General features: G+C 73.6%; 54 protein-coding genes and 1 tRNA gene (2 of these 55 cut by a window edge). 13 read left to right on the top strand and 42 right to left on the bottom strand.

Annotated features, from left to right (window positions below; all coding sequences use genetic code 11):
* Together AOM05_RS08615 and AOM05_RS08620 are read left to right on the top strand one after the other, a co-directional pair.
* Positions 1-749: the 3' portion of a helix-turn-helix transcriptional regulator gene (locus tag AOM05_RS08615; RefSeq protein WP_062521285.1), read on the top strand. 217 nt of this gene lie to the left of the window's left edge; only the last 749 of its 966 coding nucleotides appear in the window; its start codon lies off the left edge, out of view; it ends in the stop codon at positions 747-749.
* Between the two features lie 68 nt (positions 750-817).
* Entirely contained in the window at positions 818-1,102 is a 285-nt protein-coding gene (locus AOM05_RS08620; protein WP_062521287.1) for a TFIIB-type zinc ribbon-containing protein, read from the top strand.
* Here the strand turns inward: AOM05_RS08620 and AOM05_RS08625 are convergent, their stop codons facing one another.
* The 5 genes from AOM05_RS08625 to AOM05_RS08645 are packed head-to-tail and all read right to left on the bottom strand — an operon-like array spanning position 1,103 to position 6,908.
* Positions 1,103-2,356, bottom strand: a complete 1,254-nt coding sequence (locus tag AOM05_RS08625; RefSeq protein WP_228373240.1) for a glycoside hydrolase family 43 protein — start codon at positions 2,354-2,356, stop codon at positions 1,103-1,105.
* Positions 2,353-4,236, bottom strand: coding sequence for a family 43 glycosylhydrolase (locus AOM05_RS08630; RefSeq protein WP_062521290.1), 1,884 nt, complete (start codon positions 4,234-4,236; stop codon positions 2,353-2,355). Before AOM05_RS08630 ends, AOM05_RS08625 begins: the two co-directional genes overlap by 4 nt.
* Positions 4,237-4,281: 45 nt before the next feature.
* Positions 4,282-5,298, bottom strand: coding sequence for a glycerate kinase (locus AOM05_RS08635; protein WP_174442363.1), 1,017 nt, complete (start codon positions 5,296-5,298; stop codon positions 4,282-4,284).
* Positions 5,298-5,954 carry an NADPH-dependent F420 reductase gene (locus AOM05_RS08640; RefSeq protein WP_062521292.1) on the bottom strand — a complete coding sequence of 219 codons (657 nt, stop codon included), beginning with the start codon at positions 5,952-5,954 and terminating at the stop codon, positions 5,298-5,300. The genes AOM05_RS08635 and AOM05_RS08640 overlap by 1 nt, the downstream gene beginning before the upstream one ends.
* An 18-nt stretch (positions 5,955-5,972) precedes the next feature.
* Positions 5,973-6,908, bottom strand: coding sequence for a hypothetical protein (locus AOM05_RS08645; RefSeq protein WP_062521294.1), 936 nt, complete (start codon positions 6,906-6,908; stop codon positions 5,973-5,975).
* A 203-nt stretch (positions 6,909-7,111) separates the two neighbouring features.
* Between AOM05_RS08645 and AOM05_RS08650 the strand changes: the two genes are divergently transcribed.
* Positions 7,112-8,620 (top strand): DHA2 family efflux MFS transporter permease subunit, encoded by a 1,509-nt coding sequence (locus tag AOM05_RS08650; protein WP_082097380.1) that lies wholly within the window; start codon positions 7,112-7,114, stop codon positions 8,618-8,620.
* A 115-nt stretch (positions 8,621-8,735) separates the two neighbouring features.
* On the opposite strand, the gene AOM05_RS08655 is transcribed toward AOM05_RS08650, so the two are convergent.
* The 5 genes from AOM05_RS08655 to AOM05_RS08675 all read right to left on the bottom strand — a co-directional run bounded on the left by AOM05_RS08655 (position 8,736) and on the right by AOM05_RS08675 (position 13,520).
* Positions 8,736-9,224: an NUDIX hydrolase gene (locus AOM05_RS08655; protein WP_062521296.1), complete on the bottom strand. Its 489-nt coding sequence runs from the start codon at positions 9,222-9,224 to the stop codon at positions 8,736-8,738.
* An 83-nt stretch (positions 9,225-9,307) separates the two neighbouring features.
* Complete coding sequence (locus tag AOM05_RS08660) at positions 9,308-9,796, bottom strand: NUDIX hydrolase (RefSeq protein WP_062521298.1); 489 nt, start codon at positions 9,794-9,796, stop codon at positions 9,308-9,310.
* A 58-nt stretch (positions 9,797-9,854) separates the two neighbouring features.
* Positions 9,855-10,613: an SGNH/GDSL hydrolase family protein gene (locus tag AOM05_RS08665; protein ID WP_062521300.1), complete on the bottom strand. Its 759-nt coding sequence runs from the start codon at positions 10,611-10,613 to the stop codon at positions 9,855-9,857.
* A gap of 87 nt (positions 10,614-10,700) precedes the next feature.
* Positions 10,701-12,407 (bottom strand): FAD-binding protein, encoded by a 1,707-nt coding sequence (locus tag AOM05_RS08670; protein WP_062521303.1) that lies wholly within the window; start codon positions 12,405-12,407, stop codon positions 10,701-10,703.
* A gap of 129 nt (positions 12,408-12,536) precedes the next feature.
* Complete coding sequence (locus AOM05_RS08675; protein WP_062521304.1) at positions 12,537-13,520, bottom strand: zinc-binding alcohol dehydrogenase family protein; 984 nt, start codon at positions 13,518-13,520, stop codon at positions 12,537-12,539.
* Between the two features lie 202 nt (positions 13,521-13,722).
* Between AOM05_RS08675 and AOM05_RS08680 the strand changes: the two genes are divergently transcribed.
* Complete coding sequence (locus AOM05_RS08680; protein ID WP_062521306.1) at positions 13,723-16,122, top strand: LamG-like jellyroll fold domain-containing protein; 2,400 nt, start codon at positions 13,723-13,725, stop codon at positions 16,120-16,122.
* Between the two features lie 92 nt (positions 16,123-16,214).
* The gene (locus tag AOM05_RS08685) at positions 16,215-17,066 is read left to right on the top strand and encodes an HAD-IIB family hydrolase (protein WP_062521308.1); all 852 of its coding nucleotides are present in this window, start codon (positions 16,215-16,217) and stop codon (positions 17,064-17,066) included.
* A gap of 10 nt (positions 17,067-17,076) precedes the next feature.
* Here AOM05_RS08685 and AOM05_RS08690 read toward each other — a convergent pair whose 3' ends face one another.
* The 17 genes from AOM05_RS08690 to AOM05_RS14490 all read right to left on the bottom strand — a co-directional run bounded on the left by AOM05_RS08690 (position 17,077) and on the right by AOM05_RS14490 (position 31,242).
* On the bottom strand, positions 17,077-17,433 hold the full coding sequence (locus tag AOM05_RS08690) for a GntR family transcriptional regulator (protein ID WP_062521309.1): 357 nt from the start codon (positions 17,431-17,433) through the stop codon (positions 17,077-17,079).
* Positions 17,417-18,415, bottom strand: a complete 999-nt coding sequence (locus tag AOM05_RS08695) for a DUF1648 domain-containing protein (protein ID WP_062521311.1) — start codon at positions 18,413-18,415, stop codon at positions 17,417-17,419. Before AOM05_RS08695 ends, AOM05_RS08690 begins: the two co-directional genes overlap by 17 nt.
* A gap of 39 nt (positions 18,416-18,454) precedes the next feature.
* Complete coding sequence (locus AOM05_RS08700) at positions 18,455-18,886, bottom strand: DUF1801 domain-containing protein (protein WP_062521313.1); 432 nt, start codon at positions 18,884-18,886, stop codon at positions 18,455-18,457.
* 113 nt (positions 18,887-18,999) lie between these two features.
* Positions 19,000-19,072 (bottom strand) — tRNA-Ala (locus AOM05_RS08705).
* Between the two features lie 66 nt (positions 19,073-19,138).
* Positions 19,139-19,768 carry a histidine phosphatase family protein gene (locus tag AOM05_RS08710; RefSeq protein WP_062521315.1) on the bottom strand — a complete coding sequence of 210 codons (630 nt, stop codon included), beginning with the start codon at positions 19,766-19,768 and terminating at the stop codon, positions 19,139-19,141.
* On the bottom strand, positions 19,765-20,385 hold the full coding sequence (locus AOM05_RS08715) for a histidine phosphatase family protein (protein WP_062521317.1): 621 nt from the start codon (positions 20,383-20,385) through the stop codon (positions 19,765-19,767). The genes AOM05_RS08710 and AOM05_RS08715 overlap by 4 nt, the downstream gene beginning before the upstream one ends.
* The gene (gene rsfS / locus AOM05_RS08720; RefSeq protein ID WP_062521319.1) at positions 20,382-20,744 is read right to left on the bottom strand and encodes a ribosome silencing factor; all 363 of its coding nucleotides are present in this window, start codon (positions 20,742-20,744) and stop codon (positions 20,382-20,384) included. Before rsfS ends, AOM05_RS08715 begins: the two co-directional genes overlap by 4 nt.
* Positions 20,744-22,273: a hypothetical protein gene (locus tag AOM05_RS08725; protein WP_156165118.1), complete on the bottom strand. Its 1,530-nt coding sequence runs from the start codon at positions 22,271-22,273 to the stop codon at positions 20,744-20,746. The genes rsfS and AOM05_RS08725 overlap by 1 nt, the downstream gene beginning before the upstream one ends.
* Positions 22,266-22,859, bottom strand: a complete 594-nt coding sequence (nadD, locus tag AOM05_RS08730; RefSeq protein WP_062521323.1) for a nicotinate-nucleotide adenylyltransferase — start codon at positions 22,857-22,859, stop codon at positions 22,266-22,268. Before nadD ends, AOM05_RS08725 begins: the two co-directional genes overlap by 8 nt.
* 1 nt (position 22,860) lies before the next feature.
* Positions 22,861-23,007: a hypothetical protein gene (locus AOM05_RS14410; protein ID WP_169746739.1), complete on the bottom strand. Its 147-nt coding sequence runs from the start codon at positions 23,005-23,007 to the stop codon at positions 22,861-22,863.
* 66 nt (positions 23,008-23,073) lie between these two features.
* The gene (locus AOM05_RS08735; RefSeq protein ID WP_062521325.1) at positions 23,074-24,357 is read right to left on the bottom strand and encodes a glutamate-5-semialdehyde dehydrogenase; all 1,284 of its coding nucleotides are present in this window, start codon (positions 24,355-24,357) and stop codon (positions 23,074-23,076) included.
* 185 nt (positions 24,358-24,542) lie between these two features.
* Complete coding sequence (gene proB, locus AOM05_RS08740; RefSeq protein ID WP_062521327.1) at positions 24,543-25,658, bottom strand: glutamate 5-kinase; 1,116 nt, start codon at positions 25,656-25,658, stop codon at positions 24,543-24,545.
* Positions 25,659-25,692: 34 nt separating this feature from the next.
* Positions 25,693-27,219, bottom strand: a complete 1,527-nt coding sequence (obgE, locus tag AOM05_RS08745) for a GTPase ObgE (protein ID WP_062521330.1) — start codon at positions 27,217-27,219, stop codon at positions 25,693-25,695.
* Between the two features lie 133 nt (positions 27,220-27,352).
* Positions 27,353-27,604, bottom strand: a complete 252-nt coding sequence (gene rpmA / locus AOM05_RS08750; RefSeq protein WP_062288851.1) for a 50S ribosomal protein L27 — start codon at positions 27,602-27,604, stop codon at positions 27,353-27,355.
* A 14-nt stretch (positions 27,605-27,618) separates the two neighbouring features.
* The gene (gene rplU / locus AOM05_RS08755; RefSeq protein ID WP_062288849.1) at positions 27,619-27,927 is read right to left on the bottom strand and encodes a 50S ribosomal protein L21; all 309 of its coding nucleotides are present in this window, start codon (positions 27,925-27,927) and stop codon (positions 27,619-27,621) included.
* A 313-nt stretch (positions 27,928-28,240) separates the two neighbouring features.
* Positions 28,241-28,735: a hypothetical protein gene (locus tag AOM05_RS08760; protein WP_062521332.1), complete on the bottom strand. Its 495-nt coding sequence runs from the start codon at positions 28,733-28,735 to the stop codon at positions 28,241-28,243.
* Complete coding sequence (locus AOM05_RS14490) at positions 28,732-31,242, bottom strand: Rne/Rng family ribonuclease (RefSeq protein WP_062521334.1); 2,511 nt, start codon at positions 31,240-31,242, stop codon at positions 28,732-28,734. The genes AOM05_RS08760 and AOM05_RS14490 overlap by 4 nt, the downstream gene beginning before the upstream one ends.
* Before the next feature lie 433 nt (positions 31,243-31,675).
* On the opposite strand from AOM05_RS14490, the gene AOM05_RS08770 reads away from it, so the two are divergent.
* From AOM05_RS08770 to AOM05_RS08790, 5 genes are read left to right on the top strand one after another with little or no spacing between them, the layout of a single operon-like run.
* The gene (locus AOM05_RS08770; protein ID WP_062521336.1) at positions 31,676-33,148 is read left to right on the top strand and encodes a cytochrome ubiquinol oxidase subunit I; all 1,473 of its coding nucleotides are present in this window, start codon (positions 31,676-31,678) and stop codon (positions 33,146-33,148) included.
* 13 nt (positions 33,149-33,161) lie between these two features.
* Complete coding sequence (cydB, locus tag AOM05_RS08775) at positions 33,162-34,199, top strand: cytochrome d ubiquinol oxidase subunit II (protein ID WP_062521338.1); 1,038 nt, start codon at positions 33,162-33,164, stop codon at positions 34,197-34,199.
* Positions 34,200-35,795, top strand: a complete 1,596-nt coding sequence (locus tag AOM05_RS08780; protein ID WP_062521340.1) for an ABC transporter ATP-binding protein/permease — start codon at positions 34,200-34,202, stop codon at positions 35,793-35,795.
* Complete coding sequence (cydC, locus tag AOM05_RS08785; RefSeq protein WP_228373241.1) at positions 35,792-37,438, top strand: thiol reductant ABC exporter subunit CydC; 1,647 nt, start codon at positions 35,792-35,794, stop codon at positions 37,436-37,438. The genes AOM05_RS08780 and cydC overlap by 4 nt, the downstream gene beginning before the upstream one ends.
* A gap of 19 nt (positions 37,439-37,457) precedes the next feature.
* Positions 37,458-39,050, top strand: coding sequence for a GAF domain-containing sensor histidine kinase (locus AOM05_RS08790; RefSeq protein ID WP_062521342.1), 1,593 nt, complete (start codon positions 37,458-37,460; stop codon positions 39,048-39,050).
* 46 nt (positions 39,051-39,096) lie between these two features.
* Here AOM05_RS08790 and AOM05_RS08795 read toward each other — a convergent pair whose 3' ends face one another.
* From AOM05_RS08795 to AOM05_RS08855, 13 genes are all read right to left on the bottom strand, one after another.
* The gene (locus tag AOM05_RS08795) at positions 39,097-39,714 is read right to left on the bottom strand and encodes a response regulator (RefSeq protein WP_062521344.1); all 618 of its coding nucleotides are present in this window, start codon (positions 39,712-39,714) and stop codon (positions 39,097-39,099) included.
* Positions 39,715-39,783: 69 nt separating this feature from the next.
* Complete coding sequence (gene mutM, locus AOM05_RS14225; RefSeq protein WP_062521346.1) at positions 39,784-40,704, bottom strand: bifunctional DNA-formamidopyrimidine glycosylase/DNA-(apurinic or apyrimidinic site) lyase; 921 nt, start codon at positions 40,702-40,704, stop codon at positions 39,784-39,786.
* 30 nt (positions 40,705-40,734) lie between these two features.
* Complete coding sequence (gene rnc, locus AOM05_RS14230) at positions 40,735-41,430, bottom strand: ribonuclease III (RefSeq protein WP_062521347.1); 696 nt, start codon at positions 41,428-41,430, stop codon at positions 40,735-40,737.
* Between the two features lie 29 nt (positions 41,431-41,459).
* Positions 41,460-41,654: a 50S ribosomal protein L32 gene (rpmF, locus tag AOM05_RS08810; RefSeq protein WP_042216516.1), complete on the bottom strand. Its 195-nt coding sequence runs from the start codon at positions 41,652-41,654 to the stop codon at positions 41,460-41,462.
* A 2-nt stretch (positions 41,655-41,656) separates the two neighbouring features.
* The gene (locus AOM05_RS08815) at positions 41,657-42,214 is read right to left on the bottom strand and encodes a YceD family protein (RefSeq protein WP_062521520.1); all 558 of its coding nucleotides are present in this window, start codon (positions 42,212-42,214) and stop codon (positions 41,657-41,659) included.
* 158 nt (positions 42,215-42,372) lie between these two features.
* Positions 42,373-42,858: a pantetheine-phosphate adenylyltransferase gene (gene coaD, locus AOM05_RS08820; RefSeq protein WP_062521349.1), complete on the bottom strand. Its 486-nt coding sequence runs from the start codon at positions 42,856-42,858 to the stop codon at positions 42,373-42,375.
* The gene (gene rsmD, locus AOM05_RS08825) at positions 42,855-43,448 is read right to left on the bottom strand and encodes a 16S rRNA (guanine(966)-N(2))-methyltransferase RsmD (protein WP_062521350.1); all 594 of its coding nucleotides are present in this window, start codon (positions 43,446-43,448) and stop codon (positions 42,855-42,857) included. The genes coaD and rsmD overlap by 4 nt, the downstream gene beginning before the upstream one ends.
* A 45-nt stretch (positions 43,449-43,493) precedes the next feature.
* The gene (locus AOM05_RS08830) at positions 43,494-44,312 is read right to left on the bottom strand and encodes a hypothetical protein (RefSeq protein ID WP_062521351.1); all 819 of its coding nucleotides are present in this window, start codon (positions 44,310-44,312) and stop codon (positions 43,494-43,496) included.
* A gap of 3 nt (positions 44,313-44,315) precedes the next feature.
* Positions 44,316-44,852 (bottom strand): signal peptidase I, encoded by a 537-nt coding sequence (locus AOM05_RS08835; RefSeq protein WP_062521353.1) that lies wholly within the window; start codon positions 44,850-44,852, stop codon positions 44,316-44,318.
* A gap of 42 nt (positions 44,853-44,894) precedes the next feature.
* Positions 44,895-45,521: a hypothetical protein gene (locus AOM05_RS08840; RefSeq protein WP_062521355.1), complete on the bottom strand. Its 627-nt coding sequence runs from the start codon at positions 45,519-45,521 to the stop codon at positions 44,895-44,897.
* A 237-nt stretch (positions 45,522-45,758) separates the two neighbouring features.
* A complete protein-coding gene (locus tag AOM05_RS08845) occupies positions 45,759-47,003 on the bottom strand; it encodes an AGE family epimerase/isomerase (RefSeq protein WP_062521356.1) in 1,245 nt (414 codons plus the stop codon).
* Positions 47,004-47,070: 67 nt separating this feature from the next.
* Positions 47,071-47,598: a YpsA SLOG family protein gene (locus tag AOM05_RS08850; protein WP_062521357.1), complete on the bottom strand. Its 528-nt coding sequence runs from the start codon at positions 47,596-47,598 to the stop codon at positions 47,071-47,073.
* Entirely contained in the window at positions 47,595-48,203 is a 609-nt protein-coding gene (locus tag AOM05_RS08855) for a TetR/AcrR family transcriptional regulator (RefSeq protein ID WP_062521359.1), read from the bottom strand. Before AOM05_RS08855 ends, AOM05_RS08850 begins: the two co-directional genes overlap by 4 nt.
* Before the next feature lie 114 nt (positions 48,204-48,317).
* Between AOM05_RS08855 and AOM05_RS08860 the strand changes: the two genes are divergently transcribed.
* Genes AOM05_RS08860 through AOM05_RS08870 form a run of 3 tightly spaced genes read left to right on the top strand, consistent with a single transcriptional unit; the run spans position 48,318 to position 52,407 of the window.
* Positions 48,318-49,229: an ABC transporter ATP-binding protein gene (locus tag AOM05_RS08860; RefSeq protein ID WP_062521361.1), complete on the top strand. Its 912-nt coding sequence runs from the start codon at positions 48,318-48,320 to the stop codon at positions 49,227-49,229.
* A complete protein-coding gene (locus tag AOM05_RS08865) occupies positions 49,226-50,821 on the top strand; it encodes an ABC transporter permease (protein ID WP_062521363.1) in 1,596 nt (531 codons plus the stop codon). The genes AOM05_RS08860 and AOM05_RS08865 overlap by 4 nt, the downstream gene beginning before the upstream one ends.
* A 2-nt stretch (positions 50,822-50,823) precedes the next feature.
* Positions 50,824-52,407: a bifunctional phosphatase PAP2/diacylglycerol kinase family protein gene (locus AOM05_RS08870; RefSeq protein WP_062521365.1), complete on the top strand. Its 1,584-nt coding sequence runs from the start codon at positions 50,824-50,826 to the stop codon at positions 52,405-52,407.
* Here the strand turns inward: AOM05_RS08870 and AOM05_RS08875 are convergent.
* On the bottom strand, positions 52,394-54,622 hold the full coding sequence (locus tag AOM05_RS08875) for an ATP-dependent DNA helicase RecG (protein ID WP_062521367.1): 2,229 nt from the start codon (positions 54,620-54,622) through the stop codon (positions 52,394-52,396). The genes AOM05_RS08870 and AOM05_RS08875 overlap by 14 nt on opposite strands.
* Positions 54,619-56,071: the 3' portion of a DAK2 domain-containing protein gene (locus AOM05_RS08880; protein WP_156165119.1), read on the bottom strand. Its footprint extends 62 nt past the window's final position; only the last 1,453 of its 1,515 coding nucleotides appear in the window; the start codon falls outside the window, past its right edge; it ends in the stop codon at positions 54,619-54,621. The genes AOM05_RS08875 and AOM05_RS08880 overlap by 4 nt, the downstream gene beginning before the upstream one ends.

The following is a 56,071-nucleotide window of genomic DNA, read 5'->3' on the forward strand; positions in this document are numbered from 1 at the left end:
TGAGCGCGGACGAGGCCGTCGCGATGGCCGTGGGCCTGCGCATCGCGGCGGCGGAGCGGCTGGTCGACGGCGCCGAGTCGGCGCTGGCGGCGCTCGGCAAGCTCGACCAGCTGCTGCCCGCGGACCTGCGCCGGCGGGTGGCGGCCATCGCGGAGGCGCTGCACCCGGTCACCGCCGCGCCCGTGGCGCCCGTGGACTCCGACCTCCTGGGCACGCTTGCGCTCGCGTGCCGCGACCGCGAGCGGGTGCGCTTCACCTACACCGCCTCGGACGGCGCCGAGACCCGGCGGCGGGTCGAGCCGCACGCGCTCGCGCCCAGCCATCGGCGCTGGTACCTGGTGTGCTGGGACCTCGAGCGGGAGGCGTGGCGCACCTTTCGCGTCGACCGCATCGCGGACCTGCGGCTCACCCGCGCCCGCTTCACGCCGCGCGCGCTCACGCCCGAACGCATCGAGGAGATGGTCGCGGTGGCGACGTCGTGGACGCCGCAGCCGGTCGAGGTCGCGGCCGTGGTGGCGATGCCGCTCGACACGTTCGCGGCCGCCATGGGCGACTGGGGCCAGGGCGCCACCGACGCGGGCGACGGGAGAACGCGGTGGCCGTTCGGGGGGCGCGAGGCGCGCGACCTGCTGTACGCCATGTCATGGCTTCCTGGCGCGGACCCCTACGCGCTCGAGACCGACGACTCGACCCGGGCGGAGCTGCGCGCGATGCTCGCCCGCATGCTCGCCTCGCTCGACGCGCGCTGACCGGGAACGGCCCGCCTACCCGGCACGTTGGCTCGCTGAACGTCCCCCGCCCCGAAGGAGCTCCCCGGATGAAGTGCCCCGTCGACAGCGCCACGCTCGTCATGTCCGACCGCAACGGCGTCGAGATCGACTACTGCCCCGAGTGCCGCGGCGTGTGGCTCGACCGAGGCGAGCTCGACAAGATCATCGACCGCTCCGCCCAGCAGCCGGCCCCGCAGCAGCAGCGCGACTCCCGCGGCTACGACGACCGCCGCCGCGACGAGCGCTACGACCAGCGCGGCTACGACAACCGCGGCTACCCGCAGAAGAAGCGCAAGGAGTCCTTCCTGGGCGACCTGTTCGACTTCGGTTGATCAGCGCGGCGCGACGGTGGCGGTCACGCGGAGCGCCGTCGCGCTGAACGGCACCTTTCCCGGAGCGTCCCACGCGGTCGAGCCGCCCTCGCCGGCCCACGCGTTGAGGTTCGCGCCGAGCGTCCCGCGCAGAGTGCCCACGGCCACGCCGTCCTCGGCGACCTCCCAGGCGACGGGGAACGATGCGGTGCCCCCGCCGTGCAGGATCGCCTCCACCGCGTCGGGCAGGTCCGCGACCCCACCCAGGTCCGCGACCACCGGCGCCCGGGCGTCCGCGGCGACCAGCGCATCGTGCCGCGACCGCGTGAGCGGGAGGACTCCACCGTGCTTGGTGGACGGCCGCAGCGAGAAGCGCTCGCTCGCGAGCGGCACCCACGGGGTCTCCGCGTCGAGGTCCGTGGAGACCATCGGGCAGTAGCCCACCGAGGGGATGACGTCGACGTAGAGGTACCAGCGGTCCTCGCCGTGGGCCCTGAACATGGTGGGGCCCTCGACGCCGTGGCCGGCGGCATAGCCCTGCCCGATCCGCGTCTGGACCTCGCGCCAGGCGGCGCCCGGCTCCCACCAGCGCTCCGCGTCGGTGACCTCCATGAAGAGGCCGCGCGCGGTGGCGCCGTTGGACTTGGTGACGCGGTAGGTGCGGCCGGCGTGGCGGATCATCGTGGTGTCGATGGTGTCCTCGCCCTGGTCGAGCAGCACGCCGCCGTACCGGAACGTGGCCTGCGTGAAGTCGGTGGTGGAGCCCCACAGGATCACCTGGTGGTCGCCCACGGTGGAGGTCCAGTAGACGACGAACGCCCCGCGGCCCTCCCCGTGGAAGTCCTCCACGAAGGTGGTCTCCGCGGCCCACATCATGCCCATCTCGGGAGCGCCCGGGGCGGGCCGGCCGTCGGGCCCGAGCGCCACGTCGAGCTGCCGCAGCGGCGACCACGTGACGAGGTCGCGCGACTCCCACACGTTCATGCGGGTCGAGTAGCCGCGCGACCACGCGCCCCAGCCGGCCTCATCCCCGCCGAACACGCGCAGGTCGGTCGCGAGGATGTAGTAGGTGCCGGTCTGCGGGTTCACGGTGAGGTGCGGGTCGCGCGCGCCGGTGGTGCCCAGGTGAGACGCGAGGACGGGCTCGCCGCCGTTGAGCGGGATCCAGCGCTCGGGGTCGTCGCCGTCGGAGAGGTCGAGGTAGATCTTCTCGGCGTAGCCGTCCGGGTCCTCGAGGAAGTGGACCATGAGGTAGCCGTACGGCTCCTCCGTCATCCGACGACCACCCTCACCGTCACGTCGCGCAGCTCGGGGAGCAGCTCCTCCTCGGTCTCCATGTCGAGGACCGGCATGCCGTCGGATGCGAAGTGGACCCGGCGGACGAACATGTCGCGGCCGGTCAGGCCCTTGTGGTCGGTGCGCGCGTGGAACACGTACAGGAGGTTGCCGTCCTGGTCCTCCGACCACATGCCGTGGCCGGTGCCCAGCTGCATCTCGCCGTTGAACGGCCCCGACTTCTGGATCGGGTGGTTCAGGCGCGTCCATGCCGCGGGGTCGGCGAGGTCGACGCCCTGGCCGGCGGCGGCCGTGGCGAGTCCCGTGGTGTAGCTGTCGCCCACCGTCGAGCCCGAGTACAGCAGGTACAGGCGGCCGTCGCGGGCGAGCACGTTCGGGCCCTCCGCGATGAGGTTGTCCCACGCGTACTCGGGGGCGATGATGCGGACGGGCTCGGAGGTCAGTCGCGTGGGTTCGGCGGGGTCCATGGTCGCGATGAACACGGATCCGAGCATCTGCCAGGCGTAGTAGTGCGTGCCGGAGTCCTCGAGGTACGTCATGTCGAGCGAGATGCCCTGGATGGCGTTGAGCGGCGAGCCGTCCGCGCACACCACGTGGCGCGCGGCCGTCCAATGCTCCGGGACCGTCGGGTCGAGGTGGTTCCCGTCCGCGTCCTTGCGCAGCTGCACGATGCTGGCGCGGCCCGACCACATGTCCGTGGGCTCGCCGTAGCTGGGCATGAACAGGATGGACAGCGTGCCATCGATCATGTGGATCTCGGGCGCCCAGAAGCACCCGGTCATGGGGTTGCCCTCGGCGTCGAGGGAGCCGTGGACCAGGAGGTCGACCTCGGCGACGCGGCCGGCCTCGAGCGCCTGGTCCGACAGGTCCTCGATGCGGTCGGCCATGCGGATGGGCATGCCGACGGGCTCTCCGGAGTTGCTCACCGGGTCCATGTGGAGGTCCTTGGTGGCGATCATGAGGAACTTCTGCACGCCGTTGAAGTCGAAGCGGTAGACGCTCGGGTCCGCGCGCTCGTCGGCGAACGGGGTCGGGTACACCGCCTGGCGCACGCGGCCGGCGACCTCGTGGACCCCCGGGGTCGAGGTGTCGATCGCCGCGAGCGCGTCCGCGTCCCAGGCGATCGCGAGCGAGCCGGTGGAGCCGTCGCTGTAGTCGAGCGTCAGGCGCCCGGGCAGGTCGCCCGCCGCGGCCGTGCCGCCCACCGCGGCCTCGACCGCGGGCAGCGGGCGCGCGCCCGTATTGACGATCGGCCCGAAGCGCACCTCGAGGCCGCGTGCCACCTCCGCGGGGATGGCGAGCGGGGCGCCGTGCTCGAGCCCCTCGACCGCGCCCTCCTCGACCGGTCCCACCGTGGCCGCGTCCGCGAGGTCGGCGACGCTCGTACGGCGGGCGACCCCCGCATCGTCCACCCAGGACAGCAGGTAGGCGCCGGAGACCTGGTCGTAGCGGGCGGCAGGAGCGTGGACGCCGTCGGTCACGCCCAGGTCGAGCAGGCCGACCTCGGTGTAGGTCAGCAGCTCGGGCGACGTCGCGACCAGGACGCTCGAGCGCTCCGTGCCGTCCGGCGCCCCGCCGCGCGCGACGCGCGTCGCGACCACGCCGTAGCCTCCGTCGCGCAGTGCGAACAGGTGCGGGTCGACCAGCGAGCGGAGGATCTCCTCGGAGGTCCCCGACGGCCCGGGCGTCTCGGCGACGCGGGGGTAGAAGATTCCGTAGTCGTCGAACAGCGGCACGAACCCGCCCGGCCCCTCGAGCGCGAGGTGCATGCTCAGCGCGACGTCCTCGTTGTTCGCCTCCGCCGCCGTGGTGGGCGTGCGGTGATAGGCGCGGACACGGCGCTCCTGCGGGTCGGTCACGTGCGCTCTCCTTCGAGTCAGGGCTGGACTCGCAATTTACATCGTTTACCCCGCGGGGACAAAGGCGGATGGTCCCCTTTCCTCCCAGGCCCGTGCCGCCGCCGCTCCGGCCTGCTCGAGCCACCGCGACGGATCCTTCATCGCCGCCTCGCGCGAGCCCGCGAGCGCGGTCAGCGACGCCGACCACACGCCCGGATCCTCCGCGACCTCGCCCGCGATCACTGCCACGCGCGGGAAGAACGCGAGCGCGTGGCCGGTCACCTTGCCCATCCGGGACTGCGCGTCGAAGCGGCCCTCGCCGGTGATCACCAGGTCCGCGTCGCGACCCGCCTCCGCGAGCCCGGTGAGGCGCGCCACCTCGGGCGCCCCCTCCACGAGGGTCGCTCCCCACGCGAGCAGCGCGTACCCCACGCCGCCCGCGGCACCCGCGCCAGGGACCGTCGGATCCGCGCCCAGGCGCGCCGCTACCGTCTCGAGCCGCGCCTCGAGCGCGATCACCTCGAGGGGCGAGGCGCCCTTCTGCGGCCCGAACACCGCCGCGGCACCGGACGGGCCCAGCAGCGGGGCGCGCACGTCGCACAGCACCGTGACCCCGCCCGCGGGCGGCCGCCGATCACCCAGCGCCTCGAGCACGGGCATGCCGCCGTCGGTGGACGCCGACCCTCCGAGCGCCACCACCAGACGCGTCGCGCCCGCGTCGAGCGCGCGGGCCATCACCTCGCCCAGTCCGCGCGAGGTCGCGCGCAGGGCGTCCGGGGCCGGCATGAGGTGCAGCCCGGCGACCACCGCGAGCTCGCACAGCGCGGTCCCGTCGCCCAGGTCGAGCCACACGCCGGCCACGGGGTCGCCCGCGGGCCCCGTCACCGTGCCCGCGCTGCGCAGCTCCGCCCCGTCCACGGCCGCGAGCACCCCGGGGAGCGTCCCCTCGCCGCCGTCTGCCTGGGGGATCTCGACCAGCTCGTCGTCCGGGCGCACGCTCCGCCACCCTCGCGCGATGTCCCGCGCCACGCGCTCCGCCGGCCACGTGCCCTTGAACGTGTCGGGCGCGACCACCACGCGCATCAGGCCTCCCCGCGCGCCCGCGCGACCACGCGGCCGCGCTGCGAGCGCGGGAACCGGTCGAGCATCTCCCGCAGCTCCGCGGCCGTCGCGTCGGACCCGAAGATCTCGGTCGGCGGCTCGAACGCCACCCCCGCCGCGAGCGGCCCCGCGTCCACGGGATCGAAGCCCAGCGCGTCCACCAGGGCGGCGACCGCGGCCCGGTCCCGCGCATCGTCGCCCGCGATCGCGAGACCGCGGCGGTCGGGGTCGCCCGCCGGCCGCCCCAGGTTCTCGAGCTCCCAGACGCTCGCGTGCCCGAGCGCCTTGACCACCCGCGCGCCGTCGAGGAACGCGGCCACGGTCTCCGAGGTGGACGTGGTCGGGTCGTCGAGGTCGGGGCGCGCGCCGTCGAGCTCCCACCAGTAGTTCATCGCGTCGACCACCAGCCGCCCGCGCAGCAGGTCGCGCGGCAGCGTCCGGTAGCGGCCGAGCGGGATCGCGAGGAGGACCACGTCGGCGGCGCAGGCCGCCGACGGATCGTCGGTGGACGATGCGGCGGTCACCTCGAGCCCCGCGGCGCGGCACAGGCGCGCGAGGACCGCGCCCACCCGGCCGATCCCCAGGATGCCCACCGATCGAGGCGAGGTCCCCTGCTGTCCGGCGCGCGCATCGTCCACGCGTCGCACGCTACCGCGTCAGAGCCGGCACACCTCGATCACGCCGTACACCCCGTCCTCCGCGACGAACACGGAGGCGTCCTCGACCGGGAGCCCCGCCGCCTCGAGGAGCGGCGCGATCTGGTCGACACGGAGCGTGGGGCCCACCGGCCAGCCGATCTCCGCGCAGCACTCGCAGGACGGCCGGTCGGCCAGCATGACGGAGAACACGAGCGACCCTCCCGGGCGTACCAGGGAGAACGCCTTCGCGAGCGCGTCCGGGGCGTGGTCGATGTCGAGACCGGCGAGCATGCCAAGCCCCTCCACCAGGTCCTGCGACTCCGGCGCCACCAGGCCCGCGAGGTCCGCGAACGGGTCCTCCGCAGCGACGAACGTGTGGGCCGCCGGGTCGATGCCGTGCTCGAGCACCACCCGTCGGCTCACGTCGAGCGAGTCGGCGCACGTGTCGATGACGGTGGTCGCGAGGTCGACGTCCGCGTCGCTCGCCGCGACCATCGCGCCCGCCATCGGGTACGCGGGGCCGCAGGTGAGCGAGGCCCAGCGGACCGTGCGGCCCACGTCTACCGCGGCCCGCACGGCGAGCCACTGGAGCACGCGGGCCCGGGCCCGGAGCGCACGCGCGTCGATCGCGACGGTGAGGTAGTGGCGGGTGGGCGCGTCGAGCGCCGCGCCGGTGAACAGCTCGGGCTCGGCGGCGCTGGACAGGCGCGGCTCCCCCGGCACGTAGACGTTGGGCAGCGCGGCCGGCGTGCCCAGCCGGGCCCGCCACTCCGCGAACGCGGGGGACGAGACCGGCGAAGGATGCTCGGCGGGACTCGGCGGCGGCGAGTCGTCAGACTCGTCCCCGACAGCGAGCCGCAGAACCCTCAGCCCCGACGGATCGAGCGCGGCCCCAACTACCCGCACGTCGCGCGCGATGAAGCGACGAGCGGCCCCCTCAGCCGTGTGCACCATCAGAACCTCCGCATCCTCCGCCGGCCGGCGGTCCCCCCAGGACGCTTCGTCGGCGGGGTGCACCGCCGACTTGGCATACCGATGTTATGCACGGTCGTGGATGCCTGGCAATGCCTCACTTTTCGCGCGACACCGCCGCGGGTCGGAAGCCGTCAGAACTGGGGGCTGACGCGATGTCGGACCCACGGCGCACAATGGAGCCCATGACCGACGACCTCGTGACCCGGGGCGACGCGCGGCCCACGCCCGTCCCCACCCCCTCGCCGACCTCACCGCTCGACCCCGAGACCGCGCGCCGCAACAACGTGGTGATCTGGGTGCTGATCGTCGGCGCGTTCGTGGTGATCCTCAACGAGACGGTCATGGGCGTCGCACTGCCGCACCTCATGGAGGACCTGAACATCAGCGCGGTCGCGGCGCAGTGGCTCACCACCGCGTTCCTGCTCACCATGTCGGTGGTGATCCCCACCACGGGGTTCATGCTGCAGCGGTTCCGCACGCGGCCCATCTTCATCGCGGCGATGGCACTGTTCACGGCCGGCACGCTCATCGCGGCGCTCGCGCCGGGCTTCGAGGTGCTCCTGGTGGGCCGCGTGGTGCAGGCGGGCGGCACGGCGATCATGCTGCCGCTGCTCATGACCACGGTGATGCAGCTCGAGCCACCCGCGACGCGCGGACGCCGCATGGGTTCCATCTCCGTCGTGATCGCGGTCGCCCCCGCGATCGGGCCCACCATCTCGGGGCTGATCCTCAGCACCTTCTCGTGGCGGTTCATGTTCGTGTTCGTGCTGCCCATCGCGATCGCGGTGCTGGCGCTCGGCTGGGCGCTCATGAAGGACGTCACCGAGACGCGCGACGCGCCCATGGACGCGCTGTCGATCGTGCTGTCGGCGCTCGGGTTCGGCGGGATCGTGTTCGGGCTCAGCCGCATCGGGGAGGCCAGCGGCGGGGACGTCCCGCTCTCGACGGTGGCGTCGCTCGCGGGCGGAGCGACCGCCCTCGGGCTCTTCGTGTGGCGGCAGCTGGTGCTGCAGCGCGTGGACGACGCCCTCCTGGACCTGCGCACCTTCCGCTCGCGGACGTTCTCCGTGTCGATCGTGATGTTCGTCATCATGATGATGTCGCTGTTCGGGATGATCATCCTGCTGCCCATCTTCATGCAGGACGTCCTGGGTCTCACGGTGCTGCAGAGCGGGCTGCTGCTCCTGCCCGGAGGCATCCTCATGGGCGTGTGCGCGCGCCCCGTCGGGCACGCCGTGGACCGGTTCGGGCCTCGACCCCTGCTGATCCCGGGCGCCGCGATCGTGGCCGGGGTGCTGTGGACGCTCGCGGTGGTGCTCAGCCCCACCACGCCATGGCAGCTGCTGCTGGCGTGCCACGTGGCGCTGAGCGCGGGCCTGGCGCTCATGTTCACGCCGCTGTTCACGGCGAGCCTGGGCGCGCTTCCCCGCCACCTGTACTCGCACGGCTCCGCGACGGTCTCGACCATCCAGCAGGTCGCCGCCGCCGCGGGCACCGCCCTGTTCGTGTCGACCATGGCGGCCGTCGCGGCGGACCAGATGGCGGGCGGCGCCGAGGAGGTCTCCGCGGTCGCGACCGGCATCCGCACCGCCTACCTCATCGCGGCGGCGCTGGCGAGCACGTCGATCATCGCGGCGTTCTTCATCGAGCGGCCCATCGACGCCCCCGAGCCGGGCCACGCGATGCACTGAGCGCATCCCGGCCGCGGCCCCGGCACGCCCCGGCCCGCGCGCGCCATGGGGAACTCAGCGACGGTCTCGCGAGATCCTCGCGCGCTGCAGGGAACTCAGCGACGGCCAGACGGCGTCAGCCCGCGAACGCGGTCACCTCGCCGGCGCCGAGCGCACGCCCCACCCGCCCGGTCATCTCCGCACTCAGGGGCGGGAGCGCATCCTCGTCGAACCAGCGCGCCTCGAGATTCTCGCCGTCCGCGGCGAACGGCTCGCCGCTCACCCAGCGGAACACGAACGTCAGGTCGAGGAACTGCACCCGGTCCCCGTTGGGATAGACGGCGGGATCCTGCACGTGCAGCCAGGCGAGCGTCTCCGGCTCGGCCGTCACGCCCGTCTCCTCGAGCAGTTCACGCCGCGCAGCGACCGCCGGCTCCTCGCCGGGATCGATGATCCCACCCACCGGCGCCCACGTGAGGAAGTCCGCGCGGTGAGCCAGCAGCACCTCGCGCACGCCAGGGCGCGCCGCGGACGGCCGCACCACCACGGCGGTCGCGCTCATCAGCCACAGCGGGTCGTGACCCACCTTGGCCCGCAGCGCGAGGATGAAGTCGGGCGTCGCCATGCGGCCACGCTACCCCGCGCTCCACGGCCGCGACCAGGGCGGATGCGCCCGCCCCACCCCGCGCGTTCAGCCGCAGGCAGGGTTCAGGAGAACCAGCGGCACACGTCGCCGTCGACCAGGCACGCGTCGATGCGCGCGGCCATCTCGGCGGGCATCTCGGGCAGCTCGTCGAGCTCGAACCACGCCGCCTCGGTGTTCTCGCCGTCCGCCGGGAACGGCTCGCCGCTGACGTAGCGGCAGCGGAACGTCAGGTCGAGGTACTGGGCGCGGTCCCCGTTCGCGTACTCCATCTCGGGCAGCGCGTGGACCCACATGAGCGCCTCGACCTCGGCCACCACGTCGGCCTCCTCGAGGCATTCGCGCACCGCCGCCGTCGCGGGCTCCTCGCCCGGGTCGACGATCCCGGTCACGGGAGTCCACCAGCCGTTGTCGGCGCGCTTGACCAGCAGCACCTGGCGCGATCCCTCGCGGTCGGGCGACGGGCGGAGCACCACGGCCGTCGCGGCGGGCAGCCACAGGAGGTCGGTGCCGATCTTGGAACGCAGGTCGAGGATGAACTCCGGGATCGCCATGCGGCCACGCTACCGTGCGCCGCACACGACGCCCGCAGCCGTCACCCGACGAGCAGCGTCACCCGACCGGCGCCTCGATGGTGGTCCACGCCGGATGCTTGGGCACGCGGCCGTCGCCCGACGAGCGCCCCGTGAGCCGCCGCCCGATCCACGGCAGCACGTAACGCCCCACGTAGGCCGCCTCCTCGATAACCCCCGGGCGACCCGGATCCCCCGCGGGCGCGACCGGCAGGTCCGTCTCGACGCCCATCGCGGCGAGCACGCGCGCCGCGACGCGCGAGTGGCCCAGCGGGTTGAGGTGGAGCCGGTCCGTGTCCCAGTAGGCGGCGCGGCGCATCTCGGCATCGCGGTAGTTGTCGACGAACGTCACGTGGTCGTGCGCGGCCTCGAGCCCCTCGACTATCGCCATGAGCTCGTCTGCCCGCTCCGAGAACGTCCGCCCGCGCGGGAGGCGCTCGGTCGGGTCGGGCCCCGACAGCACCACGAGCGACACGCCCGCCTCTCCCGTGAGGTCCACCACCCGCTGCATCAGCGCGGAGATGCGCGCCGCGTCCCAGCCCGGCCGCATCATGTCGTTGCCCGAGCCGTTGAACGTCATGACGTCCGGCCGCGGGTCCAGCGCGAGCGCCGCGTCGCACTGCACCGTCGCGATCGGCTCGATGAGCCGCCCGCGGATCGCGAGGTTCGCGTACTCGACGGAACCGTGCGCGGACGCGAGCCCGATCGCCACCAGGTCCGCCCAGCCGCGCACCCCTCCGCCCGGCTGCGGATCCCCCACACCCTCGGTGAAGCTGTCCCCGATCGCTACGTATCTCACGAACAGATACGGTAGCGCGGCCCCGGAGGGGACGATGCGGCGGTCACCTCGCGCTCGTACGCGCGGCGACCACCGCATCGTCCCGAGTCAGGCGACCGTCGCCGGGGAGCCGGCCGCCGCGCCGTCCGCCGGCGCCTGCGCGCCGCGCGTCGCGGCGTGCTTGCCCGCGAGGTAGCCGAACACGAGCGCCGGGCCCAGCGTCGAGCCGGCGCCGGGGTACGTCCGCCCCGCGACGGCCGCCGAGCAGTTGCCCGCGGCGTAGAGGCCCTCGATGACGTCGCCCGAGGTGGACAGCACGCGCGCGTGCTCGTCGGTGAGAAGCCCGCCCTTGGTGCCGAGGTCGCCGAGCACGATCTTGATGGCGACGAACGGGCCCTTCGCGATCTCGCCCAGGTTGGGGTTGGGGCCGTGGGTCGGGTCGCCGTAGTAGTTGTCGTAGGCGTCCTTGCCGCGACCGAAGTCCTTGTCGACGCCGTCGCGCGCGAACGAGTTGAAGCGCTGGATGGTGGTCTTGAAGTTGGCCTTGTCGACGCCCATCCTCTCGGCGAGGCCCTCGAGGGTGTCGGCCTCGACGGCCACGCCCTCCTCGAACATGGCCTTCTTGCTCGCGAGGAACGCGTTGTTGAGGTAGCGGCGGCGGTGGCGGACGTCGAGCACCATCCACGAGTGGTTGGTGCGCTCGAGGCCCCGCTTCTGCATGGCATGGCCGAAGTCGACGTAGCTGGTCGACTCGTTGACGTACCGGCTGCCCTCCTGGTCCACCACGATCGAGAACGGCATCGACCGCTCCGACACGATGAACACCGGCCCGCCGTGGCTGGTCGGGGCGACGGAGGGGCCCCACCAGGCGTCGTCCATGAGCGCGACGTCGGCACCGTGGCGCATGCCGATCTCGATGGCCGAGCCGAGGTTCGCGGGGTTGCCCGACGAGTGCTCGACGTCGAGCCCCTGGTACTCCTCGCGCCACGCGGCGTTGTGGTCGAAGCCGCCGGCACCCAGGTGCACGCCGTGACGGGTGCCGATGGTGCGACGTCCCTCGGGCCCCTCGACCACGGCGCCCACCACCGCGCCGCCCTCGACCACCAGGTCGACCAGCGGCGTGCTGAGCCGCACCTCGGTGCCCTGCTCCTCCTTGGCGATCCACATGAGCCGCGCCGCGAGCGACGCGCCCAGGCCGGTGAGGCGGCGGCCGGTGACGGCGCCGCCGAGCGTGCGGAAAACGAACCGCGCGCCGCCGATGAAGCCAGTCGGGGTCGACCAGGCGCGCGCCAGCAGGTAGGTATCGCCCGCGAACAGGGGCACGCCCGCCGGCATCGAGAACCGCGCGTGCCGGTACCAGTCGCCGAACCTCTTCGCGTTGAACGGCGCGGGCTCGACGGTGCGGCCGCCGGCGATGCCGCCGGGCAGGTCCGGGTAGTAGTCGGGGTACTTCTTCGCGGTCTGCCACACCATGCCGTGGTCCGCGAGCCAGCGGTGCACCACGGGCGACGTGCGCACGAACGCCTTGCGGCGCTCGAGGGACGATGCGGGGCCCACCTCCTCCGGCGTGCCCACGCAGGCGTCGAGATAGGTGAGGACCTTCTCCTCGGAGTCGTCGACGCCGATCTCCTTCATCCCCGGGTGGGTCGGCAGCCAGCAGCCGCCTCCGCTCATCCCGGTGGAGCCGCCCCACTTGTCGGATCCCTCGACCACCAGGACCTCGAGGCCCTCGTCCGCCGCCGCGATCGCCGCGGACATCGCCGCCGCACCGGTGCCGACCACCAGGAGGTCGACCTCCTCGTCCCACTCAGTCATGCCACTCCCCTTCGAGTCGGCACCGGACACCGATGTCCGGTTGCTCCAGCCGACTCTACCGGACATGGTTGTCCGGTCGCGGAGGCGCGGAGACAGCGGCTCCGAGCCGCGGAGGCGGCGGCTCCCGCCTCACCCCATCCGCACCACGAGCGAGCCCCCGGCGCGGCCCGCGCGAAGGTCCGCCAGCGCATCGTCCACGCCGTCGAAGCCGTACGTAGTCACGGCGGGCGCGAGCAGCAGGTTGCGGGCGAGGCGCAGGAACTCCGCACCGTCCGCCCTGGTATTCGCGGTCACCGAGCGGAGGTCGCGCTCGTAGAACAGCGAGCGGTCGTAGTCGATCTCCGGGATGGGCGACATGTGGATCCCCGCGGAGACCACCGTCCCGCCGCGCGCCGTCGCGTCGAGCGCCTGCGTGAGGATCGCCCCCACCGGCGCGAACACGATCGCGGAGTCGAGCAGCTCGGGCGGCACCGCGTCCTCGGCGCCCACGAAGTCGACCTCGAGCTCGCGCGCGAGGGCCCGGTTGCGCTCCCCGCGCGTGATCGCGACCACGGTCGCGCCGGCCGCCTTCGCGAGCTGCGCCGTGATGGAGGCGCTCGACCCGAACCCGTAGATCCCGAGCACGCCGCCGGGCGGGAGGTTCGCGCGGCGCAGCGCGCGGTAGCCGATGATGCCGGCGCACAGCAGCGGCGCGAGCGCGAGCGCCTCGTCGTCGTGCGGGAGCGGGTACGCGTGCGCCTCCGGCACCGTGACGAGCTCGGCGTAGCCGCCGTCGTGGTCCCAGCCGGTGAAGGTCGCCTCCGGACAGAGGTTCTCGCGGCCCGACCGGCACCACCGGCACGTGCCGCACGTGCGGTGCAGCCACGCGATCCCGACGCGGTCGCCCGCGTCGATCGACCGCACCGCCTCCCCCGCTCCGACCACCGTGCCCACCACCTGATGGCCGGGGATCACCGCAGGCCGGTGGACCGGGAGGTCGCCGTCGACCACATGCAGGTCGGTGCGGCACACGCCGCACGCCTCGACCCGTACCAGCAGCTCGTCGCGGGCGGGGATCGGGTCGGGGACGCTCTCGCGCCGCAGCGCGCCGTCGCGCACCTTCCACGCGTCCATGGCCACCTCCGTCACCAGTGAAGCACCGCGCACCGACGGCCGCCCGGGCACGCCCGCCACCAGGAGGGACGATGCGCGGGCGCCGCCCCGACGCGCCTCGCCGGAGCGCTTGCGCCCGGGTCTACATCGTTGTAATGTCGCGCCGGGACGGGGTCGATGCGGACCCCGCCCTCCATCTGTCCAACGATGAACAGGAGCAACCGTGGCACGACGCCGCTCGACGCGACTCGCCCTCGGAGCCGGAGCCCTCGTGGCGCTCACCGGCCTCACCGCCGCCACCGCGGCGGCCGCACCACCCGCCGCCTCGGCCTCGTCGCCGCAGGCGACGGCCACCGTCAAGCCCGCGCCCGAGTACGCGGACGTGACTGTCCACGACCCGTCGATCGTCACCTCGGGCGAGGACGTCTGGGTGTTCGGCTCGCACGGCGCCTCGGCGCACACACAGGACCTGCTGCAGTGGACGCAGCACTCGATCGACCTGAGCCAGGACGCGGACAACCCGCTGTTCGAGGACGTCTCCACCGAGCTCGCGGAGACCTTCGAGTGGGCCCAGACCAGCACCCTGTGGGCGGCGGACGTCATCCAGCTGGCGGACGGGAGGTACTACATGTACTACAACGCCTGCAAGGGCGACTCCCCCCGCTCCGCGCTCGGCGTCGCCGTCGCGGACGCCGTGGACGGGCCCTACGAGGACCTCGGCATCATCCTCAAATCCGGCATGTGGGACCAGGAGTCCGAGAACCCGGGCGAGATCTACGACGCGACCGTCCACCCCAACACCGTGGACCCCGACGCGTTCTACGACGCCGAAGGCGACCTGTGGATGGTCTACGGCTCCTACTCCGGCGGCATCTTCATCCTCCAGATGGACCCCGAGACCGGCCTGCCCCTGCCCGACCAGGGCTACGGCACGCACCTCGTGGGCGGCAACCACGCCCGCATCGAGGCCCCCACCATCCGCTACGACAAGAGGACGGGCTACTACTACCTGTTCCTGTCCTACGGCGGCCTCGACGCGACCGGCGGCTACGAGGTCCGCGTGGCCCGCTCGACCAGCCCCGACGGCCCCTACGTGGACGCCAAGGGCAACGACATGTCGACCGTGAAGGGCGCCGAGGGCACCCTGTTCGACGACGCATCGATCCAGTCCACGGGCGTCAAGATCATGGACGGCTACCTGTTCCCGCGCGAGGTGGGCGACCCCGGAGAGGGCGCCGGCACCGGCTACGTCTCCCCGGGCCACACCTCCTGGTACGACGACCCGTCCACGGGCGCGAGCTACATGGTGTTCCACTCGCGCTTCCCCGAGACGGGCGAGATGCACGAGGTCCGCGTCCAGCGCATGTACATGAACGCCAACGGCTGGCCCGTGGTCGCGCCGCAGCGCTACGCGGGCGAGACCAACCGCTGGGTGCGGGCGCGCGAGGTGGTGGGCGACTGGGAGGTCGTGCGGTTCACCGACGCGATCACCGCCGCGACCACCGAGCCGCTCGACGTCACCCTGAACGCGAACGGGCGCGTCACCGGGGACCTCAAGGGCACCTGGGTCAAGACCGGCCCCAAGAAGGCGACGCTGACCACCCCCAAGGGCACCTTCACCGGCGTGTTCGCGCCCGTGTGGGACCCCGCCACCGAGGAGTGGACCGTGGGCCTGACCGTGCAGTCCAAGCGCGGCCTGTCGATGTGGGGCCGGCAGGTCGACGTGCTCACGGGCAAGGCCGCCGTGCGCGCCGTGGTCGCCGACCTCGACCTGGGCGACACCTCCGCCGTGGTCGCCGACCTCGACCTGCCGACGGCAGGCACGGGCGGCACCACCATCACGTGGAGGTCCTCGCGGCCGGCGGTGGTCTCCACCGCGGGCGACGTGACCCGCCCGGTCGCGGGTGAGGACGATGCGACGGTCACCCTCACCGCGACCGTCACCAACGGCGCGGCCTCCCAGAAGGTCGCGTTCACCGTGGTGGTGAAGGCGCGTCCCGCGGCGCAGCAGGTGGGCGCGTGGTCCTTCGAGGGGGCGCTGGCCGACAACGCGGGAGCCCTCGCGGTTCCCACCGTCACCGGCAACCGGATCGACAACACCGGCGGCACCGTCAGCTACGTCGAGGACGGCGTGGCCGGCCAGGCCCTCCACCTCGACGGCACGTCAGGCGTGCGCCTGCCCGACGGGCTGCTCCAGGGCGACACCTACTCGGTGTCGATGTGGCTCCGGCCCGCGGCGTTCACCCAGTTCACCACCGCGTTCTTCGCGGCGAGCTCGGGCACCGAGTTCCTCAGCGTGGTGCCGCAGGGGTGGAACGGCGAGACCATGCTGTGGTCCAACGACAATGGCACCTGGTACGACGGCGTCACCGGCCGGCTCATCCCCGCGGGCGAGTGGACCCACGTCGCCTTCACGGTGGACGCGGGCCAGGTGACGCTGTACGTGGACGGCACGGACGTGGGCGCGAGCAGCGCCTTCACCGACGTGCTCACCAGCCCCTCGGCGGCCTTCGCGCTCGGCGTCAACTGGTGGGACACGCCGTTCAACGGCGACATCGACGAGCTCGCGATGTGGACCTCCGCGCTGTCCGCGGAGGACGTGGCGGCGCTCGCGACGCCGTAGCGATCGGGGTCGACGGGAGCGGGGGCGCCGGACGGCGCCCCCGCTCTCGCGTGCGCGGCCCGCCCGCCCGGCCCGCGCCTAGGCTGGTCGCTGTGACCAGCCCCGCCCCCGCATCGTCCCGCCGCGCCGTGTTCCTCGACGTCGACGGCACCTACGCGCATCACGGCGCTGTGCCGGACGCGCACGTCGACGCGGTGCGGAGCGCGCGGCGCGCGGGCCACCTGGTGCTGCTGTGCACCGGGCGGCCGGTGTCGCTGCTGCCGGACCACCTGACCGCGGCCGGCTTCGACGGCTACGTCGCCGGCGCGGGCGCGTACGTGGTGCTGGGCGACGAGGTGCTGGTGGACACGCGCTTCCCCGCCGCGCTCGCCGAGCGGGCGATCGACGCGCTCGACTCGCACGGCGCGCTGTACTTCCTGGAGGCGCCCGAGGCGACGCACGCGCGACCCGCGACCATCGCCGCGATGAGCGCCTACCTGCCGCGCGGGGCCGCACCCTCGGGACAGGAGGCGCGGGGCCGGCGCGACGTCACGTCCGCGCTGCGACCCTCCGAGGATCTCGCCGGCATCCGCTTCGGCAAGGTCACCAGCTTCCACGCGGAGGCGCCGCTCATCGACATCGCGCGCGCGATCGGGCCGGAGGTGGCGGTGATCCCCAGCTCGATCCCCGACCTGGGCCCCGGCGCCGGCGAGATGTTCCTCGCGGACGTGCACAAGGCCGTGGGGATCGCTGCGGTGCTCGCCCGGCTCGGGCTGACGCGCGAGCAGGTGGTCGCGTTCGGCGACGGGCCCAACGACCTCGAGATGCTGGAGTACGCGGGGGTGGGCGTCGCGATCGAGGGCTCGGCGCCGGAGCTGCTCGCGCTCGCCGACCACGTCGCCGCGTCGCCCGCGGAGGCGGGCCTGGCCGCCGCGTTCGCGCAGCTGGGGCTGCTCGAGCGCTGACCGCGCGCGGTCAGGCGTCCTCGCCCGCCGCCCGCACCAGCGCCGCGAGGACGTCCGGCCCCACGCCCAGCGCACGCGCCCGGGCGGCCAGCGCGGCGGCCTCCGCACGGAGCTCCGCCAGGGCGTCCGCCCGCGCCGAGATCACGGCGCCGCGGCCGCGCCGCATCTCCACCAGGCCCTCGTCGCGGAGCAGCTGGTACGCCTTGAGGACGGTGTGCAGGTTGACGTCGAGCGCCGCGGCGACCTCGCGGGCCGAGGGCAGGCGGTCGCCCGCCGCGAGCCGCCCGGCCGCCGTCTCGCGGCGGACCGAGCCCGCGATCTGGTCGTAGAGCGCGGCCGTCGAGTCGGGGTCAATCCTGAGCAGCACGGGCGTCCTCCGCGACGGCGGCGAGGACCGCGGCGGCGGTCGCCGGGTCGTCCACCGTGACCACGAACCGGCGCCCCGAGCGGCGCACCACCTCGAGCGCGGCACCCGAGCGCAGCACCACGGCCGTCGCGCCGGGCACCTGGCGGATGCCGTAGCCGCCGTACTGCGCGAGCCCCGACACGTGGGTGGCGGCGGCGCTGGCGACGTCGGACGCGGGGACGCGCAGGCGGATGAGCCGCGCAGCGGAGCGCACCGTCAGGCCGGCGGCGTCGACGCGGACGTGGAACACCGTGAAGGACGCGGCGAGCACGGCGAGCAGCACGGCGACGCCCGTGACGATCCACGCGACCGCGGCGTCGCCGGCGACCCACGTCGCGATCGCGGCCACCGTCGCGACCGCGACGCCGCCGATCACCGCGGCCAGGGCCGCGGGTCGCATCTCGGCGCGGCCGAGCCACACCGTCCGCTCCCCCGGCGCGCGGCTCAACGGCTCGGCGACCACGGCGGCGGGGCGGCGCTCCTCGTGACGCGGCTGGACCCACCACCCCGCGGCACCGGCGGCCGCGGCGGCGATCAGCCCGATCGTCAGCGTGGGGAGGATCGACGGGGCGTCCGCGGCGTCGGCGAGCCCGCGCTGGATGAGCAGGGTGCCGGCCATGAGGACGCCCATGAGGACCGCGAGGCCGAGCGCGATCGCCGGCATGAGCCGCAGCACGAACCCGCGCTCGCCGCGGCGCAGCGACCGCAGGCCCGACATGCCGAGCACCAGGGGCAGCACGCCGCCCACCAGCGCGGTCATCACCGGCACGAAGGCGGTCGAGGAGAACCCGTCGGGCCCGTCCCCGCCCCAGTGCGTGGCCACCGGGTCGGGCACGTCGCCCATGACGGCGAGCTCGATCACGACCGCCGCGACGCAGACCACGACCGGCGCCACCACCCCCACGGCCACCGCGCGCCCCACGGCGCCATCCTCGTTCGACATGGCCCCTCCTCACGAGTTGTTATAGATGAACTATAACACTCAGGCGAGGCGCGCCGCCTCCGCCGCCATCTCCTCCACCACCGCGAGGTCCAGGTCCTCGATGCGCCGGAACGTCACCGCCGCGGCCCCGACCTTGACCCGCCCCAGGCGCTCCGCGTACCGGTGCGCGAGGTACGCGCCGTCGCTCGCGGCGTTGACGTAGAGGCTCACGTGGCTCTTCTGCTCCGCGAGCCCGATGAGGAACCAGTCGACCGCGCCGCCGCGCGGGCGCCGCTGGGAGATGTCGCCGTACCCGACGATCGCCTGCTCCGTCCCGCCCCAGAACACGCCCCGCCACAGGGTGCGCGGCAGGTCCGGAAGGCCGGCGCGGAGGGACGCGTCGACGGCCTGCAGCAGCGCGGCGCGCGGGCTCGCCGCGAGGAACGCGTCGACGTCCTCGTCGGTCCGCCGCATCGACTCGTCCCCGGCCATGATGCACCTCCTGTACCGGCGCATCGTCCCACGCGCGGAGCGCACACGCCCGGGAGACACGAAAGGCCGCCCCGAAGGGCGGCCTTTCGATCAAGTGCTGTCTCAACACTTCGTGGAGCTGAGGGGACTCGAACCCCTGACCCCCTGCATGCCATGCAGGTGCGCTACCAGCTGCGCCACAGCCCCGTCATCCTTGCGGATTCCGTGCTCCTGAGAGCGAAATAGATACTAGCCCAGATTCGGATCGAGGTGTTAATCGGCATCCGGCGAGGAATCTGCCAGGGACGATGCCGCGGAGTGGCCGTACCGTGCGACGGACCAGTGCCGGCCCGTCGACTCGAGCACGTTCCAGTGCGCGTGCGGGAGCTTGCCCAGCACCGTCGCGTGGACGTCGAGCCCGAGCAGCGCGAGCGAGCCCAGCATGATCGCCGAGCCGTGGCTCACCGCCACCACCAGGCGGGCGCCCTCGCAGGCCTCGGCGAGCCCCTCGGACACGCGCGCGGCCACGTCGGCGGCGCCGCCCCACCCCTCGATGCGCGGGTCCAGCCCACAGTCGCGGCGGTCGAGCTCGTGAGGCCAGCGCTCGCGCACCTCCGCGGTGGTGAGGCCCTCCCACACGCCGTAGGACCGCTGCGTGAGCCGCGCGTCCGGACGCGCCGGCACCCCGGTCACGGCGGACAGCTCCGCGGCGGTGTCCGCGGCGCGCAGGAGCGGCGAGGTGACGATGCGGTCGGGGGTGCCGTACTCGGCGGCCAGCGCGCGTGCGGCCTCGCGGGCCTGCCGGCGGCCGTCCTCCCCGAGCGGCACGTCGAGCGAGCCCTGGAGGCGCCCCTCCGCGTTGTAGCCGGTGCGCGCGTGGCGCATGAGCACGAGGACCGTCACAGCCGCCTCCCCGGCGCTGGCGCCCCCACGTTGTGCGCGTCGAGCGACCATCCGCCGCCCGCGGCGGGCACCAGGCGCGACCAGGCGGCGTTGTGCAGGTGTCCCACCAGGCGGCCCTCGAGCGGCAGCCCCAGCAGCGCGAGCAGGAGCATGCGCCCCGAGGATCCGTGCGCCACCATGACCAGGTCGCCGGGCACGCGCGCGACCCACTCCTCCGCCGCGGCGCTCATGCGGGTCGCCACCTCGGCGTGGGTCTCGTAGCCGTCGAAGTCGGGCTCCTCGCCCGCCCGCCAGGCCGCGTCGGCGTCGGGGAACCGCTCGGCGCGCTCGTGGCCCAGCAGCCCCTCCCACGGCCCGTAGCGGCGCTCGACCAGGCGGGCGTCCTGGTGGACGCCCGCGCCGCGCCCGCCCACGATGATCCGCGCGGTCTCCGCGGCGCGGTCGAGCGGCGAGGACACCACGACCGGGTCGCCGTCGAGCACGGGCCAGAGGGACGATGCGGCGGCCCGGGCCTGCGCGCGACCCGTCGCGTTGAGCGGGATGTCGGTCGAGCCCTGGAGGCGGCCTTCCCGGTTCCAGTCGGTCTGGCCGTGGCGGACCAGGAAGACGCGGGTCACGCGTCGAGCTGCAGGTCGATGACCGGGCAGTCCTTCCACAGGCGCTCGAGCTCGTAGTAGCCGCGCTCCTCGTCGTGCATCACGTGGACGATCACGTCGTTGAAGTCGAGCAACGCCCAGCGGCCCTCGCGGATGCCCTCGCGGCGCGCGGCCTTGGCGCCCAACGCGGCGAGCTCCTCCTCGATGCCCTCGGCGATCGCGACCACCTGGCGTTCGTTCGACGCGGACGCGATCACGAACGCGTCGGCCAGCGGCAGGTGCGCGGACACGTCGAGCGCGACGATGTCCGCCGCCTTCTTGTCGTCCGCCGCGCGCGCGGCGGCGCGCACCAGCTCGAGCGCCCGCTCCGTCGCGCTCATCAGGCGTTCCCCGTGAGGTGCCACACCAGGACACCGAGCAGGAAGGCCACCGCGCCGATCACCGCGAGGTGCGCCCACGCGAAGTGGTGCGCGCCCTCCTCGGGTGCGTCGGGCTGGGGCCGGCGCGGGTACTCGCTCGCCGCCACCTCGGGCAGGTTGGTGCCGGACGGCGCGTCGCCCACCTCGCCCGCGGGCGCCGTGCCCGCGGAGGAGGAGGTGGACGCGTAGCCGTGCATGATCTTGGTGAAGTCCGGGATCGGGATGTCCTCGGACGGCACGTAGTCCGCGACCTCGCGCGGCTGCGCGTTGGCCAGCGGGTGCGCCTCCCAGACGGACGGCGCGGCGGCGGTGGCCGGGGCGACCTGGCGCATGCCGGCGGGCACGATGGGCGCCTCGCCCGACGCCGTCGTGTCGGTGGTGGTCTCCGTGGGCGCGGCCGGGGTCTCGGTCGCGACCGCGGCACGCTGCGGGAGGCCCTGGACCGCCGCCTCGGCGGCGACGGCGGGGGCGTACTCGGCCTCCTCGAGCGCGACCTCGTCGACGCCGGCGGTCTCGACCGCCTCCGCGCGCGCGTAGGCCTCCGCGGGGTCGACCGGCTCGGGCTCCGGATGCGCCTCCTCGGCGGGCTCGGACTCGGGCTCGGCCACCGGCTCGGCGGCGCGCTGCGCCTGCTGGGCCCGGGTGATGCCGGCCATCGCCTCGGCGGTGAGCCGGCGGATCTCCGCGGCGGGGTCCGCCGCTGCCGCGGGGGCGGCCTCCTCTTCGGCGGGCGCCGTAGGTGCGTCCGGAGCCGTGGGCGCGTCCGGCGCGGGGGTGCCGGCCTCGCCGCGCGCGGCGCGCTCCTCGAGACGGCGCGCCTGCAGCGAGCCGGGCGGGAACAGGTGGCGGTACTCCTCGGGGATCGCATCGATCGCACCGATGGTGGGCTCGGGCTCCTCGGCCGCGTCCTCGACAACCTCGTCCTCGACGGCCTGGTCCTCGACGGCCTCGTCTGCAGGGGCCTCGGTGAGGACCTCGGTCGGCTCGTCGTCCGGCACGGGCTGCTCGAAGACGGCAGGCTCCACCGAGGGCTCGTCGTCCGCGACGTCCTCGACCACAGTATCGACCGGCGCCTCGTCCACGGGCGCGGCCTCGTCGGCCACCTCGTCCGCGGCCTCGACCACAGGCTCCGGCGACGGCTCCACGACGTCCTCGACCGGCGCATCGTCCACCTGCTCGGCGGCCTGCGCGGCCTCCGCGCGCTCCGCGCGGGCGCGCGCGACCATCTCCTGCGCGTCGAGGAGCTCGGGGGTCATCGCGGGCAGCTGACCCGTCGCGATGAGCTCCTCCTCCTGGGTCCACGTCTCGACGGGGTTGTCGCGGCGCTCGAGCTCGCGACGCTCCTTGCGGGTCAGCGGCGTGCCGTCCGGATGCGTGGGCGGCCCGGCGACCAGCGACGGGAGGGGGGTGGTGGGCTCGTCCGGGGCGGCCTGCCTGACCTCGGCCTCGCGGCGCGCTCGGCGCGACAAAGGCCTGCCCTGGTCAGTCATCAAGTCCTCCGTAGTAGAGCCCGTTCGCGGCGATGTAGTCGGCCACGGACCGGGGTACAAGGTACCGGATCGGGAGTCCGACCCTCGCCCGGCGTCGCACGTCGGTCGACGATATCGCCAGAGCGGGGGCCTCCACCAGGATATGTGGCCATTCCGACTCCTCCAACGAATGACCGGGGCGTGTCACTCCCACGAAGGTCGCGAGGCCCGCCAGACGGTCCGCGTCCTTCCATTCGTCGAGCCGCGCGAGGGCGTCCGCGCCGGTGATGAAGAACAGCTCCGCGTCGGGCCGCTGCGCGCGAAGATCGGTGAGGGTGTCGACCGTGTAGGTCACTCCCCCGCGCTCGATGTCGACGGGCGACACCCCGAAGCGCTCGTCCTCGGCGGCGGCGAGCTCGCACATCGCGAGCCGGTGCTCCGGGGTCGCCGTGTCCACGCCTTGCTTGAAGGGCTGGGAGTTCGCGGGGGTCAGCAGGACCTGGTCGAGCCCCAGCCGCGCGCACACCTCGGACGCCGCCGCGAGGTGGCCCAGGTGGATCGGGTCGAACGTGCCTCCCAGCACGCCTACGCGGGCGAGGCTGCCCACGTCAGTGGCGCGTGCCGACGCTCCGGAACGCGTACGTCACGAACAGCAGGGCCATCAGGCCGGTGAAGGCGAGCAGGCCGAACGCCTCGGCCGGGATGGGCAGCTCGTTGACGACGTGCGACGTGGTCTCGACGGCCTCGGTGTACATGGGGGACTCCTCCTGTTGTCTCCCGCGATTATGGCACCTTCGCGGGGGGACGATGCGCGGGCCGGGTCAGCCGCGGATGTGGCCCTCGCCGTAGGCGACCCAGGTGGTGGTGGTGAGCTCGCCCAGGCCCATGGGGCCGCGCGCGTGGAGCTTCTGCGTCGAGATGCCGATCTCCGCGCCCAGCCCGAACTCGCCGCCGTCCGTGAAGCGGGTCGACGCGTTGACCATGACCGCCGCCGAGTCGATGTGGGCCACGAAGTGCTGGGCGGCGTCGATGTCGTTGGTGACGATCGCCTCGGTGTGGCCGGTGCTGTACCGGGCGATGTGCTGGATCGCCTCGTCGATGCTGTCGACCACCTTGATCGCGAGGTCGAGCGACAGGTACTCGGTGGCCCAGTCCTCCTCCGTGGCGGCCACGGTGGGGACGTTCGCGGGCGCGAGGTCCGCAGCCGCGTCGTCCGCGTGCAGGGTGACGCCGGCCTGGTGGAGCTGCTCGAGGATCACCGGCAGGTTGTCGGCCGCGTCCTTGTGGACCAGCAGCGTCTCCGCGGCGTTGCACACGCCCACCCGGTGGGTCTTGGAGTTGAGCACGATGTCGACCGAGCGGTCGAGCGGCGCCGAGGCGTCGAGGTAGACGTGGCAGTTGCCCTCGCCGGTCTCGATCGCAGGGACGGTGGACTCGCGCACCACGGTCTGGATGAGGTCGCGTCCGCCGCGCGGCACCAGCACGTCCACCAGGCCGCGGGCGTTCATCAGCACGCGGGCGCCCTCGCGGCCGTACGCGTCGATGGACTGGACCGCGTCGCGCGGCAGGCCCACGGTCTCGAGCGCGTCCTGGAGCACGGCGACGATCACCTCGTTGGAGCGCGCGGCCGCGCTGCCGCCGCGCAGCACGGCGGCGTTGCCCGACTTGAGCGACAGTCCCGCGGCGTCGACGGTGACGTTGGGTCGCGCCTCGTAGATCATGCCGACCACGCCCATGGGCACGGCCTTCTGGATGAGGCGGATGCCGTTGGGGAGGGTCGATCCGCGCTTGACCTCGCCCACCGGATCCGGGAGGGTCGCGACGTAGCGCAGCGCCTCCGCGATCTTCTCGATGCGGCCCTGGTCGAGCGCGAGGCGGTCGAGGAGGCCGGGGCTCATGTCGTTGGCGCGGCCGCGCTCGAGGTCCTTGGCGTTGGCCTCGACGATGCGCGCGCCCTGGGCGACCAGGGCGTCGGCCATCGCGTGGAGAGCGTCGTTCTTCACGGTGGTGGTGGCGGTCGCCAGCGCGCGCGAGGCGAGCTTGGCGCGGCGGCACGCCTCGAGGACGGCCTGCTCGACATCGGTGGGGATCGCGGTCTCGGTCATGACACTCGAGTCTAGGAGCCTCGCGGGTGCCTGCCCAGGGCGAGGTGGCACCTTCCCCGCCTCCCGGTTCGCTGCGCACGGTCCGAGCGGCGACGCGCCGCCGCCCGGGGACGATGCGCGGGTCCAGCCCCGCGTGTCGCGCGCCGGACCGTGCGGGGCGAAGCGGGGCGCAGTGGGCGCAGCGCTCAGAGCACCACGAGGTGGTCGATGTGGATGAGCTCGCGCGCGTACGCCTCGCCCAGCACCTCGCCGAGAGCCTCGGTGGACAGCCCCTTCATGCGGTCGGCCTCCTCCGAGGAGAACCCCGCGAAGCCGCGCGCCACCAGCGCGCCGTCCCGACCGACCAGGTCCACGGGCTCCCCCGCCTCGAAGTCGCCGCGGATCTCGATCACGCCCGCGGCGAGCAGCGACGCCTGCCGGCCCCGCAGCGCCCGCACCGCGCCGTCGTCGAGCACGATCCCGCCGCGCGTCTTCGCGGCGTCGGCCAGCCACTGCAGGCGCGTGGTCTCCGGCTTGCCCGTGGGGACGAACAGCGTGCCCACGTCCTCTCCCGCGACGGCGCGCGCCGCATCGTCCGCCGCCGCGAGCACCACGCGCACGCCGCTGTTGGTCGCGAGCGACGCGGCCTCGATCTTGGTGATCATGCCGCCCGTGCCCACGGCGGAGCCGCGGCGCGAGATGTCGATGCCGTGGAGGTCCTCAGGCGAGGCCACCTCGGCGATGCGCCGCGCGCCCGGGGTGTCGGGGGCGGCGGTGTACAGCGCGTCGACGTCGGTGAGCAGCACCAGCGCGTCGGCCCGCACGGCGGTGGCGACCAGGGCCGCGAGGCGGTCGTTGTCGCCGAACCGGATCTCGTCGGTCGCGACCGTGTCGTTCTCGTTGATGATGGGCACCACGCCGAGGCTCAGGAGCGACTCGAGGGCGCGGCGCGCGTTGCCGTAGTGGGCGCGGCGGACCATGTCGTCCGCGGTGAGGAGCACCTGGCCCACGGTGAGCCCGTAGCGCGCGAACGCCACGGTGTAGGCGTGGATGAGCTTGCCCTGACCCACCGAGGCGGCGGCCTGCTGCAGCTCGAGGTTGGTGGGGCGCGACTCGAGGCCCAGCGGCCCGATGCCGGCGGCGATCGAGCCGGACGTGACCAGCAGCACCTCGCGCCCGTCGGTACGCGCGGAGCCCAGCGCGTCGACCAACGCGCCCAGGCGCGCCTCGTCGAGCTGGCCGCCGGGGCCCGTGAGCGACGACGACCCGACCTTGACGACGATGCGCCGTGCCTGCGACACCGCCGCGCGCGCCTCGCTCACGTGACCTCCCCGGGGTTGGATACCTGGGTGAAGGCTACTCGTCGTCCTGGGAGGGATCGGTCCAGTGACCGGCGTCGCGCTCGGTCCACAGCTCCTTGCGGGCCTCGGCGCGGGCGTCCATGCGCTCCTTGAACTGCTCGCGCTTCTCGGCGCGCGTGGCGCGGTGGTGACGCTCGTGCTGCTCGATGCGCAGGTCCGAGCCGCGCTGGCCCAGCAGCTCGGCGCCCGCCATCATGGTGGGCTCCCAGTCGAACATGATGCCGCCCTGACGCGGACCGATCACGACCTCGCAGCCGGGGGTCGCGCCGGCCTTGAACAGCGCCTCCTCGACGCCGGCCTTCGCGAGCCGGTCGGCGAGGTAGCCGACGGCCTCGTCGTTGGCGAAGTTGGTCTGCTTGACCCAGCGCTCCACCTTGGCGCCGCGCACCTGGTAGTAGTCCTCGGCGCCGTCGCGCACATGGGTGACGGTGAAGCCCGAGTCGTCGACCGACTTGGGCCGGATGACCACGGGTGCCTTCTCCAGCACCGGCACCTTGGCGCGCTCCTCCTCGACCATCTTCGCCAGCGCGAAGCCGAGCTCGCGCAGGCCCTCGTGGCTGACGGCGCTCACCTCGAAGATCGGCATCCCGCGCTCCTCGAGCTCGGGCCGCACGATCTCGGCGAGGTCCTTGCCGTCGGGGATGTCGATCTTGTTGAGGATCACGATCTGGGGGCGCTCGGCGAGCGGCACGCCGCTGATCGCCTCGTCGCCCGAGTACGCGCGCAGCTCCTTGGAGATGATGTCGAGGTCGCGCAGCGGGTCACGGTCGGTCTCGAGCGTCGCGGTGTCGAGCACGTGCGCGATCACGGAGCAGCGCTCGATGTGGCGCAGGAAGTCGTGACCCAGGCCCCTGCCCTCGGACGCGCCCTCGATGAGGCCGGGGACGTCCGCGATGGTGAACTTGGTGCCGCCGGCCTCGACCACGCCCAGGTTGGGGACCAGCGTGGTGAACGGGTAGTCGGCGATCTTGGGGCGCACGCGGCTCATCGCGGCGATGATCGAGGACTTGCCGGCGGACGGGAAGCCCACCAGCGCGACGTCCGCGATGGACTTGAGCTCGAGGATCACGGACGCCTCGCCGCCCGGCTCGCCGAGCAGCGCGAAGCCGGGGGCCTTGCGCTTCTGGGTCGCGAGCGCGGCGTTGCCCAGGCCGCCGCGGCCGCCCTGCGCGATGACGAACTCGGCGCCCTCGCCCACCAGGTCGGCGAGGAACTCGCCCTCGCGCGTCTTGACGATGGTGCCGTTCGGCACGCCCAGGCGCAGGTCGGCGGCGTTGGCGCCGTGACGCATGTCGCCCGCGCCCTGCCTGCCGTTCTCGGCGGTGCGGTGGGGCGCGTGGTGGTAGTCGAGCAGCGTGGTGACCTGCGGGTCCACCACGAGGATGACCGAACCGCCGCGGCCTCCGTTGCCGCCGTCGGGGCCGCCGAGCGGCTTGAACTTCTCGCGGTGCACGGAGGCGACGCCGTGGCCACCGTTGCCCGCCGTGACGTGCAGGGTCACGCGGTCGACGAACGATGCCATGGGTGCCTCCTGGTGGCGGCCGGGACGGACGATGCGCGGGGAGGTCTCCCCCGCATCGTCCCCAGCCTAGATATGAGTCAGGGGCGTCGCCTTGCGGCGCCGCCCCTGACTGGAAAAGCTTGTGTGCGAGTGCTTACGCCTCGACGATGTCGATCACGCGACGGCCACGACGCTGACCGAACTGGACCGAACCGGCGGCCAGCGCGAACAGGGTGTCGTCCTTGCCGCGGCCGACGTTGTTGCCCGGGTGGAAGTGGGTGCCACGCTGGCGGACGATGATCTCGCCCGCGTTGACGACCTCGCCGCCGAAGCGCTTCACGCCCAGGTACTGGGGGTTCGAGTCGCGACCGTTGCGCGAGGAGCTCGCGCCCTTCTTGTGTGCCATGAGTGTCTCCTCGCTTACTTGATGCCGGTGACCTTGAGGCGCGTCAGGTCCTGACGGTGACCGATGCGCTTCTTGTAACCAGTCTTGTTCTTGTACTTGAGGATGGTGATCTTCGGGCCGCGCTCGTCGCGCACGACCTCGGCGGTCACCTTCACCTTGGAGAGCGCCTTCGCGTCGGAGGTGACCTTGTCACCGTCGACGAGCAGCACCGGAGCGAGCTCGACGGTCGAACCGGCGTCTGCCTTCAGACGGTCGACCACGACGATGTCGCCAACGGAGACCTTCTCCTGGCGGCCACCGGCCTTCACAATCGCGTACACCATGATTTTTCCTCGTGAAACTCGTTGTTGTACCCCGCGAGGGGGTCAGATTCCTGCCGCAGCCGCTCCCGATGAGGGCGCAGGCAGGGCCTCAGCGCTTGGCGCGCCGACGTACAAATGTACCCGCTCGACCGGCCCGGGGTCAAACCGGGCGTGTCGCCCGCGACCGGGGTCGGGACGCCCCGTCCGACACTCCGGACGGATCTCACCGCGACACCCCGAGGGAACGGGGTACCTGGAGGATTCTACCCCGCATGTCGGGATCGGATCGGTCGCCGGTGTCCCGGCGCCGGGAGGGGACGATGCGGCGGCCGGGTCAGGCGCGACCGCTCGCCGCGCGCGCCTCGACGGCGGCCGCCCAGCGGGTCATGGTCCGGTCGAGCGCGCGCTGCAGCGACCGCTCGGTGCGCGAGCGTGAGGCGCGCTGGATCCAGCGGCTGAGCCCGTCCTGCGCGGTGAGCTCGGCGCGCACCGTCCAGGCGACGCCGATCCTCCCGTCCTCGCCCGGCGCGTCCTCCACCACCGTCGTGACGGTCTGCCGGAGGTAGTCGCTGCTCACGGAGCGCGTCACCACCGGATCCGCGGACTCCAAGGTGCTGCTGAAGCGCTGCCGGAACGGTCCCGTGCGCGCGACCTGCGTCCACGTGTGCGGCATCCCGGGCGCGGACTCGACGACGTCCGCGAACTCGACGCCCATCGCCTCGCCCTGGAACGCCAGGTCGAGCTCCGCGGCGAGCACCTGGTCGCGAGACGCGTCGAGGCGCGCCGTGCGGCGCGCCTCGATCACGATCCAGCCGTCGGGGACGGTCACCGCTGCTCGGACTCCTCCGAGGACCCGGCGACGTCGGCGCCCGCGGCGACCGGCGCATCGTCCCCAGGCTCGGGCAGCACGATCGGGACCTCGATGTGCTTCTCGGCGTCGCCGGCGTCGGTCACGACGTCGTCGTGGTCCTCGTGGTGGTGCGCCTTCTCGGCCGCGGCCGCGATGGACGCGAGCGTCGCCTTGACGGCGGCACGTGCCTCCTCGCGGTCGTCGAGCGCGTGGGTCTCGCCCTGCGACGGGGCGTGCGCGTGCGCGTCCTTCTCCGCCTGGGGCTTGTCCTGCGCCTGCGGCTTCTGCTGCGGCTGGCCCGACTGCTGCCCGCCCTGCTGCTTCTGCTGCGGCTGCTGGTTCTGCTGGCCGCCGCGCGAGCCGCGCGAGCGACGGGTCTCGGGCTGCTTCTCGCTCGCCTCGGCCACGGGCTCGCCGTGGACCAGGAAGCCGCGGCCCTTGCAGTGCTCGCAGGTCTCGGAGAACGCCTCGACCAGGCCCTGGCCCACGCGCTTGCGGGTCATCTGGACCAGGCCCAGCGAGGTGACCTCGGCCACCTGGTGCTTGGTGCGGTCGCGGCCTAGGCACTCGATCAGGCGGCGCAGCACGCGGTCGCGGTTGGCCTCGAGCAGCATGTCGACGAAGTCGATGACGATGATGCCGCCGATGTCGCGCAGCCTCAGCTGGCGGACGATCTCCTCCGCGGCCTCGAGGTTGTTGAGCGTCATCGTCTCCTCGAGCGTGCCGCCCTTGCCGACGAACTTGCCCGTGTTGACGTCGATGACCGTCATCGCCTCGGTGCGGTCGATGACCAGCGAGCCGCCGGAGGGCAGCCAGACCTTGCGGTCCATGCCCTTCGCGAGCTGCTCGTCGATGCGCGACTCCGCGAACACGTCGCGGTCGCCGGTGAACTTGTGCAGGCGCGGCATGAGGTCGGGGGCGACCTGGCCCACGTACATCGACAGCGAGTTCCACGTGTCGTCGCCCTGGATGGTGAGCGAGTCGAAGTCCTCGTTGAAGATGTCGCGGACCACGCGGATGGCCATGTCGGGCTCGCCGCGCAGCAGCTTGGGCGCCTTGGTGCCGGGCTTGGACTCGTCGAGGATGGTCTGCCACTGGCGCTTGAGACGCTCGACGTCGGCGCGCAGCTCCTCCTCCGAGGCGCCTTCGGCGGCGGTGCGCACGATCACGCCCGCGTCCGACGGGATGACCTCGCGCAGCAGCTTCTTGAGGCGGTTGCGCTCGGTGTCGGGCAGCTTGCGGGAGATGCCGGTGACGCCGCCGCCGGGCACGTAGACCAGGAAGCGACCCGCGAGCGAGATCTGCGACGTGACGCGCGCACCCTTGTGGCCGATCGGGTCCTTGGTGACCTGCACCATGACCGTGTCGCCCGGCTTGAGCGCGAGCTCGATGCGCTTGGCCTTGCCCTCGAGGCCCGCGGCGTCCCAGTTGACCTCGCCGGCGTACAGCACGGCGTTGCGGCCGCGGCCGATGTCGACGAACGCGGCCTCCATGCCGGGCAGCACGTTCTGGATGCGGCCCAGGTACACGTTGCCGGCCATCGACTGCTGCGCCTGGTGGGAGACGTAGTGCTCGACCAGGACGTCGTCCTCGAGCACGGCGATCTGCACGCGGTGGTCCTTCTCGCGCACCACCATCGAGCGCTTGACGGACTCGCGGCGCGCGAGGAACTCGGCCTCGGAGATCACGGGGCGGCGGCGCTGGCCGTCGCGCGAGTCGCGGCGGCGCTGACGCTTCGCCTGGAGTCGCGTGGAGCCCTGGAGCTGGTCGTCGCCGGGGGACGATGCGGGGGTCGAGCCACCGCCCGAACGGGAGCCGCGCGAACGGCGGCGGCGGCGACGGGTGCCGCCCTCGCCCTCGCCGTCCTCGGCGGAGTCGTCGCCCTCCGGCGCGTCCGCGTCGTCTGCGGAGGAGTCGTCGGCGCCCTCGGGCGCCTCGTCCTGGTCGTCGGCGCCGTCGGCACCGTCCGTCGGTCGCTTCTTGCCGCGGCCACGGCCGCCACGGCGACGGCGGCGGCGCGGGCCGGTGCCGTCGGAGTCGTCCGAGTCGTCGCCGTCGACATCCTGCGCCTGGTCGGCGGGCTCGTCGGCGTCGGGCTGCACGGGTGCCTCGGCCTCGGCGGGCGCGGAGGTCCTGCCGTCCGAGCTCGCGCGGCGGCGCCGCGGCTTGGCGGGCGCCTCATCCTCGGTGGCGGCCTCGACCGTCTCCGCGGCCGCGTCCTCGGCGGGCTTGGCCTTCTTCTTGCCGGTGCCCTTGCCGCTCGAGCGCTTGCGCTTGGGAGCCTCGTCGGCGGGACGCTCGTCCGCGGCGGCGGGCGCCGCGGGGGCGGCGAACGGCGAGGCGGACGGAGCCGTGGTAGCGGGCGGGGCCGCGGCGGCCGGCGGGCCGGCGGGTGCCGAGGCGCGGCGCGACCGGGTGGGCTCAGGCGCCTGGAAGATCGGGGCGGAGACGGTGCTCTCGGGTGCGGTGGTGCTTTCCTCGCTCAACGCGGGTACCTCGAATCGGGACCCCCCACACGGGGTCCCGACCTCATCGTCGTTCGCGGCTCACGAATCGTGGCCACGGAAGTCTGCTGGTCGCGGCGGACAGCGGCGATCTCGAGCGCCCATCCCCGTTTTCTCCGCGTGCGGCCTGTAGACCTGCGGGATCTGGCGGGACTGGCAGCTACGTCCTCGCTGCGTCTGTCGCGCGGTGGGCACCCGGTGTGGCTGGGCGCCTGACCTACGGGCCATTGTGTCACAGGCGCCCAGGAAAGCGGGAAACCGCCGCCCGTGTCGGCTGACCGGGTTCCCGCCAGGGCGGGATCGACATCGCTGGTCCGCGGCCCATCGCAGACCTCCGCGGGACCAAGGTCCTGGTGCGCGAAATCGCGCCCACGACTAGTTTTTCCCCTAAGAGAACACAGGAGGTCCCCGTCCCATGGAAGCTCTCGAGCTTGCACGGTGGCAGTTCGGTATCACCACCGTCTACCACTTCGTCCTAGTCCCGCTCACCATCGGCCTGTCGATGCTGGTCGCGATCATGCAGACCGCATGGGTGCGCACCGGCAACGAGAAGTGGCTGCGTCTCACCAAGTTCTACGGGAAGCTGCTGCTCATCAACTTCGCGCTCGGCGTCGCCACCGGCATCGTGCAGGAGTTCCAGTTCGGCATGAACTGGTCCGAGTACTCGCGCTTCGTGGGCGACGTCTTCGGCGCCCCGCTCGCGATGGAGGCCCTGCTCGCGTTCTTCCTCGAGTCGACGTTCCTGGGCCTGTGGATCTTCGGGTGGGACCGCCTGCCCAAGAAGGTCCACCTCGCCACCGTGTGGGCGTTCTCGATCGGCTCCCTGCTGTCGGCGTACTTCATCATCGCGGCCAACTCCTGGATGCAGCACCCGGTGGGTGCCGAGTACAACCCCGAGACCGGCCGCGCCGAGATGAACGACATCTGGGCGGTCCTCACCAACAACACCACCCTGGTCGCGTTCCCGCACGTCATCGCGACCGCGTTCCTGGTGGCAGGCACCTTCGTCGCGGGCATCGCGGTGTACTGGATGGTGCGCCGCCACCGTGAGGACCCCGCGCACAAGGACCTCGCGATGTACCGCACCGCCGCGCGCTTCGGCGCCGGCGTGATGATCCTCGCGGGTGTCGCCGTCATCATCACGGGCGACATCCAGGCCAAGCTCATGTTCCAGCAGCAGCCCATCAAGATGGCGGCCGCGGAGGGCCTCGTCGAGACCGAGCAGCCCGCACCGTTCTCGCTGCTCGCGATCGGCAACCTCGCGGGCGACGACCCGTCCTCGGTCAAGCACATCCTCGAGATCCCCGGCCTCACCTCCTACCTCGCGACCGGCGACTGGAACGCCGAGGTCCCCGGGCTCGACGACCTGCAGGAGCAGTACGCGGAGCGCTATGGCGCGACCACGCCCGACGGCGAGGAGATCGAGTACCGCCCCAACCTCGCGGTCACGTACTGGACCTTCCGCCTCATGATCGGCCTCGCGGCGTTCTCCGCGGCGCTTGCCCTCGCGGTGCTGTGGTTCACGCGCAAGAAGGGGGTGGTGACGCAGGGCTGGATGAAGACCCTCGCGCTCGTGTCGCTGCCCATGCCGTTCCTCGCGGCCAGCTTCGGCTGGATCTTCACGGAGATGGGCCGCCAGCCGTTCGTGGTGGCGCCCAACCCGACGGGATCGGACCAGGTCATGCTCATGACCCTGTTCGGCTACTCGACCTCCGTGAGCGCGGGCGAGGTGCTCACCTCCATGATCACGTTCACCCTGGTCTACGCGACGCTCGCCGTCTTCTGGTTCCGCCTCATGCAGCGATACGCGGTCGAGGGCGCCCCCGTGGTCGAGGAGCCGGTGGTCCGCAAGGACGACGACCAGTCCCCGCTGTCCTTCGCGTACTAAGGAGTCCCCGCTCATGGAACTCGCAGATTTCTGGTTCATCCTCATCGCGGTCCTGTGGACCGGCTACCTGGTGCTCGAGGGCTTCGACTTCGGCGTCGGCATGCTCATGCCCATCATCGGCAGGTCCAACAAGGGCCGCCGCGTGGTGCTCAACACCATCGGCCCCGTGTGGGACGGCAACGAGGTGTGGCTGCTCACCGCGGGCGGCGCCACCTTCGCGGCGTTCCCCGAGTGGTACGCCACCATGTTCTCCGGCTTCTACCTGCCGCTGCTGCTCATCCTGGTCGCGCTGATCGTCCGCGCGGTCGCGATCGAGTACCGCGGCAAGATCAACGACCAGACCTGGCGCACCCGCTGGGACTACGTGATCATCGGCTCCGCCTGGGTGCCGTCGATCCTGTGGGGCGTCGCGTTCGCCAACCTGGTCCGCGGCGTCAACCTCGACGCCGACCACCAGTACGTGGGCGACTTCTTCGACCTGCTCAGCCCGTTCGCCGTGCTGGGCGGGCTGGTCACGCTCACCATCTTCCTGTCGCACGGAGCGATCTTCCTGTCGCTCAAGACCGACGGCGAGATCCGTGAGCGCGCCGAGGCCTTCGCCCGCAAGGCGTCCGTCGCCGCGATCGTGGTCGCCGGCGTGTGGGCGGTGTGGGCGCAGCTGGCCTACTCGCGCAACACCTGGACGTGGGGCGCCGTGGTGCTCGCCGCCGTCGCGCTCGTGGGCGCCTGGTTCGCGACCGTCAAGGGCCGCTTCGGGTGGGCCTTCGTCGCCAACGCCGTCGCGATCGTCGGCGCGGTGGTGCTGATCTTCGGCTCGATGTACCCCAACGTCATGCCGGCCATCGACCCCGCCAACTCGCTCACGGTCGACAACGCCTCCTCGACGGACTACACGCTCACGGTGATGACGTGGGTGGCGGTCGTGATGACGCCGATCGTGCTCCTCTACCAGGCGTGGACCTACTGGGTGTTCCGCAAGCGCCTGTCGATGGAGCACATCCCCGAGCACAGCGAGCTGACCTTCTTCCCCAAGAGGAAGACGAACGCCTAGATGAAGCCCCTCGATCCGCGGCTCGTCCGCCGGATCGGCCCGGCCCGCCGCCACATCCTCGTGACGGCGGGCCTGGGCTTTGTCACGGCCCTGCTCATCCTGGTGCAGGCCCTCGTCATCGCCCGGCTCCTCGCGCCGATCCTCTCCCCCGTCCCCCTCGCCGACGACGGCCTCCACTGGTGGGGTCGCATCGTCCCCGAGGGCGCGCGCACCCTCGCGACGGGCCTGACCGTCCTGGGCGTCGTGGTGGCCGCTCGTGCCGCCGTCGCCTGGCTCCAGGAGCGGCTCGCGCACCGCGCGGGCGTCCAGGTGATCTCCCAGCTGCGCGAGATGGTGGTCGAGCACGTCGCCACCCGCGGCCCGCGCTGGTCCGCCGGCGGCCGTACCGCCGAGGTCGCGACGCTCGTGACGCGCGGCCTCGACGACCTCCTCCCCTACTTCGTGCGGTACCTGCCCCAGCTCGCCCTCGCGGTCACGGTGACGCCCGTGATGATCGTGGTGGTGCTGGGCCTGGACTGGCTGTCCGCCGTGATCGTGGTCGCGACCCTGCCGCTCGTGCCGGTGTTCATGATCCTCGTGGGCCTCGTGACGCAGGAGCGCTCCGCGAGGCACCTCGAGGCGATGCAGCGGCTGGGCGCCCGCACGCTCGACCTCATCGAGGGCCTGCCCACCCTCAAGGCGCTGGGACGCGAGCGCGGGCCGGCCGCGCGGGTGCGCGAGCTGGGCGAGGCGCAGCGCCGCGCCACCATGGGCTCGCTGCGCGTGGCGTTCCTGTCGGGCATGGTGCTCGAGCTGCTCACCACGCTCGCCGTCGCGATCGTCGCGGTGACCATGGGCTTCCGGCTGATCGACGGCCACATCGGGATCGAGACGGCCCTCGCGGTGCTGGTGCTCGCGCCCGAGGTCTACCTGCCGATCCGCAACGTCGGCACCCACTTCCACGCCTCGGCGGACGGCCTCGCCGCCGCCGACGCGGCGTTCTCGCTGCTCGACGAGGAGGACCCGGCCCGCTCCCGCGCCTCGCTGGGCCCGGCGCCCGACGCGCGCGGACGCGCCATCGCCGTCGAGGGGCTCGCGGTCGCGACCCCCGACGGCACCCGGCTCGCCCCCGGCGCCCTCACCTTCACCGCGGCGCCCGGCGCGATCACCGCGCTGCGCGGCCCCAACGGCGAGGGCAAGTCCACGGCGCTGCTCGCCCTCACCGGCCTCCTCGCGCCCGACGCGGGCAGCGTCGCCGTCGGCGACGTCACGGTCCAGCGGGACGATGCGGCGGTCGAGGAGACGTCCTGGCTCGCCCAGGTCGCGTGGGTGCCGCAGCGCCCCGACCTCGGCCCTGAGGGTCGCACGCTGTCCCTCGGGCAGCGTCAGCGGCGCGCGCTCGCCCGGGCCTTCGAGTCGGACCGCCCCGTGGTGCTGCTCGACGAGCCCACCTCCCACCTCGACCGGGCGTCCCGCGCCGAGGTGATCGCCGGGATGCGCGCGCTCGCCGACGCGGGCGCGACCGTGGTGGTCGCGACGCACGAGGCAGAGGTGCTCGCCGCCGCGGACGCCGTGGTCGACGTCACCGCGACCCGCGTCGAGGCGGTGGCCCCGTGAGGGGCGCGCGCCGGTCGGACCTCGCCGTCCTGCGCGACGCGATCCGCGACACCGGGGTGAGCCGGTGGGCGATCATCCGCGCCGTGCTCGCCGGCACCATGGCGCTCGGGTCCGCGGTGGGCCTGTCCGCCGTCGCCGCGTGGCTCATCGCGAAGGCGGCGCAGATGCCCTCCCCCGCGGACGTCGCGCTCGCCGCGACCATCGTGCGGTTCTTCGGCGTCTCGCGCGGCCTGTTCCGCTACCTCGAGCGGCTCGCGTCGCACGACGCGGCGCTGCGCGGCGTGGTGACCTTGCGCGAGCGGGCGTACGACCGGCTCGCGAGCTCCGGCGCGCGCACCGTGCTGGGGCTGCGACGCGGCGACATCGTGGCGCGCATGGGCGCGGACCTCGACGCGATCGGGGACGCGGTGGTGCGCGCGATCGTGCCGCTCGGCGTGGCCGCGACGGTGTCCGCGATCTCGGTCGCGATCGTCGCCGTGCTCCTGCCCGTCGCGGGGCTCGCGCTCGCCGCGTGCCTGCTCCTCGCGGGCGTGGTGCCCGCGATCCTCACGGCGCGCTCGGCGCGCATCGCCGCGGACGCCGGCGCGCGGGCCCAGGTCGAGGTGACGTCCGCATCGCTGTCAGCGATGGACGGCGCGGCCGAGCACCGCGTGTGGGGAACCGCCGCGGCCGCCGCCGCGACCCTCCGCGAGGCGGACAGGGACGCCGAGGACGCGCACGAGCTCGCCGCGCGCCCGGCCGCGTGGGCCGCCGGCTTCCAGGCGCTGTTCTCCGGCGTCGCGCTGGTGGCGCTGGTGGCGCTCGGCGTGCTCGCCGTCCAGAGCGGCGACCTCGACGGCCCCGCCGCCGCGGTGGTCGCGCTCCTGCCGCTCGCGGCCTTCGAGGCGGTCGGCGCGGTGCCGGCCGCGGTCATGCAGTACTTCCGCTCCGCCGCGGCCGCGCGCCGCCTCGCGGAGCTGTCCGACAGGGAGGCCGCCGACCCGGCGCCTGCCGTACGGGAGGTGCCCGCCGCATCGTCCCTCGCACTCGACGCGCTGAGCGTCGCCTGGCCCGGGATGGAGCCCACCCGCCCCGTCACGGGCGCCGTGGCGCCCGGGCAGGTGCTCGCCGTGGTGGGCCGCTCGGGCGTGGGCAAGACCACGCTGCTCACCACGCTCGCGGGCGCGCTGCCGCCCGCCGCGGGCACGGTGACGGCCGACGGCGCCCCCGCGTCCCCGGTCCACACCGGGACCACGGTCGCGATGACGGCCGAGGACGCGCACGTGTTCGGCACCACGGTGCTCGAGAACCTGCGCGTCGCGCGCGGCGACGTCACCGAGGAGCAGGCATGGGCGGCGCTCAAGGTGGTCGGGCTCGACGGGTGGGTGAGGGGGCTGCCGGCGGGGCTGGACACGGAGCTGGGGACGGGCGGACGCTCGGTCTCGGGCGGCGAGCGGCGGCGCCTGCTGCTCGCGCGGGCCGGCCTGGCCCCCGCTCCCGTGGTGCTGATCGACGAGCCCGCGGAGCACCTCGACGACGCGGGCGCGGACGCGCTGCGGGCGCTGGTGTCACGGATGCGCGCGGAGGGCCGTACGGTTGTCCTCGTCACGCATGACCTCAGCGTCCTGGACCTGGCGGATGCGGTGGTGAGCCTCGATGACTGAACCCCGGAAGGAGGCGCGCTTGTCCGACGCCATGACGGACGCGATCGTCTCGCTCAACCTCGAGCTGGACCTCGCCCACACGTTGGACCGCTTCCTCACGGCGCTCATCGAGCAGACGGGCGCCAAGTACGCCGCGATCAACGTGCTCGACGACGAGGGGATCAGCGTCGAGTTCCATTACCGGGGCATCGCCGAGGGCGTGTGGGCGCACATCAAGCGCGCGCCCAACGCCGTGGGCGTGCTCGGGCAGATCCCCGACGAGGGCACCCTGGTGCTCGCCGACCTCACGCAGCACCCCGCGTTCCAGGGGATGCCCAAGCACCACCCGCCCATGGGGTCCTTCCTGGGCACCGCGCTCAAGGTGCGCGGCACCGTGTTCGGGTACCTGTACCTCGCGAGCAAGCCGGGCGAGTTCACGGCGGACGACGAGGCCGCGGTCGAGGTGCTCGCCGCGGCCGCCTCGGTCGCCATCGACAACGCGCAGCTGTACGAGAAGGCCCTGGCGCGCGAGCGCTGGCTCACGGCCTCGCAGGACATCACCACCGCGCTGCTGGCGGACCCGGGCGACGAGGACGTGTTCGAGACCATCGTGGCCTCCGCGAAGGACCTCGCCGGCGCCGTGAACGTCGCGCTGGTGCTGCCGGGTGTCGACGGCACCTGGACCATGGAGATCACCGCCGGCCCGCAGTCGGGCGAGCTGCTGGGGCTCGAGCTGCCGCCCGAGGGACGCGCGATCGAGGTCATCGAGTCCGGGCTCGGCGTGATCTCCTCCGAGCCGCCGGGCAACACCGTGCTCGACGTGGTGCGGAGCTTCGGACCCACGCTCTACGCGCCGCTGAGCGCCGAGCACCGCCCCGTCGGGCTGCTCATGCTGTGGCGCGACCGGGGCATGGCGTCCTTCACCGCCGAGGACCTCGAGATCGCGCAGCGATTCGCGACCCAGGCGGCGATGGCGCTGTCCGTCGCCGAGCTGTCGCACGTGAAGAGCAAGACCACGCTGCTCGAGGAGCGTCAGCGCCTCGCGGACGACCTCCACGACTTCGTGTCGCAGGAGCTGTTCGCCACCGCGATGCAGATCGAGGCGATCACCCACGACGTCGAGCCGCGCCTCGCGGCCCGCCTCACCCGCACGCTCGACCACGTCAAGCGCGCGCAGCACGAGGTGCGCGGCGTGATGAGCTCCCTCGCGGGCCAGCGCACCGCCGAGCCCATCTCGGAGCGGATCCGCCGCGAGATGGTGATGGCGACGGACTCGATGGGCTTCGCGCCGCGCGTGCAGGTCGACTGGGGCGAGGTGTCGCACGCGATCGGCGGCGAGCCGTCCCTGTCCGACGACCTGGTCGCGGTGGTCCGCGAGATGCTCTCCAACGTCGCCCGCCACGCCGAGGCGACCAGCGTGTACATGGAGATCTCGGGCGCCGGCGGGCGCCTCGCGGTCACCGTGGTCGACGACGGCATCGGGCCGGGCGGCGCCACCAACCGTCACTCGGGCACGTCGAACCTGGCCAACCGCGCGCTGCGCCGCAACGGCACGTTCACGCTCGCGCCGTCGCGCCCCGGGTCCAGCCGTCCCGGCACCGTGGCCGAGTGGAACGTCGAGGCGGCGGGCTGAGCCGAGGCTAGGCGCGGAGGCTAGGCGCGGAGGCTAGCCGCGGAGGCTAGCCGCGGAAGCTGTGCGCGCGCTTGGCGGTCGCCCACGCGACCACCTGGGTGCGGCGCTGGAGGCCCATCTTCGCGAGCACGCTGGTGACGTGGTTCTTCACGGTCTTCTCCGCGATGCCCAGCTTCTCCGCGATCTCGCGGTTCGCGAGCCCGGCGCCCACGTGGTCGAGCACGCGGCGCTCCATGGGGGTGAGACGCGCGATGACGTCGTCCTCGTGGACGGAGATGTGCTGGCCGTGCTCGCGGCCCGAGGCGGCGTCGCGCACCGCCTGGAGGACCTCGGTGGAGCCGGCGGTCTTGGCGAGGAACACGTCCGCGCCGGCGTTGCGGGCGGCGGCGCGCGCCTCGTCGTCGTCGTAGCTGGTGAGCACCACCACGCGCGTCTCGGGCAGCTTGCCGCGCACGTGGTTGATGACGTCGAGGCCGGTGCCGTCCGGGAGGCGCAGGTCGGACAGGATCACCTGCGGCCGGACCGCCTCCGCGCGACGCACGGCCTGCGCGACCGTCGAGGCCTCCGCGACGACGGCGATGCCGTCCGCGCGCTCGAGGATGTCGCAGATGCCACGGCGGACGACCTCGTGGTCGTCGAGGACCAGCACGGTGATGTCAGACATAAGGGTGATGCTACAGCGGTCCCAGGACCCGGGTCCCGCTGGACGCGCGGGCGGGTCCCGGCGGCCCGGTCAGCGCGGCGTGCGAGGCGCCCACCGCCGCTGGCAGCGCGCGCACCAGTGGGTGGCGCGGCCCCCGACGGTCGCGCGCGACAGCGGCGTGCCGCAGCGCCCGCACGGCTCCCCCGCCCGCCCGTAGGCCTCGAGTGAGCGTGAGAAGTAGCCGGATTCGCCGTTGACGTTCACGTACAGCGCGTCGAAGGACGTGCCGCCCTGGTCGAGCGCGCGGCCCATGACCTCGCGGGCCGCGTCGAGAAGGGCGCGGGCGGACGATGCGGTGAGGACCTGGGCGGGACGCTCGGGGTGGACGCGGGCGCGCCACAGCGCCTCGTCGGCGTAGATGTTGCCGATGCCGCTCACCACGGTCTGGTCGAGGAGCACCTGCTTGACCCCGCGCGTGCCTCGCCGGAGCGCGCGGGCTGCCGCCGCCTCGTCCAGCCCCGGGTCCAGCGCGTCGCGGCCGATGTGCGCGACGGATGCGGGCAGCAGCGCGAGCGGCGTGCCCTCCCCGCCGGGACCGCCGTCGGGCGTGGGGACGAGCGGCTCGACGTGCAGGTAGCCGAACGTGCGCTGGTCGAGGAAGTCGAGGGTGAGCGCGGGGTCGGCGAGCGTGAGGCGCGCGCGGCAGTGGTGGTGCGGCTCGGGGGCGTCGACGTGGACGCGGAACTGGCCCGACATGCCCAGGTGGGCCGAGAGCGCGAGGAGGGGCGCATCGTCCCCCGCGCTGGGCGCCAGCTCCGCCCACAGGAACTTCCCGCGCCTCACCAGGCGCGACAGCGTGAGGCCGGTGACCTCGGCGGAGAACTCCGCGGGGCCGCCGGGCAGCAGCCGCACGCACGAGTCGCGGCGGATGTCGACGGCGGAGATGCGGGCGCCGGTGACCAGCGAGGCGAGTCCGCGCCGGACCGTCTCGACCTCGGGCAGCTCGGGCAACGGGGTGCTCCTGCGGCGAGGGGCGGGGCGTCAGGCCGCGGTGACGGCGGCGTAGGCCTCCGCGGCGGCGTCCTGCTCGGCGTGCTTCTTGGCGGTGCCGGTGCCGGAGCCCTTGGGCTCGCCGGCGATGAGGACGGTGGCGGTGAAGAGGCGCGCGTGGTCGGGTCCCTCGCCGGTGACCTCGTAGACGGGGCTGCCCAGGCCGCGCTCGGCGCAGGCCTCCTGGAGCGACGTCTTCCAGTCGAGCGCGACGCCGGACGTCGCGGCGGCCGCCAGGCTGGGTCCCACGAGGCGCAGGATCACCTCGCGCGCGGTGTCGATGCCGTGCGTGAGGTAGATGGCGCCCAGGACCGCCTCGAAGGCGTCGCAGAGGATCGAGTCCTTGTCGTTGCCGCCGGTGGCGCGCTCGCCCTTGCCCAGCAGGATGCAGGGGCCCAGGCCGATCTCGCGGGCGACCACGGAGAGCGCACGCTGCGACACGCAGGCGGCCCGCATCTTCGCGAGTTCGCCCTCGGGCAGGTCGGGGTGCGCGTGGTAAAGGCGATCCGTGACGACGATGCCGAGCACGGAGTCGCCCAGGAACTCCAGGCGCTCGTTCGTGGGGAGGCCGCCGGCCTCGTAAGCGAACGAGCGATGCGTGAGCGCGAGCACCAGCAGGTCGGGGTCCACGTGGACACCCAACCTGCTGATCAGGGCGTCAGCTGCCTGCTGCCCTGGGATGCTCATGCTCGCGTCACGCCGGGAGGCGTGGTGCCTCAGCCGGCGTGCTCGGTGCGCAGCGCCTCGACGTACTGACGCCCGTTGTAGGCGCCGCACGACGGGCACGCGGTGTGCTGCAGCTTGTCGGCCTTGCACTGGGGGCACGTCGAAAGGTTGGCAGCGGTCGTCTTCCACTGCGAGCGACGTGCACGCGTGTTGCTGCGCGACATCTTGCGCTTGGGAACAGCCACGGCTAACTCTCTTTCTCGTCGGTCAAACTCTGGAGTGCGGCCCACCTCGGGTCCAGCACCTCGTGCGCATGGTCCGGGTCGTCCGCGAGCCGCGCGCCACACTGGTCGCACAGCCCCGGGCAGTCCGGGCTGCACAGCGGCGTGAACGGGAGGCTCGTCACCACCGCGTCCCTCACCACCTCTTCGAGCACGAGGTTCTCACCGTCGAACTCGAAGACGTCCTCCGAGGTCTCGTCCTCGCCAGCGATGCGCGAGTCGGGGTACTCGAACAGTCCGTGGACCGGGGCGGCAATCTCTTGCCGCACCTGGTCCAGGCACCGTCCGCACTCCCCGATCGCCGTCCCGTTGACGGTTCCGGAGACCCAGATGCCCTCCTGCACGGATTCGAGGCTCAGGTCGAGCCGCACCTCCGCGCCTTCGGGCACTGCGATCAGATCGGTGCCGAGGACCGCGGGGGCCGGGAAGGCTTCGGAGACGAGCCTCTGCGCGCCCGGGCGCCGCACGATGTCTCGAACAGAGAAGGTGTACGGCGAGGGTGCAGGGCGTGAAGTGTGAGCCACACGCGCCTCCTGGTCGTTCCGGTCCGCGGGGACCTCGGCCTCGCCTGTCGGCAGGGCCAGCCCACAACTGTACGCGATGCGGGCGGATTCGGCCAACTCGCTCGGCGGGCCGTGTCGCCATCCTCGCACGCGCGCGAGGCCGGGCGGTGGCGAGGGGGTCAGCCGCGCTCGGCGGCCAGCGCTGCGGAGACCGCGTCGACCACGCCGTCCGGCACGTACCGGCCGATGGCCCCGCCGTGCCGCGCAACGTCCCGCACCAGGGAGGACGCGACGTGGCTGAGGGCGTTGTCGCCGGTGATGAAGACGGTCTCGATGCCGCTGAGCGAGCGGTTCATGAGCGCCATGGGCCGCTCGTAGTCGTAGTCGGCGCCGCCGCGCAGCCCCTTGACGATCACGCCCGCGCCGATCCCCTTGCAGAAGTCCACGAGCAGCCCCTCGACGGGGACCACCTCGACGCCCTCGAGCGGCTCGACGGCGCGGCGTGCGAGCGCCACGCGCGTGTCGAGGTCCAGCAGCGGGGTCTTGGTGGAGTTGTGGGCGACGGCCAGGACGACCCTCGAGAACATCGACCGCGCACGGGTCGCGATGTCGACGTGGCCCCACGTCACCGGGTCGAAGGTTCCGGGAAAGACGGCGGTGGTCATGCGTCGACGCTACCGCCGTCCGCATCCGCGTCCAATTCGGGTGCCGCGGCGCGCGCGTAGTGGATGGCCGTCTCGCCGTACGCCTTCGACGCGACCGCCTCGAGCGTGTCCGGCCACGGCGCGTCGCCCGCGCGGCTCGACCATTCGAGCACCACCAGGCCGCCCGGCGCGATCCGGTCGCCCGCGGCGGCCAGGACCTGCGCAAGCTCCGCCCGGGGGATGTCGTACGGCGGGTCCAGCAGGATCACGTCCCAGGGCTCCGCGTCGCGCGACAGGAACGGGCGCACCCGCTCCTTCACCACGGTGACGGCGCCGCCGGCGGACAGGTCGCGCGCGTTCGAGCGCAGCACCGCGGTCGCGCGGGCGTCGGCCTCGACCAGCGTCGCGTGCGCGGCACCCCGGCTGACCGCCTCGAAGCCCAGCGCCCCCGAGCCCGCGAACAGGTCGAGCACGCGCGCGCCGCGGAGGTGGTCGCCGTGGTCGAGGCGGCTGAACACGGCCTCCCGCACGCGGTCCGTGGTGGGGCGCGTGCCGCGCGGCGGCACCGCGAGCCGGCGGCCGCCCCAACGGCCGGCGATGATCCTGGTCACGCCACCAGCCTAGGGGGACGCGCGGAGGGACGATGCGGCGGTCGCCTACCCGCCCGCGCTGGCCGTGGTGGTGGGCGCGGGGGTCGACGCCGGGGTCGGGGACGGCGACGGGGAGCGCTCCGGGGAGGGTGCGGGCGACGGCGTCGGGGAGCTCGCGGGTGCGGACTCCTCGATGAAGGCGAGCGCGTCGGCGAGGTCCTCGCAGGTCGCGAGGTCGGCGGCCTCCCGCTCGGCGGAGCCGCGCACCCAGCGCGCCGTGTCGTCGGCCAGCTCCGGGTCGTCGGGCTCGCCGCGGAGCTCCTTGAGGTCCTCCCACGCACGCTCCGTGTCGGCGAGGCAGGCGCGGATCGCGGAGTCGTCGAGCGGGGACGGGGAGGACGGCTGCCCGGTGGTGGGGCCGGGCGCGGGCGTCGGGGCGGCGGTCGGGCCTGAGGCCGGGGTGCCGCCGGTCCCCTGCTGCCCCGGCGCGGACCCGGGGTCCGTCCCCGGGGACGCGGCGGGGTCCGGGGCGCCGCCCTCGCCACCGCCGAGGCCGTCGTCGTCGCCCGGGGCGACCGGCGCATCGTCCACCGTCACGCCGGTCGTCCCGGTGTCGACCGGCGGGATCGTGCCGCCCTCGCCGGCGTCCTCGAGGGCCGTGTACGCGGCGCCCCGCGCGGCGGCCTCCGCGCGCGACGGGCCCCCCGTGCCGTCGCGCGCGCCGTCCTCGCCCGCGGGCGCCCAGTCGCCCGCCTCGATCGCGATGGCGAACGCCGTCGAGTCGTTGAGGTGCGCGGAGGTGGTGGCGGCGAGCGCGGGCACGCCCAGCGCGGCCACCGCCGCGAGCGCGCCCGCGACCGCCGCCTTCCCCCTCGTGGACGTCATGGGTCAGCCTCCCGCTCGCTCGGGACGGGTCGCGGCGAGCGCGGGCTCGTCGGCGCCGTCCTCGTCGTCGGGATCGCGCATGAGGTACATGCCCGCGCAGGCGAGCAGCACCAGGCCGATGGGGATGAGGACCACCGGCCGGGAGACGGCCTCGAGCACCGCGCCGGCGCCGGGGACGGTGAGCGCGAGCACCAGGACGTCGCCCTGCGCGACGTACGGCTCCTGGTCCGCGGAGGCGTTCGCGTCCCCCTGCATGCCGACCAGCCGGTCCTCGCCCACCGGATCGATCCAGACGACGCGGTGCGTGACCAGGGACGTGCCGTCCGAGCTCGGGAGCGTGGCGATGTCCCCCACCTCGAGCTCGGACGCGCGGATGGGCCGGTCGATGATGAGGTCGCCCGCCGCGATCGCGGGCTCCATCGAACCGGAGACCACGATGAGGGGGCGGATCAGCCCCAGCGCGGTCGCGAGCCACACGAGCCCGAGGAGCACGCCGACGACGGCGCCGACCCAGAGGCCGGCACCGCCGACGGCGCGCATGACTCGCATGGTGATCGGGCGCCCTTCTTGCGCGGGCGTCCGCTAGCTGCCGTTCGAGGTGTCGAGCATGCCCGTCACCAGCAGGGAGACCCAGCCCTCGGAGTCGACGAACTCCTCGCTCCACTCCTTCGGGGCGCGGATCTTCACGATGAAGGAGCCCTCCTCGTCGGGTTCGAGCGCGAGGTACGGCTTGCCGACCAGGCCCACCTTGACGCCGTCGGAATGGTGCCACCGCGCGACGGAGGCCGAGGTCTCGAACATGGGCCCGCTGCCGGTGGGCTTGCCCGCGAGCACCTTCATGTCGGTGTCGCCGGCGTTGAGGACCGTCACCTTGACGTACTTGGTCTCGCCCGGGAGCAGCGCGCCGATGTCGCCGACGTCGATGGGCACGGCCTCGCCGAGCGCGCCCTCGTCGTACCAGGCGGACCCGGTCTCGGGGCAGGTGTCGATGACGTCGTCGAGGTCGATCGGGCCGTGACCCGGGTACCCGCCGAAGCGGGCCTGCGCCAGGGCGGCGTCCTCGACGGGCTCCTCGATCGCGGGGCCGCAGCCCTGCAGGTCGAAGTTGGCCGCGTAGGTGCGGATCTGGAAGCTGACCTGGTCGTTGAGGTTTGCGGACGTGATCGCCGCGCCGACACCCGCGAGCGCGAGTCCGGACAGTCCCAGCATGGCCAGGGCTCGACGGCCCCGGCGCGTGCGCGTGCGCGCAGAAGTGCTCACAGCACTCATGTGAATCCCCCTCGGTTGCCGGGCTGCATTGCCCGGTGGGGCAAGCCGCGACGGCCCGAGCGCCCCCTTGGTCCGATTCGGACGAATCAGACAATTCGGAACGTATCGAGCAGGGGGTGAGGCCGCAAACGGTGGCGTGAAGTCACCGCGCTGCCAGGGGGGACGCGAGGGACCCGATCAGTCCTCGATGCGGCGGAGCACCTCGAGGCACGCGCGGGCGTTGTGGTACGGGCACTTCCACGGCCCCATCTTGAGATCGCCGGTGCCGCCGCTCATGGGCCGGTTTTCCGCGTCGAGGCGCGCGAACCACTCGCCGTTGCGGTGGTCCTTGATGTGCGTCTCGATGAAGTCCCACGAGCGGATCGCGGCGCGCCTGTCCTCGGCACGGCCGCCGAGCTGGAACGCGTTGAGCCAGCCCACCACGCCCTCGGCCTGGGGCCACCAGTGGCGGTCCCGGTCGGTGGGGCCGTCGGGGGTGCCGGCGTAGAGCACGGCGCCGTCGGCGTCCACGCCCTCACGCCTGACCGCCTCCGCGAGCGCCAGGGACGCCTCGCGCGTGCGCCACTCGAGGTCGGCGTCCTCGACGCCGTGCGCCGCGAGCGCCTCCCACGCCTCCCACAGCAGCCACGAGGTCTCGATGTCGTGGCCGTAGGAGACGCCGTCGGAGGCGGGCTCCCAGCTCTCGTCGAAGTACAGAGCGCAGTGCGCGAACGGGGCGTCGCGCACGATGCAGTCGAGCGTGGTGCGCAGCAGTGTCTCGAGCGACTCCCGCACCGCGAGGTCCGCGGAGGCGCGCAAGAGCTCCGTCAGGGCCTCGAGCACGTGGAGGTTGGTGTTCATCGACTTGGGCACGTCCGGGTCGACGTCGGACAGAGCGAGCCGCGACGTGGGCGACCAGTCGCGCGCGAGCGCCTCGACGTAGCCGCCGTACTCGAGGTCGCGCGCGGTCGCGTCGAGCACGCCGGCGAGCCACAGCGCGCGCTCGAGCGCGTCGTCGTCGCCGGTCGCCCGTGCCCACGCCGCGAGCCCGTAGACCGTGAAGGCCTGCGCGTAGACCTGCTTGCGGTCATCGAGGACCGCGCCGTCCGCGTCGAGCGACCAGAAGACGCCGCCGTGCTGGACGTCCCACATGGGGCCCGTGAGCAGGTCGAACGCGCGCCGTGCGCTGGCGAGGTGCCGCTCGCGCTGCGCGGGCAGCGCCTGCGCGGCGGCGGAGAAGGTCCACAGGATCCGTGCGGCCAGCACCGCGTGGCGCGGCAGGTCGTCGAGGTAGTCGAGATCGTCGCTGACGCCGCCCCGGAGCGTGCCGTCGGGCGCGAAGGCGTGCGCCTCCCAGAACGGCAGGATCCCTTGGGACAGCTCGCGCTCCGCGAGATCGCGCAGGGCGGACAGCTGACGATCGGCGCTGATGGCTTCCGTCATAGCGAGAACTGTAAACGCTCCCACGCGGGACCTCGTCACCCCGCCCGGCCCGCGCATCGTCCCCCGGTCAGCGCGCGAAGGGGGTGAGCAGCGCGACCAGCAGCTCGCGCGCGGCGCCGCGGATGCCCGGCGCCTCCGACTCGCGCGGGCCTGCGACGTCGAGCGTGGGTGGCGTGCCGGGGACCTCGGCGAGCAGGCGCGCGACGGTGTCGCGCGCCGCCTTCTCCCCCTCGAGCGGGTGGGACAGCGAGATCGGCAGGATCGCGAGGGGCCGGCCCAGGCGCTCGGCCTCCCGCAGCGTGACGCCGGTGCCGGGGGACGATGCGCCCTCGGCCACGATCACGAGCACGGCTCCCGCTTCGCGCACGTTGAGCGCCGTGCGCTCGGCCGGGTCGGCGGACGGGGTCTCGCGCAGCAGCGGGTAGAGGCCGCGCACGCCGGGCGCCTCGGGGAGGTCCTCGGCCCAGCCGCCCGCCGGGCACCACCCGCCGTACTCGATCCCGAGCACCGCGGCCGCCTCGAGCGCGGCGCGGTCCACGCCGCTCTGCCCGCCGCACACCAGGCGGAGGCCGCGCGAGACGTCGAGATGCCTCACGCGGGGGCCTCGCCCAGGGCCAGGTACCGGTCGATCGTGGGCGCCACCAGGTCGAGCAGCTCGTCGCGCGGCATGGCGGCCACGCTCGGGATCTGGATCACGTACCGCGCGAACGCGAGCCCGAGCAGCTGCGACGCGGCGAGCGCGACGCCCGGAGAATCCGCGCCTCCAGGAGCGCGGCTCGCGACGCGCGCGAGCAGCACGCCGCGGAGCGATTCGAGCGCCTCGGGCGCCGTCATGGCGGTGCCGATCATCGCTCGGATGACGGCGAGGTTGTCCGGGTCCTCCCACAGGCCAAGATACGCGTCGATGGCCCGTCTCCCCTGGTCGGGCCCCCGCTGGTCGAGGACCGCGGACATCCGGGCGACTATCCCGGAGCCGTCCGCGACGGCCTGCGCGAACAGGGACGCCTTGTCGCCGAAGTAATGGCGGATGAGGGCGGGATCCACGCCTGCATCGTTGGCGATCGCGCGCAGCGATGCTCCCCGGAAGCCGCTGGTCGCGAAGGCCCGGAGCGCGGCGGCGAGGATCGCCTCGCGCGTCCCGCTGACTCCGGGGCGACGCCCAGCGGAGCGCACCGCACGCGCGACCCGGTCTCCAGCCATGACGCCAGCCTAATGCGCCGCCCCCGGGAACTCCTCACTTGTGGAATTCCTGGCATGTGCAGTTGAATGTCAGACGAGCCCGCATCTCGCGGACCGCGCAGCCCTGGAGGCAACATGTCCGCAGATGAGACCGTGATCGAGACCCAGGGACTCGTCAAGCGCTTCGGGAGCTTCACGGCCCTCGACGGCCTCGACCTGTCCGTCGCGCGGGGCGAGGTGCACGGCTTCCTCGGCCCGAACGGCGCGGGCAAGTCGACCACCATCCGCGTCCTCCTGGGCCTGCTCCGCGCGAACGGGGGGACGGCCCGGCTGCTGGGCGGCGACCCGTGGTCCGACGTGGTCGAGCTGCACCGGCGCCTCGCCTATGTCCCCGGCGACGTCGCGCTCTGGCCCTCGATGTCCGGAGGCGAGGCGATCGACCTCCTGGGCTCCCTGCGAGGCGGGTTGGACGATGCGAGGCGCGCCGAGCTCATCGAGCGCTTCGAGCTCGACCCGACCAAGCGCGGCCGCCAGTACTCCAAGGGCAACCGCCAGAAGGTCGCCATCGTCGCGGCGCTCGCGTCGAACGCCGAGCTGCTCATCCTCGACGAGCCCACCTCCGGCCTCGACCCGCTCATGGAGAACGTCTTCCAGGAGGTGCTCGGCGAGGCGAAGGACCGCGGCGCGACCGTGCTCCTGTCCAGCCACATCCTGTCCGAGGTCGAGACCCTCGCGGACCGGCTCAGCATCATCCGCGCCGGCAAGATCGTCGAGACGGGCACCCTCGCCCAGATCCGCGGTGACGCGCGCACGAGCGTCCACGCGACGCTGGCGCGCGTCCCCGCGGCGGCGGACCTCGCGGCGCTCCACGACGTCCGCCTCGACGGCGCGGTGCTCACCGCGACGGTGGACCCCGACGGCATCGGCGCGGCGATGACCCTGCTCGCGCCCTACGGGCTCGAGGCCCTCACCGTGACCCCGCCGTCGCTCGAGAGCCTGTTCCTGCGCCTGTACGAGAACGAGGACGACGTGGCGGGAACCCGATGAGCACCGCGACCGTCGGCGCGCCCACCCTGCTGCGGACCTCGATCCGCCACGAGGCGCGGTCGTTCGCACCATGGGTCGCGATCGTGTCGATCCTGTCGGCCTCGTCCGTGCTGGTCTACCCGTGGGTGTTCCCCACGGAGGCGGACCGCGAGGGGCTCGCGACGCTGGTCGGGTCCAACCCCGCGATGGGGCTCATCTTCGGCCCCGCGTGGGACCTCAGCACGGCCGACGGGTTCAACGCGTGGCGCGCGCTCGCGCTCGGCGGGCTGTTCGCGTCGCTCGGCGCGATCTTCGTGGTGACGAAGGCGACGCGCGGCCAGGAGGACTCCGGCCAGGCCGAGCTGCTCGCCTCCGGCGTGCTCGGTCGCCAAGCCCGCCTGCTCGTCGCCGTCGGCATGGGGCTCGTGATGTCGCTCATGGTCGGCGTCGTGTCGTTCCTGCTGGCGTGGGCGTGCGGCGGCGGCGTCGAGGCGACGGCCCTGCTCAGCGCCACCTTCGTCGCGTCCGGCTGGATGGGCACCGGCATCGCCGCGGTGACCTCGCAGCTGGGCGCCGAGGCCCGCGCCTCGTCCTCCATGGCCGTCGCCGCGGTCGGCACGCTGTTCATCCTGCGCGGCTTCGCGTACTCCGTCGAGGCCGCGGACTGGGCCATCTGGGTCAACCCGCTCGCGTGGATGACCGAGACCAAGCCGGCCTACGAGGACAACTGGGCGCCCCTGATGCTCGCGGTCGCGCTCACGGCCGTGCTCCTCGCCATCGCGTTCGTGTTGCAGACCCGCCGCGACTTCGGGCAGGGCGCGATCGCTCCCGCACCCGGGCCGGCGCGGGGACGCGCGCGCTCCGCTTGGGCCCTCGCGCTGCGCCTCAACCGCGGCTCGCTGATCGCGTGGGCGATCGGGTTCGCGGTGCTCGGCGTGGTGTTCGGCTACTTCGTCACGTCGATCACGGACCTGCTGTCGGGCGATGCCGGGATCGCGCAGGTGCTCGCCGCCGGCGCGACCACGCCCGAGGACCTGTTCGGGGCGTTCCTCGCGACCATCCTCAGCCTGGTCGGCATCATCTGCTCGATCGCCTGCGTCCAGATGGTGCTGCGGGTGCGCAAGGAGGAGATGGAGGACCGCGTCGAGCCGCTCATCGCGACACCCGTATCCCGGCCCCGCTACTACGCCGCTCACGTGGGCGTCGCGCTGCTGGCGGCGCCGGTGTTCCTCACGATCGCGGGCGGCGTGGTCGCGGGCTTCACCTCGAGCGCGGACCTCGGCATCTCGTTCGGCGAGGCGCTGGGCCAGGCGTGGGTCACCGTGCCAGCCGTGTGGACCGTCACCGCGGTCGCCATCGCGGTCGTCGGCGCGCGCCCGAAGGTCGCGATCGCCGCCTGGGCGGGCGTCGTCGCCTCGTTCGCGCTCACGCTGCTCGGCCCGACGTTCGGCCTGGACGAGTGGGTGCTGGGCATCAGCCCGTACTATCACGTGCCGCATCTCGCCACGTCGGCGTACACCTGGACCGGGTGGGTCGTGGTGATGCTCGTGGGAGCCCTGCTCACCGCGGTCGGCTTCCGAGGCTTCCGTCACCGGGACCTGGCTACCTCGTGACGATGCAACCGCCGGCCTGGGCGCCGCGCCGCACCTTCGAGCCCGCCGCGTTCGCGCTCGCGCTCGCCGCCTACCTGCTGTGGACCTGGGGCGTGGTGTCCGGGTGGGCCGACCGCACCGTCGACACCTGGCTGCCCGGCCCCGCGACCCCGCTCGACCCGCGCTCGTACACCGGCCAGCTGGTCGAGGGCTTCGCGCTCTTCACCAACCCGTTCTTCGTGCTCGTCATCGCGCTCGCGTTCGCGGCGCGCGCGCTTCAACGGCGCCAGCGGCACCTCGCGGCGGCGCTCGCGATCGCCGCGCTGGGCTTCCCGCTGTGGCAGCTCAACCGGGTGCTGGTGGCACGGCCGCGGCCCGAGACCACGTTCGACGACTCGATCTCAGCCATCGGCTACGCGTACCCGTCCGGGCACATCCTCGCGGTCACCATCCTGGTGTGGCTGCTCGTCACCATCGCGAACGCGCAGCGCCGCTCCACCGCGGCGCGCGTGCGGGTGCGGCTGTGGGGCGCGGCGATCGTGGCGCTCACGGTGGTCAGCCAGTGGGCCATGGGCACCGTCAACCTGTCGGACTCGGTGGGCGGATGGCTGTTCGGTGTGGTGGTCGCGTCCGCGGCGCTGTGGTGGAGCGGCGTCGAGGCGATCTCGGGATCGCTCAGTCGCAGCAAGGCCGCCCAGCCCGGGCGTCGCGCCGCCGTCATCTACAACCCGACCAAGATCCTCGAGATCGAGTCCTTCCGCCGCCGGGTGACGTTCGCGATGACCCGCGACGGCTGGCAGTCGCCGATGTGGCTCGAGACCAGGGAGGACGACCCGGGCGACGGCATGGCGCGCGAGGCTCTCGCGAAGAACGTCGACCTGGTGCTGGTCGCGGGCGGCGACGGCACGGTCCGCGCGGTCTGCGCCGCCATGGCCGGCTCCGGCGTGCCCGTCGCGGTGGTCCCCGCGGGCACCGGCAACCTGCTGGGCCGCAACCTCGGGATCCCCCTCGACGAGGACGACGCGCTCGACGTCGCGCTGCACGGCACGCCGCGCGCGATCGACATGATCCGGTGGAGCGTGGGCGACGAGTCCGCGGAGTTCGCCGTGATGGCCGGCGTGGGCCTCGACGCGCAGATCATGCGCGACACCGACCCGCGCCTCAAGAAGCTGGTCAAGGGAGGCGCGTACGTGGTCGCCGGCATCCGCCAGGTAGGCGCCGAGGCGTTCCGCGCCAAGGTGACCGTCGACGGCAGGCAGGTCCACGACGGCCGCGCCGTGATGACGCTCGTCGGCAACGTGGGGCGCCTGCAGGGCGGCATCAACCTGCTGCCCGACGCGGAGGCCGGGGACGGCCGTCTCCACGTGCTGGTCGCGAGCGGGGACGGCGTCCAGGGCATGGTGATGCGCCTGCTGGGGTCGCTGGCCCGGCGCGGCGGACGCTCCCCCATGCGCCGCACGGCGGGGCGCCGCGTGGAGGTCGAGCTCGACCGCGAGGTGCCGTTCCAGATCGACGGCGACACCGAGGGCACCACGAGCGCGTTCAGCGCCGAGGTGATGCACGAGGCGCTCCTGGTCATGACGCCGCGGCGGTTCACGAGCGGCTGAGGAACTCCTCGCGGTCCCGGTCGAGCGAGTCGGCGATCGCGTCCGCGAGCGCGGGCCAGCGCGCCAGCGACGGGTCGCTCGCGACGAGCGCCGCCGCCTCCTGGCGCGCGTCCTCGATGACGTGGGCGTCGCGCACCACGCGCAGCAGCCGCAGCGAGTTGCGGCCCCCGGACTGCGCGGCGCCCAGCACGTCGCCCTCGCGGCGCAGCTCGAGGTCCTTCTCCGCGAGCAGGAAGCCGTCGGTGGTGGCCGCGAGCGCGGACAGGCGCCCGTGCGCCACCGAGCCCTGCTCGGCATGCGAGACGAGCAGGCAGATGCTCGCGCGATCGCCGCGGCCCACGCGCCCCCGCAGCTGATGGAGCTGCGAGATCCCGAAGTGCTGCGCGTCGAGGACCACCATCGCGGTCGCCTCGGGCACGTCGACGCCCACCTCGATCACGGTGGTCGCGACCAGCACCGGTGCCGCTCCCGCCGCGAACCGCGCCATCGCCGCGTCCTTGTCCTCCGCCGCGAGGCGGCCGTGCATCACCCCGACGCCGACCCCGGCGAGCGCCGGGTGCCCGGAAAGGAGCTCCGCCACCTCGAGGACCGCCGCGAGCGGCGGGCGCGCCGGGCCGTCCGACCCGGCCCCAGCAGCGTCCCCCTCGACCGCGTCGAGAGGGAGCTCCTCAGGCTCCTCCTCGGTGTCGCCGTCGATGCGCGGGCACACCACGTAGGCGCGGCCGCCGCGGTCGACCTCCTCGCGCACGCGCGCCCACGCGCGGTCGATCCACGCGGCGTTGCCCGCGGGTACCAGGTGCGTCACCGTCTCCTGGCGGCCGGCGGGCCGGTCGCTCAGCACGGATGTCTCCAGGTCGCCGAACACCGTCATCGCCACGGTGCGCGGGATCGGGGTGGCGGTCATGACGAGCGTGTGCGGGACGCGCTCGCCCCGCGCGCGCAGCGCGTCGCGCTGCTCGACGCCGAACCGGTGCTGCTCGTCGACCACCAACAGGCCCAGGTCCGCGAACTGGACGGTCTCGCTCAGCAGCGCGTGCGTGCCGACCACGATCCCGGCGGCGCCCGAGGCGGCCTCCGCGAGCGCGGCGCGGCGTTCGCGCGATCCCTGCGAGCCGGTGAGCAGGGTGACGCGCGTGGCGTCGTCGGCCGCGGTGAGCATGCCGCCGTCCGCGAGCGGCCCGAGCAGCGCGCGGAGCGAGCGCGCGTGCTGCGCGGCGAGGACCTCGGTGGGGGCGAGCAGCGCCGCCTGTCCCCCGGCGTCGACCACCTGCAGCATGGCGCGCAGCGCGACCACCGTCTTGCCGGCGCCCACGTCGCCCTGCAGGAGCCGCAGCATCGGGGTGTCGCGTGCGAGGTCCGCGGCGATGGTCTCACCCACCTCGCGCTGTCCGTCGGTGAGCCGGTACGGCAGGCGCGCGTCCAGCGCCGCGACCAGGCCGCCCGCCCGCGCGGGCCGAGGCACGGCGGCGAGCGCGTCGTGGTCGGCGCGGCGCCGCGCGAGCGCGGTCTGGAGGACCAGCGCCTCCTCGAAGCGGAGCCGCTCGCGTCCGCGCCGGTGGTCCTGGTCGGTCTCGGGGACGTGGACCAGCCGCAGCGCCTCGAGGAGCGTGGGCAGCCCGCGACGCTCGCGCAGCTCGGCGGGCAGCGGGTCGGGCACGTCGGCCTCGGTGAGGGGGTCGAGGACGGCCCGCACCGCGCGGCCGATCCGCCAGGTGGGGACCGATGCGGCGGCCGGGTAGAGCGGGATGGGTCGGGAGGCCTCGGCGACGGCCTCGTCCTCGTCGGCGGCGTCCACGCCCACGATGAGGTAGTCGGGGTGGGTCAGCTGGCGGCGCCCGCGGTACTCCCCCACGGTGCCGGTGAAGAGCCCGCGCCGGCCCGGCCGCAGCTTGTCCTCGTGCATGCGCAGCACACCCGCGCGCTTGGCGAAGAACGTGAGCTGGAGGCTGTCGCGGCCGTCGGTCACCACGGCCTCGAGCATCGCGCCGCCGCGCGAGCGCATCTGCCGCACCGTCGCGGTGCGCACCTGCGCCATCACGGTCACGTGCTCGCCCTCGCGCAACTGCGCCAGCGGCGTCATCTCCCCGGGGGCGCCGTACCTGCGCGGGTAGTGGCGCAGCAGGTCGCCCACGGTGACGAGGCCGAGCTTCTCCAACGATCCGGCCGTGCGGGCGCCCAGCACCTTCGCGAGCGGCTCCTCGAGGCGTCCGGTCATGACGGCGCCGACTCCACACCGATGAGGATGGGCGGCCACTCCTGACCGCCGGGGTACACCGCGAGCTCGGCGCCGGGCGAGCGCGCCTCGACGGACGCGCGGGCCTCGTCGCCCACGGAGTCGTCGATACCGCGGGCCAGCACCAGCGTCACCACCTCGGTGCCGGGGCCTACGAGCGTGTCGAGGTCCTCGTCGAGCGCATCGCCCGTGCTCTGGCCCACCGCGGTCGACGCGACGGCGGCGCGCATGAGGTGCGCGACGTCCTCGCCCGGCGTCGCGAGCGCGGAGGCCGCGACGGCGGCGATCACGTGCGCCTCGTGAGACGCCTCGATCACCACCAGGCGGGGCCTGCCGCGCTTGTCCGCGAGCGCGCGCGCGGTCGCGAGCAGCGACGGGTCCCCCGCCACCACGATCGCCTCGGCGCCCGACGCGTCGCGCACCGCGCGGCTCAGGTCCCGCTTGCGCAGCGAGCCCGGCTCGGGCACCACCAGCACCACCGCGCCGGCGTCCGCGAGCGGCTCCGCGAGCCCGGGGCACGTGGTGAGCGCCACCACCCCGGTCGCGGAGCGGTCCTGGACCGTGCTCATGGTGATGGAGCGCGCGACGATCTGGTGGGCGTCGAGCTCCTCCGCCAGCGCGACCGCCCGCGCGGGGTGGTCGGTGTGGACGTGGGCCTGCACCAGGCCGTGGGACGCGGTCACCGTCACCGAGTCGCCGATCGCCGTGAGACGCTCGAGCAGGCCCGCGCGGGCATCCTCCTCGCGGTCGGCGACGAACATCACCTCGTACTCCCCGCCGTCCTCCTCGCCGTGGCTCGCGTGGCCGGGCTGCACCACGCGGTGGCGGCGCCCGGGCAGCTCCCACGCGACGGCGGGATGAGCGGCGAGCGCGCCCTCGCCCGCGATGGCCTCCGCGAGCATCTCTAGCTGGAGCACCAGCGCGGCGGCGCCCGCGTCGACCACCCCGGCGGCGCGCGCGCTCGGCAGCTGCTCGGTGGTGCGCTTGAGGCCGTCCCTCGCGCCGTCGACGGCCGCGACGATCACCTGCTCGCGGGAGCCCCCGCCGGTCGCGGACGCGTTCGCGGAGCGGGCCGCGGCGCGCGCGACGGACAGGATGGTGCCCTCGACGGGCGCGCCCACGGCGGCGTACGCGGCCTCCGCCGCCCGCCCGAGCGCGAGCGACAGCCCGCGCGCGTCGACGCTCTCGAGGCCGCCCTTGGAGTCGATGACCCGCAGGAGCGCGCTGAGGTACTGGCTGAGGATCACGCCGGAGTTGCCGCGGGCGCCCATGAGGGCGCCGCGGGCGAACGCCGCGGCGACGTCGCGGTGCGAGGCGTCCGCGGGGAGCCGCGCGACGGCGCGGTTGCCCTCCTGCAGCGTGAGGTACACGTTGGTGCCGGTGTCCGCGTCCGCGACGGGGAACACGTTGATCGCGTCGAGGCGCCCGCGC

This window comes from Demequina silvatica (assembly GCF_000971215.1).
In the GTDB taxonomy this organism is placed as follows: domain Bacteria; phylum Actinomycetota; class Actinomycetes; order Actinomycetales; family Demequinaceae; genus Demequina; species Demequina silvatica.

What these genes read in the sequence shown, in the direction of transcription:
- AOM05_RS08620 (WP_062521287.1), top strand. Translation starts at nt 818, where the DNA reads ATGAAGTGCCCCGTCGACAGCGCCACGCTCGTCATGTCCGACCGCAAC.
- AOM05_RS08625 (WP_228373240.1), bottom strand. Translation starts at nt 2,356, where the DNA reads ATGACGGAGGAGCCGTACGGCTACCTCATGGTCCACTTCCTCGAGGAC.
- AOM05_RS08635 (WP_174442363.1), bottom strand. Translation starts at nt 5,298, where the DNA reads ATGCGCGTGGTGGTCGCGCCCGACACGTTCAAGGGCACGTGGCCGGCG.
- AOM05_RS08645 (WP_062521294.1), bottom strand. Translation starts at nt 6,908, where the DNA reads ATGGTGCACACGGCTGAGGGGGCCGCTCGTCGCTTCATCGCGCGCGAC.
- AOM05_RS08650 (WP_082097380.1), top strand. Translation starts at nt 7,112, where the DNA reads ATGACCGACGACCTCGTGACCCGGGGCGACGCGCGGCCCACGCCCGTC.
- AOM05_RS08655 (WP_062521296.1), bottom strand. Translation starts at nt 9,224, where the DNA reads ATGGCGACGCCCGACTTCATCCTCGCGCTGCGGGCCAAGGTGGGTCAC.
- AOM05_RS08660 (WP_062521298.1), bottom strand. Translation starts at nt 9,796, where the DNA reads ATGGCGATCCCGGAGTTCATCCTCGACCTGCGTTCCAAGATCGGCACC.
- AOM05_RS08670 (WP_062521303.1), bottom strand. Translation starts at nt 12,407, where the DNA reads ATGACTGAGTGGGACGAGGAGGTCGACCTCCTGGTGGTCGGCACCGGT.
- AOM05_RS08675 (WP_062521304.1), bottom strand. Translation starts at nt 13,520, where the DNA reads ATGGACGCGTGGAAGGTGCGCGACGGCGCGCTGCGGCGCGAGAGCGTC.
- AOM05_RS08695 (WP_062521311.1), bottom strand. Translation starts at nt 18,415, where the DNA reads ATGTCGAACGAGGATGGCGCCGTGGGGCGCGCGGTGGCCGTGGGGGTG.
- AOM05_RS08700 (WP_062521313.1), bottom strand. Translation starts at nt 18,886, where the DNA reads ATGGCCGGGGACGAGTCGATGCGGCGGACCGACGAGGACGTCGACGCG.
- rsfS (WP_062521319.1), bottom strand. Translation starts at nt 20,744, where the DNA reads ATGAGCGCGACGGAGCGGGCGCTCGAGCTGGTGCGCGCCGCCGCGCGC.
- AOM05_RS08725 (WP_156165118.1), bottom strand. Translation starts at nt 22,273, where the DNA reads ATGACTGACCAGGGCAGGCCTTTGTCGCGCCGAGCGCGCCGCGAGGCC.
- AOM05_RS14410 (WP_169746739.1), bottom strand. Translation starts at nt 23,007, where the DNA reads ATGTACACCGAGGCCGTCGAGACCACGTCGCACGTCGTCAACGAGCTG.
- AOM05_RS08735 (WP_062521325.1), bottom strand. Translation starts at nt 24,357, where the DNA reads ATGACCGAGACCGCGATCCCCACCGATGTCGAGCAGGCCGTCCTCGAG.
- obgE (WP_062521330.1), bottom strand. Translation starts at nt 27,219, where the DNA reads ATGGCATCGTTCGTCGACCGCGTGACCCTGCACGTCACGGCGGGCAAC.
- rpmA (WP_062288851.1), bottom strand. Translation starts at nt 27,604, where the DNA reads ATGGCACACAAGAAGGGCGCGAGCTCCTCGCGCAACGGTCGCGACTCG.
- rplU (WP_062288849.1), bottom strand. Translation starts at nt 27,927, where the DNA reads ATGGTGTACGCGATTGTGAAGGCCGGTGGCCGCCAGGAGAAGGTCTCC.
- AOM05_RS08770 (WP_062521336.1), top strand. Translation starts at nt 31,676, where the DNA reads ATGGAAGCTCTCGAGCTTGCACGGTGGCAGTTCGGTATCACCACCGTC.
- cydB (WP_062521338.1), top strand. Translation starts at nt 33,162, where the DNA reads ATGGAACTCGCAGATTTCTGGTTCATCCTCATCGCGGTCCTGTGGACC.
- AOM05_RS08780 (WP_062521340.1), top strand. Translation starts at nt 34,200, where the DNA reads ATGAAGCCCCTCGATCCGCGGCTCGTCCGCCGGATCGGCCCGGCCCGC.
- AOM05_RS08795 (WP_062521344.1), bottom strand. Translation starts at nt 39,714, where the DNA reads ATGTCTGACATCACCGTGCTGGTCCTCGACGACCACGAGGTCGTCCGC.
- rnc (WP_062521347.1), bottom strand. Translation starts at nt 41,430, where the DNA reads ATGAGCATCCCAGGGCAGCAGGCAGCTGACGCCCTGATCAGCAGGTTG.
- coaD (WP_062521349.1), bottom strand. Translation starts at nt 42,858, where the DNA reads ATGACCACCGCCGTCTTTCCCGGAACCTTCGACCCGGTGACGTGGGGC.
- AOM05_RS08830 (WP_062521351.1), bottom strand. Translation starts at nt 44,312, where the DNA reads ATGACGTCCACGAGGGGGAAGGCGGCGGTCGCGGGCGCGCTCGCGGCG.
- AOM05_RS08835 (WP_062521353.1), bottom strand. Translation starts at nt 44,852, where the DNA reads ATGCGCGCCGTCGGCGGTGCCGGCCTCTGGGTCGGCGCCGTCGTCGGC.
- AOM05_RS08840 (WP_062521355.1), bottom strand. Translation starts at nt 45,521, where the DNA reads ATGCTGGGACTGTCCGGACTCGCGCTCGCGGGTGTCGGCGCGGCGATC.
- AOM05_RS08845 (WP_062521356.1), bottom strand. Translation starts at nt 47,003, where the DNA reads ATGACGGAAGCCATCAGCGCCGATCGTCAGCTGTCCGCCCTGCGCGAT.
- AOM05_RS08855 (WP_062521359.1), bottom strand. Translation starts at nt 48,203, where the DNA reads ATGGCTGGAGACCGGGTCGCGCGTGCGGTGCGCTCCGCTGGGCGTCGC.
- AOM05_RS08860 (WP_062521361.1), top strand. Translation starts at nt 48,318, where the DNA reads ATGTCCGCAGATGAGACCGTGATCGAGACCCAGGGACTCGTCAAGCGC.
- AOM05_RS08865 (WP_062521363.1), top strand. Translation starts at nt 49,226, where the DNA reads ATGAGCACCGCGACCGTCGGCGCGCCCACCCTGCTGCGGACCTCGATC.
- AOM05_RS08870 (WP_062521365.1), top strand. Translation starts at nt 50,824, where the DNA reads ATGCAACCGCCGGCCTGGGCGCCGCGCCGCACCTTCGAGCCCGCCGCG.
- AOM05_RS08875 (WP_062521367.1), bottom strand. Translation starts at nt 54,622, where the DNA reads ATGACCGGACGCCTCGAGGAGCCGCTCGCGAAGGTGCTGGGCGCCCGC.